The following is a 55595-nucleotide window of genomic DNA, read 5'->3' as shown; positions in this document are numbered from 1 at the left end:
GACCTCCCGCGGGCGGGTCTGCGGCTGGGGGGCAGAACGACCCCCCAAACCCCACACGCCGGAGTCCCGGCGGGGTGACTGTGGAGGATTTGCGTCGCCTAACGCCGCGAATCCTCCACAGTCACTCATTCGTGGCCAGGCCTGACGCGGGCCAAGGTCGCCCAGCACGGCATGACACCTTTGCCCTTCCGCCCAAGAGAACCGCCCGCAACGCTCACGAGTCCTTACTGCCCCGTGGCGTGCAACCCGCCGTCGACCATGATCATCGAGCCGGTGGTCGCCGGGAACCAGTCCGACAACATCGCGCAGACCGACTTGGCGGTCGGGATCGGGTCCGAGCTGTCCCAGCCCAGCGGGGCGCGGTCGCCCCAGCCCTCTTCGAGCTCGGCGAAGCCCGGGATGGACTTGGCGGCCATCGTCTTCATCGGGCCGGCGCTGACCAGGTTGACCCTGATGCCCTGCGGGCCGAGTTCACGCGCGAGGTAGCGGTTGACCGACTCCAGTGCCGCCTTCGCGACGCCCATCCAGTTGTAGACGGGCCACGCGACGCGGGCGTCGAAGTCCATGCCGACGATCGACGAGCCCGGCGAGAGCAGCGGGAGCGTCGCGGCGGCGAGTGACTTGAACGAGAACGCGGAGACGTCGACCGCGATCTTGACGTCGTCGGCCGGCGCGTCCATGAAGGGGGCGCCGAGGCAGGTCTGCGGGGCGAAGCCGATCGAGTGCAGCACGCCGTCGAGGCCGTCGACGTGCTCGCGGACGCGGTCGGCGAGCGAGTCGAGGTGCTCCTGGTTGGTGACGTCCAGCTCGAGCACCGGTGCCTCTTCCGGGAGCCGCTTCGCGATGCGCTCGACGAGGGAAAGCCTGCCGAAGCCGGTCAGCACGACCTTGGCGCCCTGTTCCTGGGCGATCTTCGCCGCGTGGAACGCCAGCGAGGCGTCCGTGATGATGCCGGTGATCAGCAGTCGCTTGCCTTCGAGCAGTCCAGCCACGTGTGTCTCCAAATCTGGGATAGGGGAAGGGTTTTCAGTGGCCCATGCCGAGGCCGCCGTCGACGGGCAGCACGGCGCCGTTGATGTAGGCGGCTTCGTCGGAGGCCAGGAAGCGGATGGCGGCGGCGATCTCGGCCGGGTCGGCGTAGCGGCCCGCCGGGATGGTCTTGAGGATCTGCTCGCGGACGTTGTCGGGCAGCGCGTCGGTCATGTCGGTCTTGACGAAACCGGGCGCGACCACGTTGGCGGTGATGTTGCGGGTGCCCAGCTCACGCGCGAGCGAGCGCGCGATGCCGACGAGACCGGCCTTGCTCGCCGCGTAGTTGACCTGGCCTGCGGAGCCCATCAGGCCGACGACGGACGAGACGAAGATGAACCGGCCCCACTTGCCGCGCAGCATGTTGCGCGAGGCGCGCTTGGCGACGCGGTAGGCGCCGGTGAGGTTGGCGTCGACGACCCTGGTGAACTGGTCCTCGCTCATCCGCATGAGGAGCGTGTCGTCGGTGATGCCCGCGTTGGACACCAGCACCTCGACCGGGCCCTGGTGGTCCTCGACGAGCTTGAACGCCTGGTCGATCTGCTCCGAGTCGGTGACGTCCGCCTGCACCCCGAAGAGCCCGTCGGGCGCGCCGGAGCTGCGGTGCGTGACCGCCACCTTGTGACCCTGCGCGGCGAGGTCCCGCGCGATCGCCAGGCCGATACCGCGATTGCCACCGGTAACCAGAACGGACCGTCCCACGAAGACTCCTCCACCGCGTTTGCCGAAGCTGACGGCCTGAAGGTTATCGGCTCGGCGGCCGCTCGCCGAACGCGCGGGACCCCTACCTGCGGGTAATGGATGTGTTCTTCGCGACCTTCCGGCGATCGTCCTAAGCGAATGTTAGGAAACCTCCAAAGCCGTTGCCCCGCCTTTGTGGAATGGCCACCGTGAGCCAGAACACTAGGAGGTCAGCGTTGACAACCAGGATCAACGAGGCGGCGCAACCCGTCAGTGAACGGCGCGTCATCGGCAACGTGCTGCGGGGGTCGATCGGCAATCTGGTCGAGTGGTACGACTGGTACGCCTACGCCGCATTCACCACATACTTCGCCAAGTCGTTCTTCCCGACCGCGGACACCACGGCCGCGTTCCTCGGCACGGCGGCCGTGTTCGCCGTCGGCTTCCTCATGCGCCCGCTGGGCGGCTGGATGCTCGGCCGGTTCGCCGACCGGTTCGGCAGGCGCACCGCGCTGGTGCTGTCGGTCTCGCTGATGGCGTTCGGCTCGCTGATGATCGCGCTCACCCCTGGTTACCAGACGATCGGCATCGCGGCGCCGATCCTGCTGCTCGTCGCGCGGCTGATCCAGGGGCTGAGCGTCGGCGGCGAGTACTCCACCTCGGCGACCTATCTGTCCGAAGTGGCCACTCCCGGCAAGCGCGGGTTCTACTCCAGCTTCCAGTACGTGACGCTCTACGGCGGGCAGCTGCTGGCGCTCGGCCTGCAGCTGGTGCTGCAGCAGATCCTCACCGAGAAGCAGCTGACCGACTGGGGCTGGCGGATCGCGTTCGTGGTCGGCGCGCTCGCCGCGGTGATCGTCATGTACCTGCGGCGCGGCATGGACGAGTCGGAGAGCTTCGAGGCCGAACGCGCCAAGGGCGGCGACACCAAGACCGGCGAGCACGGCACGCTGCGCGCGCTGTTCAAGTACCCGAAGGAGGTCGCGCTGGTCGTCGGCCTGACACTCGGCGGGACGATCGCGTTCTACACCTTCGCCACGTACAGCCAGAAGTTCATGGAGAACACCGCGGGCATCCCGCGCAAGACGGTCACCTGGATCCTGTTCTCCGCGATCCTCGTCGCCGCCATCCTGCAGCCGATCGCGGGCAAGCTGTCCGACCGGATCGGCCGCCGTCCGCTGCTGATGTTCTTCGGTATCGCGGGCACGCTGCTGACCGTGCCGATCATGACGCTGATGGGCTCGACCAAGCAGCCGTTCGTGGCGTTCCTGCTCATGCTGGCCGGGCTGGTGATCGTCACCGGGTACACCTCGATCAACGCGATCGTGAAGGCCGAGCTGTTCCCGACGAAGATCCGCGCGATCGGCGTCGGCCTGCCGTACGCGCTGACCGTGGCCATCTTCGGCGGCACGGCCGAGCTCATCGCGCAGGCGCTGAAGAAGGGCGGCCACGAATCGCTGTTCTTCTACTACGTCGCGGGTTGCGCGCTGATCTCACTGATCGTGTACGGCACAATGCGTGAGACTTCGAAGAGCTCGGAGCTGGAAAAGAAGTAAGGACATGCGCGTGCGGGTCCTGCTGGTCGAAGACGACGAGGGTGTCGCCGACGCGCTGGCCGACTCCCTGCAGGCGCGCGGGCACGCGGTGACCAGCGTGCGCCGGGGCAGCGACGCGCTGTCCCGGCACCGCGACGCCGACCTGATGCTGCTCGACCTCACCCTGCCCGACATGGACGGGCTCGAGGTGCTGCGCAAGGTCAGGCAGGTCTCGGCCGTCCCCGTCCTGGTGCTCACCGCGCGTGACGACGAACGCGACGTCGTGCGTGGGCTGCGCCTGGGCGCGGACGACTACCTGGCCAAGCCGATCCGGCTCGCCGAGCTGCTGGCCAGGATGGACGCGGTGGTCCGCAGGGCGGGCGCGAAGTCGGCGCCCGCGCCGGAGCTGGTGGTCTTCGACGACGTCGAGATCGATCTCGGCGCGCGCCGGGTGGTGGTCGGCGGCGCCGAGATCGGCCTGACCACCAAGGAGTTCGAAGTGCTCGCCGTGCTCGCCGCCAGGCCGGGCACGGCGGTCAGCCGCCAGCAGCTGATGGACGAGGTGTGGGGCGACGCGTACCTCGCCGTCTCGCGCTCGCTCGACGTCCATCTGACCCAGCTGCGCGCCAAGCTCGACCGGCCGGGGCTGCTGGCGACGATCCGCGGTTTCGGATACCGGCTGGGCGGCTGATGCGCGCGCGGCTGCTGGTCGTGCTGGTGGCCATGGCGCTCGCCGTGGTCGCCGCGTTCGCGCTGCCGTTGCTCTCGAGCACGGCGGAGCGGCGCACCCAGGAACTGCTGATCGCGCGGGCGGCGGACGTCGACCGGTTCGTCGTGCTGGCGCAGCAGGCCGTCGACGCGGGCGACACGACGACACTGGCCGCCGAGGCCACGCGGTACGCGTCGCTCTACGGCGAGGCCGTGCTCGTGGTCGACACCCGCAAGACGCCGCTCGCCTCCGCCGGCGGCCTGGCCGCCGGTGACGTCCGCGAGCTGATCGACGCGACACTGCGCAATCAGCGCAGCCCGGCGCCGCCGACGATCGAGCCGTGGTCGGCCGAGCCCGCGTTGTTCGCGCGTCCGGTCGGCACCGGGACGCGGGTCGCGGGCGTGGTGGTGCTGCGTGCCTCCGTGCTCGCCGCGGCGGCCGACGTGTCGGCGCAGTGGGGCCTGATCGCGGCGGGCGCGTTGCTCGCGGCGGCGGTGTTCGTGCTGCTCGCGGTCGTGCTGGCGCGCTGGATGGTGCGGCCGCTGCACGACCTCGAAGACGGTGTGCTGGCGGTGACCGCCGGGCACCATTCGCAGGTGCCCGCGCGGGCCGGGCCGCGTGAACTGCGGTCGCTGGCGACCTCGTTCAACCTCATGTCCGACGCCGTGGTCGAGGCGTCGGAGCAGCAGCGCAGGCTGGTCGCGGACGCGTCGCACCAGCTGCGCAACCCGATGGCGGCGCTGCGGCTGCGGGTGGACTCGCTCGCCACCCGCGTCGACGAGGAGGGCCAGCGCGCGTACCGGGCGGCTGTCGCCGAGGTCGAACGCCTTGAGTCCCTTTTGGACGGTCTGCTTGCCTTGGCGCTGGCGGAAAGCACGGCCACCCGGCTCGCCGGTGGGCACGACGACGAGCCGTGCGACCTCGCGACGGTCGTCGCCGAGCGCGTCGACGCCTGGCGTGCGTCGGCGGAGCAGGCGGGCGCGTCGATCCGGCCGCCGGACGGACACGACGAACCCGTGCTGGTGCGGTGTCCCGAGTCCGAACTCGCGCAGGTGCTGGACGTGCTCCTCGACAACGCGGTGCACTACGCGGGCGTCGGCGCGCATATCGAGACGCAGTGGGAAGCCGACGAGTCCGTAGTGCGGCTGGTCGTCAGCGACGACGGGCCCGGACTGTCCACTGAGGACCGCGCGAAGGCGACCGAACGGTTCTGGCGTGCCGGTGGCGACGGCGCGCCGCGTGGCACCGGGCTCGGCCTGTCGATCGCGCATCACCTGGTGCTCGCGCGCGGCGGCGACCTCGAACTGCGGGCGGCCGAGCCGTCGGGACTCGCCGTGTGGATCACGCTGCCGCTGGCCGAGGAGCGCGCATGAGGATGTCCAGGCGGACGGCGATGCTGGGCGGGCTCGCGATGCTCACCGGGTGTTCCACCGGCACCTACCGCGGCCCCGAGCGGTCGATGACGATCGCGGCGGGCGAAAGCGGCGGCTTCTATCTGGCGTTCGCCGAGGTGCTCGCGGCCGAGCTGAGCCGCGCCGAGCCTGGCCTGCGGTGCAAGGCCGTCGCGACCGAGGCGAGTGTCGCGAACGTCCAGCGGGTCCGTGACGGGCAGGCCGACCTCGGCCTGATGTCGACCGATGTCGCGCAGGCGTTCGCCGGTCCGGCGCGGCTGCTCGCACTCGGCCGGGTCTACGAGAACTACATCCAGCTCGTGGTCCGCGCCGACGACGACATCCGCACGCTCGCCGACCTCGCCGGGCGGACGGTCTCGCTGGGCGCGGGCGGATCCGGCGCGGCCTTCCTCGGCGAGCGGCTGCTGGCGAAGGCGGGCCTGAACGTCGACGTCCGGCATCTGCCGCTCACCGAGGCGATCGCCGCGCTGCGAGACCGCCGGATCTCGGCGCAGCTGTGGTCCGGCGGCATCCCGACCCCGGCGCTGGCCGAGCTGCACCGGAGCACCCCGATCCGGCTGATCCCGCTCGACGGCGTGCTCCCCGGCCTGCGCGCCGAGTTCGGGCCGGTCTACGACCAGGTCAGGGTGCCGGCGGGCGCGTACCAGGACGTGGGCGAGCTGCCGACGATCGGCGTGGCGAACCTGCTGGTCAGCAGCCCGTCACTGCCCGAGGACGTGGCCGCGGCGGTGGTCGGCGTGCTCGTCAACCGGGCGGCGGACCTGGTGCCCGCGCAAGCCATCGGCACCCAGTTCCTGGACGTGCGGACGTTGATCGGCACCGGCACCGTGCCACTGCATCCCGGCGCGGCCGCGACCTACCGGAAGCTGCACGGCTAAGTTAACTCCCGTGAGTGAGCGAGAAGCCGTGGCCCGGATGCCGCTGCGGGTGCGGTACCAGGAGTGCGACGGCCAGGGGATCGTGTTCAACGCGCATTACCTGGCATACGTGGACATGTGCAGCTTCGAGGCCGAGAAGGCGTTGTTCGGCTCGCACGAGGCGTTCCGCGCGCACGGCGCGGACGTGGTGGTGGCCGAGGCGAACCTGAAGTTCTTCTCGTCCGCCCGGTTCGACGACGAGCTCGTGGTGAGCGGCTACGTGACCCACCTCGGGACGACCTCACTGGTCTTCGACTACGAGATCCACCGCGCTTCGGAGCTGCTCGCCTCGGCCGTCGTGCGGTACGTGTTCGTCGATCCGGAGACGATGGCGAAGACCCCGGCGCCCGAAGCCGTCCGCAAGACCTATGCGAGCGTGCTCAGCTGATGTTCCGGATTCTCTTCTATCAGCCCGAAATCCCGCCCAACACGGGCAACGCGATCCGCCTCGCGGCCAACACCGGCAGCGAGCTGCACCTGGTCGAGCCGCTCGGCTTCAACTTCGAGGACAAGCAGCTCAAGCGCGCCGGCCTCGACTACCACGACCTGGCCAGGGTGACCGTGCACAAGTCGCTGACGGACGCCTGGGCGGCGCTGCTGCCCGCGAAGGTGTACGCGTTCAGCGCCACCGCGACCCGGCTGTACACCGACGTCGCCTACGAGCCTGGCGCGGTGCTGATGTTCGGGCCGGAATCTGCCGGGCTGCCCGCCGAGGTGCAGAACTCCCCCGAGATCACCGACCGGCTTCGGCTGCCGATGCTGTCGACCTCGCGGTCGCTGAACCTGGCGAACACCGCGGCGATCGTGGTCTACGAGGCTTGGCGACAGCACGGATTCACCCACTAACGCCTAACCGGGGCGCTTATGCCCGGCTTCACCAGCGCCCGATTTTGTGAAGGGAGCCTTCACCACGCATGGCTGGATGAAGGCTCCCTTCACAAAAATCCTTGCTGAGCAGCAAGCTCGACGGTGGTTTGGCCGCGAAGGTGCGCGCGCTGGAAAGCATCGCCGCGCACGGCAACGTGGTGCAGATCGTGAGCTCCCGGACATCAGCTAGTGCGTGGTGAGCTTTCTCGGGTTGGGATAAGGAACACTGCTCTGGGTTTGAGGTTTGGTGGGTCGGCTCCAGGGCGGTCCCGTATGAACATTTCCGCTGCCTGGGCCGGATTGCGTGGTGGGTCGCTGCGGAAATATCCATACGGACCCGAGGGCACGCTGCCCACAATCCGTTGTGGGCCCACCGAAAACCCCGCCCGGGGCTTGATGCCCGCCTTGCGTGGTGGGTCGGGCCGCCTCAAGAAAGCAGAAAACTGTTCTGCCTAGTGGCATATGTCTCTGGACACAGGTAAGATGGAGTCATGATCAGCGCCGACAGTCCCGACCTCGCAGCACCGCCCGAGTGGTGGCGCTGCGAGAAGGACGCGCTGCTCATGAACTACCTCGCCCACGAACGAGAAAAACGCCGCCTGGAGGCAGAGCAAGGCCAGATCCTCGCTGAGATCGAACCCCGCGGCGTGAAAGACGTAACCGGATACGCGGTGCTATCACAGGCGCTGGTCGACTGGGTACAGATCAAACCCGCCGAAGCCAAGGCTCGGGTCGTATCTCGATCTTGACGATGGCCGTACAGCTCTCCCGCCGCTCGGCATCCGATCGGTGGTTCACCGGAACAGCAGGATCACCCCGGCCGACATGGCCATGGCCAGTGCCAACCCGGCCAAGCCGTACCTGATGGGCTCTCTCCCCCACGGCGTACCGGCGTCCAGCGAGAACCGGCCGCTGCCGGTGAAGAGGAGGACGAGCGCGATGGCCGCCAGCAGGAGCTGGAACTCGAAGCCGCCGTTGGTTCCGGAGAGGAAGAACCCGGATGGCGCGCGAACGTAGATGATGTTCACCGCGACACCCAGTACGGCCGACGCGCCGACCGGTGTCGCCACACCGACCAGCAGCGAAATACTGCCGAGCGTTTCACTCAAGCCGGTGACCCACGCGAGCAGCGTGGTACCGCTGGTGAAGCCATATCCGGTGAGAACCTTCGCGAAGCCGCCGATGCCGCTGCCTCCGAAGGCGCCGAACAACTTCTGCAGTCCGTGCGCGCCGACGACACACGCCAGTGCGAGCCGGAGCAGAAGCAGGCCGGCGTCCGTACCGGCTCGGCTGTCTCGTCCTGGCCGGGGCATGGCGGTGTCACTGGACATCGTTGTACTCCGCTTTCTCGTCGTCCGTGGTCAGCGGCTGGATGCGGAACTCGAAGTCGAGCGATCGCCACGAGCCGTCGTGTTCGGGAAAGTCGACGATGAGGTCGTCCTTCACCCCGAATACGGCGTCTCCCTGACCTTCCGGGCAATCCAGGTATGGCCCGCCTCGGACGAACAGCTGTGTGATGAGACGCCGATACCCGGATGCCTGGATGAGGAAGTGCAGGTGGGGCGCACGGTAGGGGTGCCTGCCCGTGGCGGAGAGCAGTTCGCCGACCGGCCCGTCGTCCGGGATGGGGTACTCGCGCGGCAGGATCGACCAGAACCGCAGTCTCCCGTCCGTGTCGGTACTGAACCGTCCACGCAGGACCGGGCCGTCCTGGTCGGGTAGCTGGACGTCGTAAAGACCGTCCTCATTGGACTGCCAGACATCCACGACGGCACCCGCCACGACGGTGCCCGCCGTGTCGGTGACCCGCGCCTGCACCCACAGCGGAGTTCCCGGCAGTCCTGCCGCGATGTCGTCGCCCAGTTGCCGGACGGGCGGCCCGGCCAGGTAGAAGGGACCGAGCACCGCGGACGAAGTCGAATCGGGGCTGCGCGAATTCTCGAGCAGGTCGACCATGCTCGAGACACCGAGTACGTCGGAGAGCAACACGAATTCCTGCCGGCTGCCGTCGCAGGTCTGGCCGGTGCGGGTGAGAAAGTCGATCGCCAGGTCCCACTCGCGTTCGGTGATGTCATGCGTGACGACGTACTGGTGCAAGGAGCGGACCAGCCCGACGAGCAGCCGCTGGGTGCGCCGGTCCGGTGTACCCGCGAAACTCGCGACGACCTGCCTGGTCAGCCCGGCGGTGCTGGACGGCGCGGTGGCAGGCGGAGCCGCCCCCGACCAAGCCGACTCGAGCAGACGCTCGAGATCCGCTTCGGTGGGCCGCACCGGATGCGGATAAGGATCGTTCGCCGCGAACTTCGCCACCGCGGGGATCTGCTCCTCGCCCAACCCCAGTTCACGAAGTGAGCCCGGCCCGCCGACCGACGCGACAAGGTCGTGGACGCCGGTCGCGGCGTCCACCGCGCCGAGCGCGGCCGCGATCCGCGCCGCGACGTCGGGGACCGACGGAGCCGTGCAGGCGAGCACGTGCGGCAGTAGCACCGCGTGGGTTTCGGCGTGCGGCAACCGGAAGGAACCGCCCAGGACGTGGCACAACTGGTGGTGCAGACCCATTCCCGCCGACCCGAGACACGTGCCCGCGAACCACGCCGCGCGCAGCAGGTCGCCTCGGGCTTCGGCGTCCGAGGGAGCCGCCACGACCGCGGGCAGCGCTCGAGCGATCAACTCGATGGCTTGGATCGCCAGCGTGCTCGCGATCGGGTTCACCTCGCGGGCGTAGAGCGCTTCGACAGCGTGAGCCATGGCGTTGATCGCGCTCGAGACGGTGACCGGCACGGGCAGGTCCACCGTCAGATCGGCATCGTAGATCACCGTGTCGGGCCGGGCTTTTTCGTCGGTGACCGTCCTTTTGACACCGTTCGCGGTCTCACCGAGCACCGCGGTCATCTCGGAACCGGAGTAGGTCGTCGGAACGACGAGCTGTGTCAACCGGGCCCGGCGGGCCAGCGCCTTGGCCAGACCGATGTGGGTTCCACCACCCACCGCGACGACACAGTCGATGTCCTGCGCGAGAACCACCTCGGCGGCCTTCTCGGTGACCTCCACCGGCGTGTGCATGACCGCGCCGTCGAACCGCGCGACGGCCAGCGGGCCCAGCAGGTCCTCGACGTGCCGGCTGTCTCGCCTGCCCACGACGAGGACACGGTCACACCCGAGCAGTTCGACCTCGGCACGCAGACGGTGGAGGCTGCCGGAACCGAACAGGACACGGGTCCGGGCAGCCTCGTAGACGCGGGTCATGCCGACCGGACCGCGGTGAGCGGGACACCGGCGGTCGCCGATCCCCCCAGCCAGCTCGCGCCCTCGCGGTAGAGCAGGTCGACGGCCTCGCCGACCAATCCCGGCAGTCCGTCCGAAATGGAGTGCCCGAGTTCGCGCTGCAGGTAGGCCAGATGCCGATAGCCCTCGGGAAACCGGGCCAGCACCCTCGGATCCAGCTTGAGGGTGACGCTGGGGTCGACCACGTCGAGCCGGTCCATCTCGTAGATGGGCTGGCGGCGCACGAGCCCCCATCGCCCGTCGCGACGTTCGAGGAAGTCGTAGAACCGGCCGGTACACGTGGCGTCGACCAGCACGCCGTCGATCGAACCTCGCTGATGGATGCTCATCTTCGTCTGGGCGATCGCCCGGCCGCCGCTGATGTCACAGGTGTGGCCGCCCAGGAAGTGCAGGATGCGCACGCCGGCTTCGAACCCCGCCTTGCTCTGGGCGATGAAGTCCGGCGCCGGCCCCTGGAACCAGGTGGCGGTCATCCACCCGTCTGGGTGCCAGACGGTCGCGAACCGTTCCCAGTCACCGGAGTCTCGATAAAGAACCCAGTCCTCGACCACTCGCCGGACTTCTGCTCGGTCGTGCATGGCCACCCCTTTCGCCTGTGCGCTTCAGGCCAGCGTGGGGCGACCGCTGATCATCGGTCCAGCTTCGACTTCCACCCGGTGGAAATCGGGGGCGAAAGTTGCCGGGTGACCCCGAGCGCGGCCGTCCGCACCGCCGCGGCCAAAGCCTGGACGTTGGCCGACGAGCGAACGACCAACGCCAGCGAGGCGACCAGCGTGCCGTCCGCGCCGAAGATCGGCGCCGCGACCGACGACGCGCCGACCGTCATCTCTTCCAGCGAATAGGCGAGGCGGGTTTCCCTGACCTGTGCGATGGTCTCGGCCAGCACCCCTGGCAGGGTGATCGTGTGGCGCGTGCAGCGGGCCAGTCCGTCCGCGACCACGTCGGCGAGCAAGCGCGGCTCGGAGAACGCCAGGATGATCTTGCCTACCCCGGTGGCGTGCAGTGGCAGATGACCCGCGACCTCCGTCAGCGTGGCGACCGACTGGCTGCCCGAGATCTTGTCGAGGTAGAGCGCCCGTTTGCCGTCTCGGATCGCCAGCTGGACGTTCTCGTGGGTGGCCTCGTAGAGATCCTCCATGAACGGCATCGCCACCGACCGGAGATCACGGTGACCCGGCGCCAGCGCGCCGACGTACCACAGCCGGAGTCCTATGTGGAATCTGCCATCGGCGTGCCGTTCCAGCGCTCCCCATTCGGTCAGCACTGTGGCCAGCCGATGCGCGGTCGAGACGGGGAGCGAGCCTGCCTCGGCCAGCTCGCTCAGTGTCAACGACGGCCGGTCGGACGAAAACGCCGCGAGCAAGGACAGAAGCCGGTCCGCCGCGCTGCGCGACGGTTCTCGGGTATTCCCGCCCATTCCACCTCTTTCCACCGGGTGGAAATGAATTCTAGCTTCTTCGCTGATCGAATTCCTACGCTCCACCGAACGGGAACCACGGAGCTGTGGAGGCACGAGTGGAAACGAAGACACGAAACGGCTGGGTCCGCCCCTTGTGCTGGACAGCCGTGCTGCTCGACGGATTCGACCTGGTCGTGCTCGGCGTGGTGCTGCCGGTGCTGCTCGGCACCCGCATTTGGGGGATGACTCCGGCGCTGGGCACGCTGATCTCGACCGTCGGCCTGGTCGGCATGACGATCGGCGCGCTCACGATCGGCACGGTCACCGACGTCATCGGCAGGCGCAAGGCCCTGATCCTTTCCGTGACGGCGTTCTCGGCCTTCACCCTGCTGTGCGCCTTCGCCCCGTCCGCCGCCATGTTCGCCACGCTGAGGTTCCTCGCGGGCCTGGGCCTCGGCGGCTGTCTGCCGACCGCCATCACGCTCGTCACCGAGCACCAGGCCGGACGAGGCCGCGGCCCCAGCGCGTCGACCACCGTGATGACGGGCTACCACGTCGGCGCGGTGCTGACGGCATTGCTGGGCATCGTGTTCATCGAACCGTTCGGCTGGCGCGCGATGTTCATCGCCGGAGCACTTCCCGCGCTCGTGCTCGTCCCGCTGATGCTCAAGTACCTCCCGGAATCGGCGAGCTTCCAGCACGTGCACCGCGCCGCGACACCACCGGCGCGCGCCGGCCGCGAAGCTGTCGCCGGACTGTTTCGCGGCGGTCTCCTGCGCGCGACGCTGGCGTTCTGGTGCACCACTTTCCTCGGCCTGATGCTCGTCTTCGGGCTCAACATCTGGCTTCCCCAGATCATGCGGCAGGCGGGCTACCCACTCGGCACCGCGCTCGCGCTGCTGCTCGCACTCAACCTCGGCGCCGTCGCGGGCATGGTCGCCGCGGGATCACTGGCCAACCGCCGCGGATTGCACCGCTCAACCGTCTGCTGGTTCCTGGGAGCAGCCGTCTTCCTCGCGCTGCTGGTCGTCAAGTTGCCCGTGCCCGGTCTCTACACGGTCATCTTCTTCGCGGGCTTCTTCGTTTTCAGCGCCCAAGCGCTCACTTATGGGTACACCCAGCAGATTTACCCCGAGCACAACAGGGCGACAGGGCTCGGCTGGACCGCGGGCATCGGCAGGCTCGGCGCGATCTGCGGCCCGCTGCTCGGCGGCGCGATGCTGTCGGCGGGTATCGCCTACCCGTGGGGCTTCTACGCGTTCTCGGCGATCGGGCTACTGGCGGCGGGAGCGATCGCTGCCGTCCGGACGCGACCGGACCGGGGCGGACATGGCGTGGCTCGGTCCGGCGCGAAGCCTAGCTTTGCTAGGCCGGGGTCAGGGGCTCGCTAGGGCTGAGCGCCGAGTTCGAGGCTCCGGTCGGCGCAGGCGTGAGCGTTGCGACCTGACTGGTCCGCATGAACGCCACAGTTCACAACGCTGAGGCGGAAGCGCCGTTCACGTCGCGCGAGCCGGGCAAGCGGGACCAAGTCGTGAGTGACGATCTCGATGGTCGTTTCAGCGGCGCCGGTAGCGCAGGATGTCGCCCGGTTGACAGTCGAGGACCTCGCAGAGCCTGGACAGTGTGGAAAACCGGATGGCTCGCGCGCGCCCGTTCTTGAGCACCGACAGGTTCACGACGGTGACACCCACTTCGGCGGCGAGTTGGGTCAGTGTCATCCCGCGGGCGGCGAGCAGCTCGTCGAGATGGACCGAGATGTCCACATCGGACTCTTCGGGCGGCATCAGACGGTGCCTTCGAGGTCCTCGCGCATCTCCACGCCGATGCGCAGAATGTAGGCGAAGGTGAGGGCGGCGACGCCGACCGCGACAGCCCAGCCGGGGAACACGGCCATCCACTCGGTGAACCAGTCCTGCTTGGCATCGGCGAGCATGGTCGAGCGCAGGTAGGACAGCGACAAAGCCGCCAGAAGACCGCTGACCGGTCCTCCGATCAGCACGAACCACCCCGCCGCCGAAAGCTTGCCGGGCACGGTGGCCGCGTACGGCCCTTCTCGTGACGCCGTCCGCAGGAAGCGCAGTACCAGGAACAGGGCACCGAACTCGAAGACGACCTGCGGAAGCTGGTCACCCATGTCGGCGAGCCGCTGAAGCGCGGCCGGGTGCTCGACACAGGCCGACATGCCGCCCGCGGTCGCGGTCGCGCCCGGCTTGAGCACGCCCACCGGGCCACCCGCGTCGACACAGGTCTCGTTCGCCGAGGTGCCGGGAAGCCAGCCCAGTGCGCTGACATTGGCGATCACGACCGCCAGGGCCGCGACCCCCAGGACCCACGTCACCACGCTGGTGATGCTGGTCAACGGCTTCAGCGGGTTGCGCATCGTCCACCTCACTACCTATCGTTTATCGATGTTACCGACAAACGATACCATCGAAAAACGATATGCGCGCGACGGCTCGTGCCGCCCTCATTTCGGGTTCCAATCGACCTGGGGTGAGCGATGGAAATCGATGCCTTGCGCCACCCAGCGTGCGCCCTGCTTGGCGAGCCTGGCGCGGTAGCCGTCCCAGTCGTGCATGGTCTTCGGCGACCAGGCGATCTCGGCCATGCCCGGCAGCCGGGGGAAGGCCAGGTACTCGATGTCGTCGCTGGTACGGACCGTCTCGGTCCACAAAGGAGCTTCGACACCCGCGACCTGGTCTTCGGTGACACCGGGCACGAGGGTGGCCGGGTCCCAGTCGTAGGCGTCCTCGACCTCGACCAGCCCCGCCCAGGTTTTGCCGAGCACAGTGTCCTTTGTGTACTTCATGTCGAGGTAGGCGTGGTTGGCAGGCGACATGAGGATCTTGCTGCCGCGCGCGGCAGCCGCGGCCACGTCCGGGTTAGGGCCGCCGAAGTCCCAGTACTGCGGGACCGCGGACGCGGGCGGGCTCGTCTTGGCGATCTCGTGCCAGCCGGTGCTCTTCTTGCCGTACTTGGCGACGATCGGCTGGACCTTCCGCTCGAACGCCAGGTAGTCGGCTGCCGTTGTCGCGCGGGCCTCATCACCGCCGATGTGCAGGTACGGGCCAGGAGTGATCGCCGCAAGTTCGCGGATCACGTCCTCGACGAACCGGTAGGTGGTCGGCGAGGAGATGCACAGCGAGCTGTAGCCGACCTTGGTGTCCGTCCGCGGCGGCACGGCGACGCCGTCGCAGTTGAGCTCCGCGTAGGTCGCCTGCGCGGCGTTGGTGTGGCCGGGCATGTCGATTTCCGGAATCACGGTGATGTGCCGTGAAGCGGCGTAGGCGACGATGTCCTGATACTGCTCCTGCGTGTAGTAGCCGCCGGGATCACCGTCGACCGCCGTCGCGCCGCCGACGGTGGCCAGCTTCGGCCAGCTCTTGATCTCGATCCGCCAGCCCTGGTCGTCGGACAGGTGCAGGTGCAACGTGTTGATCTTGTACTGCGCCACCTGGTCTATGTACAGCTTGACCTGATCCGGCTTGAAGAAGTGCCTGGCGACGTCGAGCATCGCGCCGCGAGTGGCGAAGCGCGGGTAGTCCAGCACCGAGCCGCCCGCGACCGTCCACTCCCGATGCCGCACGCTCTTCGACTCGATCGCCGACGGAAGCAGTTGCCGCAGCGACTGCACGCCCTCGAACAGGCCATCGGCGGTGTTCGCCGTCAGCTTCACGCCCGTGCGCGCTACCTCGAGCCGATAGCCTTCGGCGCCGATGCGCGCGTCGTGACCGAGCTCGAGCGAGATCGCGGGCAGGCCCCAGTTGCGCGGCAGTACCGGCAGCGCGTAGCCGGTGGCGGGCCGCAGCAGGCCACGCAGGTAATTCCCGACCTGGCGGGCGCCGCGACCGGCGCTGATCACGGTCAACGGCGAGAGCCGGAAGCCCGCGTCCGGATCGGCCACCGCGGCGACCGGCGCCGGCACGATGTCGTGCACGCCGCGTTCGGCCGTGTCCGCCACCGCCACTGGGACGGCGACAACGGAGGAGCCGAGTACGGCCAGCGCGATGCCGGCCAGCGAAAGGCGATTTCTCATCCTTACCTCCGTGAGGGTTGCGCTGGGGATGAACCTGCGTCGAGATACAAAGCCGCGGCGGGGTGTTCGCGCAGATAGGACGCGGGGCAGTCGGCGGTCACCGGACCGAATAGTGTGCGGGTGACCGCGTTCCTCTTGCGCGCCCCCACAACCGTGCACACGACTGCCTGCGCGGACAGCAGCGTGGGCAAGGTCAGCGTCAGCGCCTCGACCGGCACCTCGTCAAGACTTGGGAAGCAGCCGTCGTTGACCTGCTGGACGCGGGAGGCGTGACCGAGGGTGACCAGGCGCGCGGGTTTCAGGTCGAACCGGTCCGCTTCCGGCGGATCGTTGAAGGCGAGGTGGCCGTTTTCCCCGATGCCCAGCAGCACCAGGTCGAGCGGGCTTTCGGCGACGAGTTCCGCGTAACGGCGCTCACCGAGCCCCGGATTTCCTTCGAGGCTCATGTAATGGATCGTTCCAGGCGCGACCGTCCGGAAAAGCTGCCTGTCGAGATAGTCGGCGAAGGTACCGGGCGACCTCGGGGGCAGGCCGACGTAGTCGTCGAGCTGGAACGCCACGACCCTGCCCCAGTCGATGCCGGGCGTGGCGGCGAGCGCGCGCAGGCAGAAGTCCTGGGACGGTGCCGCCGCGAAGGCGACGCGGGCCGTCGGCTGGGTGTCGAGCGCGCGCTTGAGCAGTCGGGCGGCCTTGGCGCCTGCCGCATGGCCCGCTTCCTCGGCGGTCGGCGACTGGTGGACCTCGAGGGTGCCGTCGTCGATGGTCAAGGGCGTGTGCATGTCGTTTCCTTTACGGGGTGCCGTCGAGCCGGTTGAGCAGCAGCAAGGCTCGTGCGATGTGGAAGGGGTCTTTGACCGGTAGCGCGACGACGGTGTCGATCGGCCTGCCGGCGCGGTCCCGGATCTGCAGCCATTCCTGGCCGTCGGGGCTCGGGAAGGTCTTCAAGGTGTACTCGCTGAGACGGTCGTGCCAGCCCTTCAGATCACGGCGGCCGGTGTGGCCGGCGAGCAGGCGTGTGGCGTACATGGCCTCGACGTGGACCCACCAGAGCTTGGTGTCCCAGGTCCGCCGGACCAGTGTTTCGTACGGGTCGTCGCCGAACAGCCGTCCGACCGGCCGGTTGGGGGTGTGCTGGCCGAACCGGTCGACGTACCGGAACAAGCCGCCGTGCCAGGTGTCCCAGCCGAGTTCGAGGCAGCGGACGGCCAGGTCAGGGATCCAGTCCGGCAGTGGTGTGGCACAGGCGTCGGCGGCCATCCACAGCGCTTCCAGCAGGTGGCCTGGGGTGACGTGGCGGGCGAGCAGGGTGTCGCAGTCGTCGACGCTGTCCGGCCGGAATTCCCACCAGTGCTCCGGCTGCCACATCCCGGCTCCGGGTGTCGCGCCGAAGAAGCCCAGCATGGCGCGGTCGACGACGGCGGCGGTTTCTTCGCAGAGGGTGACCTTGTGGATCTCCGAACCGACATGCAGCAACAGCATGAGCGACGCGGCGTCGGTGAACCCGGCCCGCACCGGGTACGGCTCGGACGGCGCGGTCCTGTCCGCGATGCGGCGCTCGGCGTGTGCCAGCAACGACACCGCGGCTTCGGACCACCGCGCTCGCTCGGGATCGCCTTTGTCGAGCGAGCTCGCGCCGCCCGCGAGTCCCAGCGCCGCGTACAGATCCGCGAGGACGCTGCTGCCCGCGCCGGCATCGCCGTCCGCCGGTGTTCCGCCCTTCGAGGAGAGGCGGAAAGCGGTGACCGGACCGTCGAGCACAGCGTGTTCGAAGATGAACGCGCTCGTCGCTCGCGCTCGACTGGCCCATGTGGACGGTTCGCCGGTGAGCCTGCCGGCCAGGCTGTCCGCGTGCAGTTGCGCGCACAGCCACGCCCAACGGCCCTGTGACCACGTGATCTTGTCGTCGCTCAGCCGTTTTCCGTTGTTGGTGAAACAGGTGAACACGCCGCCGGACTCGCCATCGACGCCGTTCTTTTCCCACCATGGAAGGATTTCCGTCTCGAGCAGCACACGAGGTGATGTCGTCACAACGGCCTCACGACGGGCTGGGCGTCCTGACGGATCGCGTCGACGAGTTCGTCGGAGCCGGCATCATGCCAGGGACGAACCAGTCCCGTCAGGCTGTAGACCACGATCGCTATGACGATGGGACTCGCGACGGTGAACGCCTGCGGGGCGCTGAAGACGTAACGGTTGAGCGCGAACATCACGATCCCGGCGAGCCAGGACAGCAGCACGGCCGAGGGACCGCAGCGGCGGAACAGTGGCAGCATGCCGAGCAGCATCGGCACCGCGATCGGGCCGACCAGCGCGCCGAACCAGAGTATGAGCAGCCCGAGCACGCCGCCGAAGGAGTCGGCGGAGAGCGCGATGGCCATCGAAGCGGCGATGAACGCGAAGGTGGCCGCCCGGCCCGCGAGCAGTTCTGTCTTGCCGGTGAGCCTGCCCCGCCGCCCGCGCAGTGCCGGGATGATGTCGCGGACGACGACCGAGGAGATCGCGTTGGCGTCCGACGACGTCATGGCCATGGTGTGCGCGAACATCCCGGCGAGCACCAGTCCGACGAGACCGGCTGGCAGCAGGTGGGTCACCAGTTGCGCGTAGGACTGGTCGGGGCGGGTGAGTCCCGGCAGCAACACGGGCGCCGCCCACATCGGGAAGAAGAGGATCAGCGGCCACACGAGGTAGAGACCACCGGAGAGCAGCATCGACTTCCGCGCGTCGGACGAGGTGGGCGACGCGATGAACCGTTGCGCCAGGTTCCAGGTGCCGCCGTTGTAGGACACGAAGTTGATCAGGCAGTACGCGAGGAAGAACGGCACGGTGAGCGAGCCCGCGAACGGGTCCGAATGCGACGGTGGCAACCGGTCCCACACGGTGAAGACAGAGCCGGGGCCACCGAGTTCGGCCAGCGCCGCCACCAGCAGCGCGAGTGCGGCGACGAGCTGGATCACGAACTGGCCGAAGTCGGTCAGCGCGTCCGCCCACAGCCCGCCGATCGTGGAGTACACCAGTGTCACGCCGCCGACGAGCAGTATCCCGATCGGGATCGACACGCCGGTGAACGAGTACAGCAGGATCGCGCTGGCCGCCCACTTCGCGGCGACGTCGAACACCTTCAGGGCCGTGCCAGACCAGGCGAGCACCTGCTGCGACGGCACGTTGTACCGGGTGGCGAGGTATTCCAGCGGCGAGATGATGCCGAGGCGCCGGCGGATGCGCGGCCACCGTGGCGCGAAGACGAACGCCCCGATCGCGCAGCCGAGCGTGATGCTGACGGCCCACCAGACGTACACGGCGAAGCCCGTCGTGTACGCCAGCGCGGCGTAGGCGACGAACACCGCCGCCGAGTAGCCGGACATGTGGTGCGAGATTCCCGAGAGCCACCAAGGCATCTTGCCGCCCGCGGTGAAGAAGTCCTCCGCCGAGCGGACCCGGCGTCTCGACCACCAGCCGATCCACAGCATGACGCCGAAGTAGGCGGCCAAGACAAGCCAATCGGCGAGTCTCATGTAGCCCTCCAAGGTCGGAACGCGCGGGACTGGCCCGGTTGAAGAGGAACGCCTCCTCCGGCCGGCTCGCCGGGCTCAGAAGCCGCCGGCAAGCTCGCGATGAAAAGGTTTGCATACTTTTCATCGATGTCAAGGAACGGCTTCGCGCCCGTCCGTAGGATGAGCGCAGCAGGCAAGTGGGAGAACGGGGCGAAGACATGGTCGCGACGATCATCGAGGTGGCCAAACTGGCCGGGGTTTCGCCGACCACGGTCTCTCGCGCCTTCGGCAGGCCGGACCTGCTCAACCCGGACACCCGCGCCGCGGTGCTCTCGGCGGCCGACCAGCTCGGCTACACCCCCAACCGCGCGGCCAAGGGCCTGGTCACGGGCAAGACGGGCAACGTCGGGATCCTGGTGCCCGACATCGTCAACCCGTTCTACCCGCCGGTGGTCAAGGGGGCGACCGACCGCGCCGCCGCGGCGGACCTGGCCGTCTTCCTCGCCACGACCGACCTCGATCCCCGCCGGGAGCTCAAGGTCGCCAAGGAGATGGTCAAGCAGGTCGACGGCCTGGTGCTGTGCGCCACCCAGCTCGCGGACGAGGACGTGACCGCGCTGGCGAAGGTCTGTTCGGTGGTGCTGGTCAACGGCGAGAAGGCGGGACTGCCCTCGGCCGTGGTCGACACCGGACCCGGCATGGCCGAAGCGGTCGACCACCTCGCCGCGCTCGGCCACGACAGGTTCGTCTACCTGTCCGGTCCGGAGACGTCGTGGTCGAACACCCAGCGGCTCACGTTCCTGCGCCGGGAGGCGGACCGGCTCGGGCTCGGCGTCAAGGTGCTCGGTCCGTTCGCCCCCAGCTACGACGCGGGGGTCGCGGCCGCCGACCGGGTGCTCGCCACGGGCGCCAGCGCCGTGATCGCGTTCGACGACCAGATGGCGCTGGGGGTCCTGTCCCGGCTCCACGACCGCGGCGTCGAGGTGCCCGGCCAGATCTCAGTCATCGGCTGCGACGACGTGCTGCCGGTGGGCATGGCCAGGCCCGCGTTGACCACGGTCAGCGCACCCTGCGCCCGGCTGGGGCGCGCGGTGATCGAGATGATCCTCGGCGGGGCGTCCGAGACGCGGAATCAGTCCTACGAAGGACATCTGGTGGTGCGTGACTCCACCGGTCCCCGCGGCGGCGGCACACCGATTCCTGCCTGATCGGCGCCCTGTCCGACCCCCGCGAACCGCGTGGTCCGAACCAATGGTGGTTGTCTTGAAAACCTTTTCATGCCATTCTTGCGCCGCGATGACGAAGCGGTATCCCGCGAAGGATGCGATTCATGAGCACAGAAATCACTGGACTGGACCCCGAATCCGGGCGCACTGTCCGCGTGAGGGTCAGCGACGGTGTCATCGATGCCGTCGACGACATCCCGGACGCCGACGACACCTGCTGGCTCGCGCCGGGACTGATCGACCTGCAGGTCAACGGGTACGCGGGGTACGACGTCAACGCGGCCGACGTCGACGTCGAAACGATCGTGGGGTTGACGGGCGCGCTCGCGGACGAAGGTGTCACGACGTTCGCGCCGACCATCATCACCGCACCTGAGCACCGGATCACCGCCGCGCTGGCGGTGATCGCCAGGGCGAGGGCGGTCGATCCGGCGGTACGGCACGCGATTTCCCATGTACACGTGGAAGGTCCGCACATCTCGGCGGAAGAGGGTCCGCGCGGGGCACACGACCGCGAGTGGGTGAGGCCACCGTCGGTGGCGGAGTTCCTGCGGTGGCAACGAGCCTGCGACGGACTCGTCGGCATGGTGACGCTTTCACCGCACTACCCGGGCAGCACCGGGTACATCGCGGCGCTCCGGGAGCACGGCGTCCATGTCGCGATCGGCCACACCCATTGTGAGCACGCCGAAATCGAAGCCGCGGTCATGGCAGGCGCGAGTGTCTCCACCCATCTGGGCAACGGCGCGCACGCGATGCTGCCGCGTCATCCGAACTACCTCTGGTCCCAGCTGGCCGAAGTCCGCCTGACAGCGGGTTTCATCGCCGACGGGCATCACCTGGACCCCGCCGTCTTCACCGCGATGCTGCGCGCGAAAGGGCTCGACCGGGCGTTCCTGGTCTCCGACGCGGTCGCGCTGGCCGGGCTGGCGCCAGGGGTGTACGACACGCCGGTCGGCGGGCAGGTCGAACTCGGCGCCGACGGCAGGCTGGCCCGGTTCGGTACCCCGTTCCTCGCCGGCGCCGCGCTCGGCCTCGCCGACGGGGTGGCCGGCGCGGTGGCGATGGCGGAGATCGCATTGGCGGACTCGCTCGCACTGGCCACCGTGAATCCCGCCCGCTTCGTCCGGACAGGACCTCCACGTGGCGTGCTCAGGCCGGGCGCGGCGGCGGACCTGATCCGGTTCCGGTGGCAGCCCGGTGACCGCACACTGCGACTCGACCGCGTGCTGACCGCCACTTCGACCACCAAGGGACTCGCTCCATGAGAATCGACAGCGCGGAAGTCATCGTCACCAGCCCCGGCCGGAACTACGTCACGCTGAAGCTCACCACCGACACCGGCGTCACCGGGCTCGGCGACGCCACACTGAACGGCCGTGAACTGGCGGTCGTGTCGTACTTGCGCGACCACGTCTGTCCACAGCTGATCGGCAAGGACGCGTCGCGGATCACCGACATCTGGGAATACCTCTACAAAGGCGCGTATTGGCGGCGCGGCCCGGTCACGATGACGGCGATCGCCGGTGTCGACTGCGCGCTGTGGGACATCCTCGGCAAGGCCACCGGGCGTCCGGTCCACGAACTGCTCGGCGGTGCGGTCCGCGACGGCGTGCTCGTCTACGGGCACGCCAACGGGCAGACGATCGACGACGTGCTCGCCGACGTCGGCCGCTACCTCGAAGCGGGTTACCGCGCGATCCGGGTGCAGGCGTCTGTTCCTGGCCTGGACAGCACCTACGGCATCCACCACGACGGCACCGGGCACACCTACGAACCCGCGGACGCCAGGTACCCCACCGAGAACGTCTGGGATTCCGCCGCGTATCTGCGGTTCGCCCCCGAGCTGATGGCGGCCGTCCGCGCCGAGCACGGCTACGACTTCCACCTGCTGCACGACGTCCACCACCGGCTCACCCCTCGTGAAGCCGCGAGGCTGGGCAAGTCGCTCGAACCGTTCGACATGTTCTGGATCGAGGACGCCACCCCGGCAGAGGACCAGACCGCCTTCGAACTGATCCGGGCGCACACGGTCACGCCGCTGGCCGTCGGCGAGGTGTTCAACTCCATTTGGGACTGCCGGCACCTGATCTCGAACCGGCTCGTCGACTACATCCGCTGCTCGGTCTCGCACACCGGCGGGATCACCCACCTGCGCAAGATCTTCGACCTCGCCGCCCTGTACGGGGTCCGCACCGGATCACACGGCGCCGGTGACCTCTCGCCGGTGTCCTTCGCAGCCGCGCTGCAACTCGACCTGGCCGTGCCGAACTTCGGCATCCAGGAGTACATGGGCCACCTCAGCCCGGCCGAGGAGGTTTTCAAGACCGCCTACCGGTTCGAAGACGGGTACATGAAACCGGGAGACCGGCCAGGACTCGGCGTCGAGATCGACGAGGAGGCCGCCGCCCGGTACGCCTACGAGCCGAAGTCCCTGCCTGTCAACCGCCTTCGCGACGGAACGATCCATGACTGGTGAGCCGACCGTGTTGTCGGCAGGCGTACTCCCCCATCTGCCTGCGACGATCCGGCAACCGTCCCGGCGCGGCGCCGCGCCGCCCGGAATCGTCCATATAGGACCCGGTGCCTTCCATCGCGCCCATCAGGCCGTCTACACCGAGGACGCCGGCGACGGGTGGCAGATCCTCGCGGTCAGTCCCCGGTCGACCATCACCGCGGACCACCTGGCGGCGCAGGACTGCTACTTCAGCGTCACCGAACTCGACGGCCGCCACGAACGGACACGCGTGATCGGCTCGATCAGCCAGGCTCTGGCACTGGCCAGGCAGCCGGCAGCATTCGACGACGCCATCGCCGCGCCGAGCACCCGGGTCGTGACGCTGACGATCACCGAACAGGGCTACGCCGAGCAGGCGGCGCTCGGTCAGCTGGTCTCGGGCCTGCTCGCCCGCCTCGACGGCCACGCGGAGCCGCTCGCGATCGTCGCCTGCGACAACCTCCGCAACGCCGACCTCGTGCTGCCGCGCGCACTCGACGCACTCGCTCGAGGGCTCGATCCAGGACGGTACCGAGCTTTTTCGGACTATCTGGCCACTTCGGTGTCGTTCCCGGCTTCGGTCGTCGACCGGATCACACCCACGGCCACCGCGGGCGACCTGAGCGCGATCGCGGACCGGCTCGGTGTCACCGACCGGGCGGCGGTGATCACCGAGCCGGACAAACTCTGGGTCCTCACCGACGAATTCCCGGCGGGCAGGCCGAGCTGGGACAAAGCGGGCGCCATCTTCGTCGGCGATGTCGAGCCGTACGAACAACGGAAACTCCGGCTGCTCAACGGCGTCCACTCGGCGCTGGCGTATCTGGGCACGCTCTGCGACCACGAGACCATCGCCGAAGCCGTCGCCGATCCCCGGCTCGAGGGTTTCGCCCGCACCTTCGCGGCCACCGACATCATCCCCGCGCTGGAGGCGAAGTACGGGCCGGGCATCGAAGCGGGCCGCTACTTCGAAACCACGCTCGCCCGGTTCGCCAACCCGGCATTGCGGCATACGACCGAACAGGTCTCCCGGGATGGCTCGCGCAAGATCCCGCTGCGGATCCTCGACACGATCAGCGAACGCCTGGCCGCCGGGAGAATCCCGGTGCACGCCATCACGGTCGTCGCGGCGTGGCTCGTCTTCGCCGCCACCGGTGTGTCCGGCAGCGGGCGGCCACTTCGGGTGACCGACCCCGTCGCCGACCAGCTGAGGTCGATGCCGATCGACCTCGACAAAGCCGTCACGCTCCTGTGCGGCCACGACACCGAATTGGCCAGCGACAAGCGGTTCCTGCTGACGCTGGGCGACCAGACGGACAAGATCGCCCGCCATGGCGCGGCCGCGGTCATCGACGAACTTCTCACCTGAGAAAGGATTCTCCATGTCACCACGCAGACGTTCACTGGCCGCCGTCTTGGCCGCCGTCGTGCTCGCCGGTCTGCTCCCGGCCACGGCTTCCGCCGCGGCCAGCTCGGTGCCATTCAGCGCTGTCGTGCCCGCACCGGCGGCCGCGAGCCAGTCGAAGAGCGTCAAATACACCCTCCGGGCGAATGCCGCCATCGCCACCGACTCGCAGGCCGTCGGCGACTATCTCGCGACGATCCTGCGCCGTTCCACGGGCTACCGGGTCCCGGTGCACACGCCGTCGTGGCACCGCGAGCCGATCTCGCTGCTGCTGTCGGGTGCGCCTTCGAGTGTGGGCGATGAGGGGTACCAGCTCGACATCTCGGCTTCCGGGGTCACCGTGCGGGCGCGCAAACCCGCCGGGCTTTTCGCCGGTGTGCAGACGATCCTGCAGTTGCTCCCGCCCGCGGCGCAGGGTGCCACGGTGGCCGCCGGACCGTGGACGCTCTCCGGTGGCCGGATCGTCGACAGTCCCCGGTTCCCCTATCGGGGCGCGATGCTCGACGTCGCGCGGCGGTTCTTCACCGTCGAGCAGGTGAAGCGGTACATCGACCAGGTCGCGCGGTACAAGCTCAACACCGTCCACTTGCACCTGACCGACGACCAGGGCTGGCGGCTGATGATCAACGGCTGGGAGCGGCTGGCCACCTACGGCGGCAGCACCTCGGTCGGCGGCGGGCCCGGTGGTTACTACACGCAGGCCGACTACGCCGACATCGTCGCCTACGCCCAGTCGCGTTTCATCACGGTGGTCCCCGAGGTCGACATGCCAGGTCACACCAACGCGGCGCTCGCCTCGTACGCCGAGCTGAACTGCGACGGCAAGGCGCCGCCGCTCTACACCGGCGTCGAGGTCGGGTTCAGCTCGCTGTGCACCGGCAAGGAGATCACGTACCAGTTCCTCGACGCCGTCATCGGCCAGCTGGCCGCGCTGACGCCCGGCCAGTACCTGCACATCGGCGGCGACGAGACGATGGCGACGAAACCGGCCGACTACAACGCCTTCATCGGCCGCGTCCAGCAGATCGCCGCCGCGCACGGCAAGTCCGTGATCGGCTGGCACGAGGTCGCCAAAGCCACGCTCGCCCCGGCCACGATCGCGCAGTTCTGGTTCACCACCACCAGCGACAGCGACGTGGCGGCCGCGGTCAAGAACGGCACGACGGTCGTGATGTCACCGGCGCCGCACACGTACCTCAACATGAAGTACGACAAGGACACCGTCCTCGGACAGGACTGGGCAGGCTACACCGAGGTCAAGAAGTCCTACGACTGGAATCCCGGCGCGTATCTCACCGGCGTCGGCGAGTCGGCAGTGCTCGGTGTCGAAGCTCCACTGTGGACTTCGACGATCAAGACCAGCGCCGACATCGAGTACATGATCTTCCCTCGGCTGGTGTCGATCGCGGAAATCGGGTGGTCCCCGCAGCGCACCCACGACTGGACCGCGTTCGCCGAACGACTCGGCAAGCAAGGTCCATTGTGGAAACTGCTCGGCATCGACTACCACAAGTCGCCGCAAATTCCCTGGGCAGCGGGTTCCTGACCCGCGGCCTGCCCTTCACATCAAAGGAGATGCAATGGGTTTCACGAGATGGCGGACACTGTGCGCGGCCACGGCCGTACTGGTGGCCGGGCTGACCCCGCCGGCATCGGCCGCCACGTTCGTCGACGAGTTCGACTCGTTGAACACGGGCGTGTGGGCCTGCGAGTACAGCTGCCCCGCGGTCGCCGACGGCGTGGCCAGGTTCAACCTCAAGCCCGGCGCCGCGCCGAACACCGCGGGCTCGTGGTCGAAGATCAGGTACAAGACGAAGCGTTTCACCTCCGCCAAGGTCGTCACCCGGTTCGCGCTCAGCGCCAGGCCGACGCAAGCCGTGTGGTGGGGAACCGCGTTCTGGAGCGACGGCCCCGCCGCCGACGGAAGCCAGTTCAACGAGGTCAACTTCGGCTACACGACCAGCCAAAGCTTCACCAACTCGCAGCTGCGCTTCGAAAGCGCGAAACGTGGTAAGTACGTTTCGCTCAAGGTGGACACCGGCGTCAACCTCTACGACGGCAAATACCACACGGCGACGCTCGAGTACACCTCGTCGTACGTCAAGCTCTACTTCGACGGCAAGCTGCTCCAGACGATCACCGACACCAGCGTCATCCCCACCGACGCCATGGACCTCGTCGTCGGCCCGCGCCTGGTGACCGGTAGCTCGCCACTGAATACCACGTTCACCCAGACGGTCGGCTCGGTCGAGATCTCCTAGAACAAGGGAGCGCCGCTTCCGCAACACTCCACCACGCGGAAGCGGCGCCCATCCGTCCAGCCGACACGGCCGGAGTGCCGGCCGCGCGGCGCTGACTGTGTTGATCAGCCAGGAACGTTGCGCGGGTCGTTGCCGTAGCTGTTGCGCTCGCCGATCGAGCCATCCTGGTTGCGGATGATGTGCTCGACCTCGCGTTACTGGGCCATCGCCTTACCCGTGGCCTGCGCTTCGGCTTTCGTAGCCGCAGTGTTCGCCGCGCGCGAGCTGCCCTTCGCTCCGTCCACCTATCTGTGGATCGCCGACTACGTCTCGAGTTCGGCACCCGTACCCACGGGTTGGAGCACCTGGACGTTCTGGCAGCACACGGCGAGCGCGACCGTGCCCGGCATCCCCACCCGCGCTGACCGCAACTGGTTCAACGGCTCACTGACCGACCTCCGCAGGCTCGCAGGCCTCGATGGTGGTTTCACCCGCGACGTGACGGGCAACGGCTGGGACGACATCGTCGCCCGCAATGCCTCCGACGGAAACCTCTGCCTGTACGACGGTTTCGCCGACGGAAGGCTCGCGTCACCAAGGAAAATCGGCTCTGGCTGGGGCGGCACGACCACCGTCATGACGGGCGAGTTCACCGGCGACGGCCAAGCGGACCTCCTCGGCGTCAACGTATTGGGCGAGCTGAACGTCTACGCGGGAAGCGGCGGCACGTTCGCGGCACCGCGCAAACTCGGCACCGGCTGGAACGCCCAGCGTTCGATTGTCACCGGCGCGTTCACCACCAGCGGCCACGACGACATCATCGGCATCCAAAACGACTCCGGCGACCTGTACTTCTACGCAGGCAACGGAAGCACGTTCGCGGCACCCCGCAAGCTCGCCTCCGGCTGGGGTGGCCAAACCGCACTCGTCGCGGGCGACTTCAACCACGACGGCCATGCGGACCTGGTCGGCCGCACCGCCGACGGCACCTTGAATCTCTACCCGAGCACAGGTACCGGCCTCGGCACCGCCGTCCGCTCGGCAGCGGCTGGAACGGCATGGATCTCTTCCAGTCGTAGGGTTCTGCGCGGGGCGGCGGGCGTCTTGCCCGCCACCTCTCCTTATATGAGTCCTGGGCGGCGAAACCCCCGAGTCGCCGAGCGGCGTCGGCCCGGGTGTCCAGGTAGCCGAGGTCAGCGCGGCCGAACCCTCAGCGTCGCAATGCCGCACGACAGGATCAAGGGATTTCACACCCGCCTGAAAACCCTTGCCGCGCAGTTTGCCGGTCACCACACTGGCCAGCGAACCATGTGATCTACTCACCAGAAAGGCGCACGGTATGGTCGAACGATTCAAGGGTGCGCGCGGTCGCGTGATTCGACGCACGCTTTCGGTGCTGATGGTGTTCATCGCGGCGATCGCCGCCACCACTCAGCCCGCGCTCGCCCAGCGAGGCGGTGGAAACTACTTCTACCAGGGGATCGCTTCTTCGATCATCGCGCCATGGGGTGACTCGTGCGACGAGCTGGGCGACGTCGCCGAATGGTCCATGCGAACCCAGGTATGGGGCAATTTCACCGGGTCGAATCTCTACGTTGACCGAATCGACGTCATCAACGAGACGAATTTCTCGCTGCACTTCGGGCAGTACTCCTCCCAGGATCAGGGCGGCTCCTTCGGCTTGCCACTGACCGGTATCAACCCGAACTCGCGGGCGACGTTCTACCCGCGCCGCTGGATCACCGGTGTCCAGATGACGCACTGGTTCACCGTCGGCCAGTGGGGCCACGTCGGAGCCTGCTACAACGGAGGGCTGATCCCCCTGTCTTTCGTCCGCTTCTAGTCGTCCGCTCCGCCGCTGCCCCATCGTCCACTTGGGACACAAAGAACCCTGACGTGGGATCAGCCCGCGTCGGGCCGGGAAGGAACAACATGAGCAAGGTAATGTGTGGCGTGGTGGCTTCCGCGGTGTTCGCACTGGCAGGCCTCGGGTCGGCTCCCGCGTCCGCGTCGGATGCGGCCCCCGCCACCGTGCAAGGCTGTTCGGCCGTGGTCAAGTACGACACCACGATGTACCGCACGCCGAGCACCCAATACCCGCTCCGGCCGTTGGCGGCCGGTAAATGGGTCACCGTTCACGTGCAGGAAAAAGGGTACTGGCTGACCGGCGACAACGACCAGGAAGCGGGCTGGGTAGACATTCTCGCCCTCTCCGTGCGCCCCTGTTAGCACTGCGGTCGCAGTTCGAGATACGGCGATTTCGTCATCTGTCGACAGATGACGAAATCGCCGCCAGCGAGGAAGACCAGGCCTCGCCTGCCACCGCGCTCGCTAGCTAATCGATGGCTTTCTTGATCTTGCCGATGACCCCGGTCTCGGTGCCCAGTTCAGGTTTCCGCGGTTCCCCGAGCTTGCCGTCGTAGGTGGCGTACAACAGCGGGTCAGGCGGCGGCGGGGTACCGGGACCCCCGAGCGGTGCTGGGTCGGCCAGGAAATCCATGGTGTGCTGCCCGTCCGGAGCTGTCCCGCTCGCCCACCGGCCCTCGGCCGAGGCATTGCCATCGGAAAGGCTCCACAGTTGGGTCGCGTGCGCGGCGTGTTCTTCGTCGAACAGCGCGTCCGGCGCCACGACACCGGCCAACCCGTCCGCCTGCAGTTCCTCGATGGCGGCGAGCCACAGGTTCTGGTGATAAGTGTCGCGGGCGAGGTTGAACCGCAGCATGTCACGGACGCCGGGGTCGTCGGTCATGTTGTACAGCCGCGCGGTCTGGACTCTGCCTTGGGCTTCGGCGGCGACGTTGGCGCGGAAATCGGCGAGCAGGTTGCCGCTGGCGATGATGTAGCGGCCGTTCCACGGCACGCCGTTGGAGTCCGCGAGCAGCGCCCCTCCCCCGCCGACTATCGCGTGCTGCGGATCCATCCCGCCGAGCACCGCCGCCGTCACCGGGTCGGCGAGTGCCGCACGAGTCGATTCCGTCGCCGGAGCACCCTCGAGCAACCGGGCGACCATCGTCGCGATCATTTCGACGTGCCCGATCTCTTCGGTCGCCACGTCCATGATCATGTCCTTGTACTTTCCAGGCATCCGGCAATTCCAGCCCTGGAACAGATACTGCATGGTCACCGTCATCTCGCCGTAGGCGCCACCGATGAGCTCCTGCAGCTTGCGCGCGTACACGGGATCCGGTTTCTCCGGCTTTGCCTGGAACTGCAAGTGATCCGTATGGCGGAACATCCATTTCTCCTTTGGTTTAAGGCCCGGGAAGGAACTGGTTTCCCCGGCAACCAGAGTGGAAACAGAAAGATCGCGTTTTGGCGATCGGCGGAAACGATCAGCGGTCTCAGGCCGCTGTGCTGAACTTGAAGCAGGCGCTCGAAATGATGACCGCCGTGGTGCACAGCCGCACGCTGGGGTCGCTCACCACCGGATAGGCCGCACCCGCGTGCTCGACCCGCTGAACGATCGTGTGCCCGTCGATGGCGTGTTGATGAGCACTCTTCCGTCCGCGTCCGGAACGAGTGAGCCGCCGGCCGGCACCCGGACCGGAAACCGGTATCCCGTTCGCGCGCTTGCCTTCTTCGCCACGACCATGGCGCGCGCCGAGCAGTCTTCCAGCGCCCGGACGCCGACGTCCGCCGGTCCGAGTTTGTCGACGTAGAGGACGGCGCCATCCGGTCGCGGTGGTCAAATGGTCAGGGTCGGACTGCCTGCTGGGGCCGCTCCTCGTGCTCGGCCTCATCGTCGACGTTGTCGTCCAGGGCCTGTTCGACGGGAAGCAGCTGGTCACCGACATCGGCCGGGTGGCCGGATTCGTACTCAGCGCGATCCTGATCAGAATGATCGGACGCGGGCTGAACCGGCGCGGCACCAAACACACACTCTATGACGCGCCCATGCAAAACTACTGGTGGCTGGCGATGACCTGCGTCGTACTGACCTTGGCCCTGGTCCTTGTGCTGCGCCTCTAGCAGTCGTCGGCCTGGCTACCTCCGCTGGAATTGTCCACGACTCGGAGACGGGGGTTCTTCGCGAGGAATCCCCGGGAGGGCTGCACGCCGGAGCCGACGGTATCGAGCACCCGCAGACGCGGAAGCCTGTCCAGCAATGACAGATCGCGGACGCGCCGGCAGTCACGCAGGCGGAAACGGCGCAGCTCTTTGAGTTCGACCAGCTCGGTCAGGTCGGCGCAACTGCGCAACCCGACCAGGGACAACTCCTCGAGACCGCGGAACTCCGCGATTCCTCGCATCGAGTCAAGCGAGTCGCACCATTGGATGGTCAGGGACCGTATGCCGTGAACACCGCGAGCTTCGCTGAGGTCGCGAAGCTGGGGAGACTCCGTGAGTGTGAGAGTTTCGAGGGCCGGCAGCCCGGAAAGGTCACCAATGCTCGCCACAGAATGGCAGTCGTCCAGTACGAGCTGGCGCAGGTGCCGATGCTCGCCGAGGTCGCCCACCGAGTTCAGATCGACGCAGCTGCGCAGTCGTAACGCCGTCAAGGCGGGCAGGCCGGCGGTCAAATGGAAGGTGGTCACCTGATCGATAGGTCCGATCTCGAGCTCTTCGAGGCCCCTCAGCCGGGCTAAAGCGGAGAAGTCGGTGGCTGGGGCGATGTCCACGAGTGTCAGACGGGTCAGGCTCGGCAGGGTCGAGAGCACCTTGATGTCGCGTAGGTTCTCGCATTGCGTCACTGCCACAGTCGACACGGGTCCCACGCAGTCACGCAACCACGTCAAGCTCGTGACGGCCGGGCACCCGGTCAGTCGCACCCCGCTCAGCGTTGGCAGTTTCGCCGCGGCCAAGAGGTCGCTGGGCTTCGCGGTTTTGTCGAATTCACACACCACTGTGGCGAACGGTGATATCTCGACACCCGGTAGCACGGTCATGTCGTTCACAACCAAGGTCACGGCGCTGGTGGCCGCCTCCTTGAAGGCGCGTTTGGCGAACTCGATTGGGTCAAAGAACGGCCATACGCTTACCAGCTCGTCACCGATCGAATCGAACGAGTACTCCTTCGCGATCCCTGTGATGAGTTCCAGTGCCTCCGGACCGCCGACCAACGCCGCGGTCCGAATGCTCGCTACGGCCTCATCGGCGCGCAGGCCTGACACCGAGAGGTACCGGAGCGCGTCGGCACCGCTCATCGCCAGTGATCTCGCCTCGTCAAGTGTGCGAGGAGGAAGGATTTCACGAATCTCTTCCAGAGCCTCTTCATAGAGTTCGGGCTCAAGCCGGTTCGCTGTCTCCAGGCAGCGCACCACCAGCATCCTGAGTTGTTTGCGTTCGCTTTCGGTCTTGGCATCGGCGACTTTGTCGAGGAGCTTTTCGAAGATTCGGTTCTGTTCTTTGGGTCTTGCTTGCCCCAGTGCCATGACGATGATCTCGTCAGACTGCTTGTGTCGGATTCTCGAAATAAGCTTTTCAGCAAGGTCGCTTTCGATTATTTTGCGAGCACACAGGAACTCTTGGAAAGTCTTGTGCAGAAAGTCCACTCTGCCCACCACCGGCTCGCGCAGCACGCCGGTGCGCAGCAGGAGATGTCGGTAGACGTCATCCGGTTCCAGGTGGCGCCCGCTGAAGTTCCTGAGGCTGAGCTGGATCTGATACAGGACCCGCGCGCGATCAGCCGTGGCCAGTCCCGTTTCGGTGTACCAGTGGGCGAGATCGGCGAGGATCTGCAGTTTGTCGCCGACAGACAATTCGTTCGCCAGTTTGTCTACCACGTCCCTTCCGGAGTCGCGTTTGGTGAGTAGCATTTCCAACGCGGTCTGATAGATCTCGATCCGCCGGGTCGGGAGTTTGCTCCGCAGGTCCCGGTTCAGAGCACACAGAAGCGCGCACAACAACGGGCTCGTCGCCAGGTTTTTCAGCGCCAAGCTCGCGTCGATCGACGCCACCAGCCGCCCGCGCAGTATTTCCAGGTCAAGCCGCTCCTCATCGGACTCGTCCTGTCCTGCGGCCTCGTGCCAGTGCCTGATGAACAGGTTGACGTGCCCTGGGCTCATCGCTTGCATTTCAGCGTGGCGAAATCCGACGTTCGCCAGCCAGTCGTCGCTGACAGCCGGCGAGCGCGAGGTGAGCACGTAGCGGCATCCGGGATAGGTCGCGACAAGATCTTCGATCCAGCCGTGAACATCCATGCGCCTGTGCTCGGGCAGCTCGTCCAAACCGTCCACGAGAACCAAAGCCCGATCATCTCGCAGGATCGAGGAAATCCACCCAGGCGGCTTGTCCGCCAGAACCTGCCAGCCAACGCCCGCGTTGAGTTCCTCCGGGCCGGGCAGCGGCTTGTCGCTGTAGCGCCGTAGCTGAATGAAAAACGGCACCAAGTCGTTCCAACGCTGCAGTGGGGCGTCGAACCTGCACTGAGCGGCGTTGACAGCGAGCCAACGAAGCAAGGTTGTCTTCCCCGAGCCCGCCTCGCCACGCACCAGCAGTCTCGGGTTCTGCGCCAACACGATTTCGACACCACGCTCATCCGCGGATCTCGCGACATCGGCACCCGCTCGAGCGAACAACGTCTCCTCGCGACCATGGCCGGCCAGAACCGTCAACCCCACATAGGCGACACTCAACGGCAGCCGCCTCTTCGGGCTGATCGAGGTCACACCGAACAGCTCGACGAGATCGAGTTTGCGTGCAACTTCGCGGGCGTACGCAATCTCCAAATCCGATTTCTGCCGGTTCCGGTCGGCCGACCGCTGAGGCATACGGTCAAGGATTTCCCGCAGGCTCTCGATGATCGCGGAGTCACGTATCAGGAGCTCGCGCAACGCGCGCCCCTGAAAGCCGGGCAGCGTGATGATGATTTCAGCGAAGTAGGCCACTGATTCCCACAGCACCAGCTCGAAGTATCGAGTCGTCTCCGGGCCGAGGTGGGACCCCGCCAGTACCGTACGTACGGGTTCGGCGAGCACCTCTTCGAGTCCGCTCAAACTCACGTTCGCGCGAAGGATCGCCGCGTCACCGAGATCCGCGATCTCCAGTGTTTTCGCCACCGCGTCGAGCGCGGCGGCCTGCTCATTGCCCGGCAGCCGCGGGAACTCGGCCGCCACATAGTCGGACAGTTTCGCCGCGATCGTCTCGGCCAGCTGCGCCACTTGTTTCTCGAGGCGCTGTTGAGGGAGCACCCCCAAACCTCGCGCTCGAGCGAGTTCAGCAAGGCTGAGCCCTCTGGCGAGCTGCTTCGTGCGCTCGGCTAGCCACAACTTCCCGCATGCGGTGGCGATGGAACCAGCGACCTTCAGTAATCCCGCCGCGATCGACACTCCGGTAAGACTCCGTTCCCATGACCGCCGACACACCCGGTACCAGGGTCGCAGAACGCATCAAATCCGTTACGCGGATCCGCCGGCCCGTGGTGGCACGTCAAGGTCGTCACCTCGGGGCAGGCCCGGAATCGCTTTGGCTCCGGGCAAGATCGATGAAGCGACGAACGCACGTGACGCCGATACGCGCTGTCATCGGCGATTGACTCAGCCGAGGAGTCGGCTGCGCCATCCAAGGACGCCTGCCAGCCCGGCGGATACATGAGGTAGCCCTCTTTCCGTTGTGTCCTACCCTTTCTGTTGATCTTGGCGCTCCTCGATAGCGCGCGGAGTGGTCAACCCCGTTAGATCGACTGGGGAGGGCAGTCACCCGGCGGCCGGTACGGAACGAGGGGCGAACACAGATGCACCGCAGAAGGATCACGTCGGCCGTCGCGGTCGCCACACTCGGCATGGCGGCCTGTGTGGCGGCGCCGGCGGTGGCCAACGCTGCCGAGGTGGTGTGGACGCCTTGCCAGGATGACCATCTCAGCGGCCTCGAGTGCGCCACCGTCAAGGTTCCGATGGACTACAACGCTCCCGATGCGGGCACCGTCACGATCGCGATCAGCAGGCACAAGGCGACCGCCCCGGCGCGGCGCCGGGGCGTGCTGTTCACCAACCCCGGCGGGCCTGGCGGCGACGGCCGCGGGCTCCCCAAGGAATACGCGAGCCAGCCGATCGCGAAGGTGTACGACATCATCGGCATCGACCCACGTGGCACCGGGGCATCCACGCCCCTGAGCTGCAAACCCACCGATTCCTACGGTTCCATCCGGCTGCTGAGCAGGCCGACCGAAGACGAGCTGGGCCTGTTCACCGAGGTGGCGCGTGCCCAGGAGAAGGCGTGCGCGGACGGCGGCGGAAAGTTCCGCGCGTTCGTCACCACGCCCAACACCGCGCGGGACATGGACAAGATTCGCGCCGAGCTGGGTGAGGACAAGATCAACTACCTCGGGGTTTCCTACGGCACGTGGCTCGGCGCCGTGTACGGCCAGCTGTTCCCCGGCAAGCTGGACCGCAGTGTGCTCGACTCCTCGATCGACCCGGCGAAGACCTGGTACGAGCAGTTCGACGACGGGGCCCGTTCGGTCGAGTTCAACTTCACCCAGTGGGCCAAGTGGGTCGCCGATCGCAACAAGGCCTTCGGGCTCGGCGGCACGCCCAAAGACGTACGCGCCTCGGTCGACGCGATTTCCGCGCACGTCGCGAACAACCCAGGATTCGCGGGCATCATCAACCGCGACATCTTCGACTCCTCCGTGGGCCGGTTCACCCGTTACCGGCCCCAGTGGGCGGACTTCGCCAAGAACCTCAAGGCGGTCACCGCGCAGCTGAAGGGCGGCCCTGCCGACCCGAAAATCGTCGCGGCCAACAAAGCGACCGGCGAGAAGATCCAGAAAGAGGCCGACCAACCTGAGGATTACGAGAACGGTGTGTTCGCCGCCGTGACCTGCGACTGGAAGACCTCCACGGACATCCCGACCGGCTACCACCCGCTCATGCGCAAATGGCGCGATTCCTTCCCCTACGGTGAGACGGTCTTGTCGGTGGCACCGACCAACTGCGCGTTCTACCCACGCCAGGGCCAAGCGGCCGTGACCATCGGGGCGCGGCAGTATCCGGCCGGACTCGTCCTCAACGCGGACGGGGACACGCAGACGGCGCTGGCCTCGGCCAGGAGCATGGCCACCGCATTGAAGGAACCGCTGATCACGGTGACCAACGAAGGCGTCCACTCCGTGTACGGCAACACCGACGTCAGTGACACCAGCACCGCGCGGCCGAACACCTGCGTCGACGACCTGGTCAACAACTACCTGATCGACGGCACCCTGCCCCAGGGCAACCCGAACTGCGCGACGAGCAACCCGCCCGCCGCCGTCCCCACCGACGGCACCGCGATTCAGGACGCGAACAACTGAGCCTGACTCGCGACCGCCTGCCGGGACGGAACACCGCTCAGCGCTCGGCTTTCGCCTGCTCCGCGAAACAGTCCCAAGCACGGCTGACAAGCTCGGGACGGGTCAGCAGGTCGGCGGCGGTGCGCGCCAGCGCGGCGGCCGCGGCCAGCGTCGCCGCCCGTGCGCGCGGGCTCGCCGCCGCGGCCGCGAACTCGGGCTACGACACCGGCTACAGCAGCTGGCGCCACCAGCAATGGAGCCGCTGGCCCTCCGCCGGTCCGCACCACCCGCGGACCTTCCCAACGAAATACTGCGCACGCACCTGTGGCGAGCCTCCCGCGAGGGTGTCACCGGCCGCTGTGTACACCCGGAAACCGGGCAACTGACACCGGTTCAGCAGGTACTCGCCGATCTGATCAGGCTGACAAAGTCTTTTCTCCAAGCCGCGGACGACCTCGAATTCGCCGAAGAGCGGCTGGCCCGGCTCGCCGAAGACGGCGGCGGCGCCGACCGGCAGCGACAGCGTTTCACCCAGCGGCAACGCGCTGAGGACGTCATCGACCTGCTGGCGCGCCCCGCCGGATGAGATCGGGCATCAAGAAGCCCTAGCCAGATCGACCACTGCTGTGGTCCTCAGTGGCCTACTCGCCGGGGAGACCGCCGTCAAAGGTGCATAGCCAGCCAGAACGCCATCCAGGCCAGACAGCCCAAAGCGCCGCCGACCCCGAACGCGAGCAAGACCCGGCGCAAGGCGGCGATACGCCCAGCATGACCTGACATTTCGCTGATTCCCGCATCAACCATGGCGTCAAGATTCCCGATCTCGTTGACGGCAAACATACGAATACACGCATCTGGCGCCCTCGACCCCGGGATCAGCTGAAGATGGGGTTCTCACCAGTGCGAACACGGCGCCGACGGGCGCTTCGCTTTACGCTGGCCGAGTGGCGGCCGACTGTCCACACCGGACTGCTCGGGTCTGTCATGGCGCGCGGCTCGCTAATCCGCCACCGGCGTGCGTGCCTCAGTTCGGCTGTGCGGCTGCCGGAACACAGCGGCTGCGACCGGCGCCTTCGCAGCAAATGTCGGCCCACACTGTTTTGCTCGTGGCGGCCGGATGGTCGAGCACGCCCCAGGTTCGCGCGAGGTTGTTGACGATGAACACGCCCCGACCGCGAGGTGACGTGCTCGCCGAGAGGAGAACCGGGTGTGCGGCGCTGTTGTCGTCGACCTCGATGCGCACGTGGCAGGGCCTCGGGGTGTAGCTCATCCGAACTTCGCCCGATCCGTTTCCATGGTCGTAGGCGTTCGTGATCAACTCGGTCGCGACGAGCAGCACATCGCCGAGGTGCTCGTCACTGAGCTCGCCCAACGTGCGTGACGCCCAGCGCCGGACCTGTACCAACGGCGGGACGGCCGTGCCGCGCAGATCCATCGCCCATAGTCGTGGCGGTACCTGTCCCTCCTCGGATTCCGACATCTCGGATCGGCCCCTTCCCGGGCTCGTGGCCTCGCTGCCGAAGACTCCCCACGCTACCCCGGCCGCGGCGGCATCGACCTGAAGAGCCACAGGCGACCCAGCGGTCACCTCTTCGGGTGACGGAGTAAATCTGTTCTGGCGGGGGTAGACATTCGCCGCTGGGCGTGTGTAGTGTTCTCCTTGTACGAGAGAGACAACGTCAAACAGGCGCGGGAGATGACGTAACTACCCGCGAGGTGAGACAAGACGGTCAGGCAGGACGGAGCCGATCAACGGACAGGTTTCGGCTGGTGACCGGTGCAGTACCCGGGACCGGGTTGTGAAGAAGGTAGTGACGGTCCCGTCGAGGAAGTGGCAAGACGCGGGTGGAGTTCGCGCATCCGTGGAAGTGATCGATGTGGTGCAAGTAGTTCGCAGTAGGCAATGAAGACGGCCGGGCGTGGCGGAGCCAGTCAGTGAAGGGGTTCCGCCGCGGCGGCCGGCGACGTCAGGCGTGCTGGGACCGATCTTGGTAAGGGGTTCCGGCCGGTGACGATCGCGCAGGCACAAGGTAAGAGAAAAACACAGGAAAGAAGGGAAAGGGCACATCATTGGATCGCCCGCCGCGGGCTGACAGCACCGCGCGGGTACCGCAGTCCCATCGGATTGGAAGGTGGTTCTCGGTTACGACTCAGCGATCCCCGCTCGACACGTCACTCAGACAGTCGACGCGGGTACGGAAAGCCGGCCTCACGGCCGGTTGACAATGGTGAAACCCAATCCTGGGACCCCGGGTGCCGAAGTGGCACCCGGGGTCCCTTGTGATGTGGAGGTGGAATGATTCCTGACCAAGGCACGACCGCCGAGCCCGGTTCCGACGGGCCCGACAAGTTCGACGACGAGCACTACCCCGCGTACACGATGGGCCGGGCCGCGGCGATGCTCGGCACCACGCAAGGGTTCCTGCGCAGCCTCGACGAGGCGAAGCTCATCGAGCCGCAGCGCTCCACCGGCGGACACCGCCGCTACAGCCGGCACCAGCTGCGCATCGCGGCACGCGTACGGGAACTGGTGGACCAGGGCACCGCCGTGGACGCCGCCTGCCGCATCATCTCCCTCGAAGACCAGCTCCACGAGGCCCAGCAGCTGAACAACAACCTCCAGAAGTCCTCCGACTGACCTCGGGACGGTGTGCCGACGACACTCTCGTGCGGCACACCGACACCAGGTCGATGGAGACCACTGTTACTCGAAGGTCGGTTTCGTGTACGTGACGGGCTGCCCTCGCGACAGCGCGCGAAGACGATCAAGTGCCCGATGGCGTGCCAGCCGGCACACGGTGAGCTGTGCGCTCAGGCTGCTGAGCAGGTCGGGCCCGATTTCCTCGCGGTGGACGTCGGTCCGCGACCAGCGGACCGCACGCACGTGCCGGAAGCCGGGCGCCGCTTCCGTGCGGTATCCGTAGTTACCCGTGATGTCGCCGATCGCGTACAGGCCACCCAGGGTTTTGATCGGCATGACCACCAGATCGCCGACGACGATCTCACGCGAGAACCGCCACAGTTGTCCTGTCCAGTTCGCGACCGTCGAGTGTGACATTTCGGCATACCGGTACCTGAGATCCAGACCCAGCTCGGCTCGGCTGCCGTAGTCGTCAAGGTTCGGCACCCGTTCCCACCCGAGGATGACGAGGCCTTCGCGAAGGGCCTCCTGATCCCGTTCACCGTGCTGTCCGGCGCGGACTTGCCAAGCGGAGTTCACAGCGCACCACCCCACTCACCAGCTCAAGGAGTCACGAGGGCCGGATCGACGTGCCTCAGCCAAGCCGGGCCCACAGCTTGAGAAGTGCACCGAGCCGATCAGGAGACCTGATCGGCTCGGTGAAGCGACTTCGGCGACGAGCGTCGTGAAGATATCTTCGCCTGCGCGCTATGCCGACATCAGTCGTAGGACAGCGCCTCGACGAGCTCGCCGGCGTCCGGGTTCGGCAGCGCCCGCGCCACGTCGGCCTGCGCCACCACGCCGACCAGCTTGTGCCCGTCGATCACGGGCAACCGCCGCACCTTGTACTCGGTCATGGTCCGCAAGATCTCGCTCGCGTCGTCATCGGCGCCGATCGTGACCGCCTCGCCCTGCGCAAGCTCACTCGCGTGCAGCGCGCGAGGGTCCTTCCCCTGCGCGAGCACCTTCACCACGACATCGCGGTCGGTGAGCATGCCCTTCAACCTGCCATCCTCACCACAGATAGGCAGGGCGCCGATATCCTTCTGCGCCATCAGTTTCGCCGCATCCAGCACCGTGTCGGATGCGTTCACACAGGTCACGTCCGAGGTCATGATCTCCCGTGCGGTAGTCATCGTCAGGCTCCTTTCTCGCTGTATCCGCCGATTACCCGCACGCGGGGCGCCGAAACGAATCGGCACGACGCTCCGACAGAACAGCTACGAGGCCCCCGAGTACGGAGAAACATGCGTGGCATCCGCTGGACGATCTACATCGCCGCTGGCCTGCTCATCGTCTCTTCCCTGTCCTTGCTGGCGTGGTCGATGGTGTGGGGGATGCTGTGCGACCCCATGAACACCTTCGTCCGCTGTGAGCGTGAGTTCGCTTTCCGCTGGGACTGGTTGATCGTCCCGATTCCGATCCCCTTTGCGATCTACTCGATCCTGGCGGTTCGCCGTTCCACACAGGCCGTGGATGCCTTGGTTTCCGGGGTGCTCCTGCTCGCGCTGGGCGTGGGGGTGTGGTTGGCGGCCTGGCTGGTAGCGGCCGGCAGTCGCTGAACCCGACTCGGTAGTGAGATGGTGACGACCGGGGATGCGATTGAGATCAGCGCACCGTGGGTAGGACACGGGCACGCGAACAGGATCCTTCACGGAAAGGGAATTTCATGGACTTCACGATGACCAAGACCGTGCAGGCCGGCGTCGAAGTCCACGCCGTTGTCGGTGACATCGACGCGCTCAGCGTCGCGGAGTTCAACGAGCTGCTCACAGCCGCGGTCGAGTCCACATGCGACAGTCCAGCGAAAGCGTTCGTCCTGGACATGAACTCCGTGTCGTTCTGCTCCGTCGGCGGCTTGAAAGCTCTCCTCACGGCACAGCGCAGCGCACGGTCGGCAGGCGTGCACATGGCGGTCACCGCGGGCACGCCCGTGATGGACCGCGCTCTCACCTTGGCCGATCCCGCACGCACGATCAGCTCGTACGCCGACCGCGCGCATGCCTTGCGAGAGTGCGCGTCGATGGCCGACCACGCTGCTCGGGGCTGACGTGTTCGATGGCTTCACACTCGAACGGGTCGACCTCGGAGAGGTAGCGCTCCGTGTCCGGCATGGTGGCTCCGGGCCGCCACTCCTGCTGCTGCACTGGCATCCGCGCACGCATACCACCTGGCACCGGGTGGCGCCGCTGCTCGCGGAACGCTTCACCGTGGTGTGTCCCGATACCCGCGGCTATGGCGAATCGGCCAAACCACCCACCACCGACGACCACACCCCGTACAGCAAACGCGTCATGGCCGACGACTGCGTCGCACTGATGCGGGCGCTCGGCCACGAACGCTTCTTCGCCGCCGGTCACGACCGCGGCGCCTGCGTCGCCACCCGGCTCGCGCTCGACCACCCGGATGTCGTCCAAGCCGTCGCGATCCTGGACTCCATCCCCATCGGCGAGACGCTCGCCCGCTGCGACGCGGAGTTCGCGCGCGCCTGGTTTCACTGGTTCTTCTTCGCCCAGCCCGACAAACCAGAGCGGGTGATCACCGCCGATCCGGACAGCTGGTACAACGTCGGCACCCGCAACACCCCGGAACGGCTCGGCGAAGACAACTTCGCCGACTTCCATCGCGCGATCCACAATCCCGCCACCGTCAAGGCGATGCTCGAGGACTACCGCGCCGGGCTCGGCGTCGACCGCGACCACGACGACGCCGACAAAGCCGCCGGACACCGGATCACCTGCCCCACCCTCGTACTCTGGTCCAGCGAAGACGACCTCGAAGCCCTCCACGGCGACATACTCGCCATCTGGCGGGAGTGGACCGTCGACCTGCGCGGGCACCCGATCGAATCCGGCCACCACATGGCCGAGGAGAACCCTGAAGCCTTGGCCGGCTCCCTGACGAAATTCTTCGACAACGTTGAGGCCTCGTCATACCTGCACGCGACAGAGAAACGAGCACGACACGATCCAGAGGAACGATCCGATGTGCGAGAAGACCGAAGAGCCCGAGGACGCCGCGACTGAAGGCATCGAAGTTCACGGGGCCGTGGGAGCGCTGGACTCCAGCGGGAACAGGCCGGACCTGGTGTTACCGCCCAGGTCATCTCGAATCGAACAACAATCCACAAAGGACTCCTGATCAGCGGCCCAGTTCGGGACGCGGGTTGTCCTTCCTCCACTGGGTCAGCAGGAATCCGGCGTCGTGCCGCAGGTCGCCGCCGCTATGGGCGGTGACGGCGCCGCTCAGCAACCGCGCGGCTTCCGGCGGCGTCATCGTCGTGATGATCCTGTCGACGCGCTCATGGAGCCTGCCGACCTCCGCACGGGCGGCCTCCAGTCGCCGGGCGAGGTTCTCGGCGCGGGCCACCGCGGCGTCCCGGTCCACCGTCACCAGCCGCAGCTCGGCTTCCACGCTGTGCATGTAGTGCTCGACTTGGTCCTGGTCGTAGCCACGCCAGACCAGGTCGAAGCCGGTTCGCAGCGGCACCAGGTCCTCACGGGTGTCCGCGGCCGTCGTCATCTTCACCATTCCCTTCGCGCTCGATCGCCACCACTTCGGCTGGGCTCACTCCTAAGACGAACTTGAGCGCCCCCATGTTCCCAAACTTGAGCGTTACAGGCTCAACTCAGGTCGTCGAGCTGACTGCGCAGGGCGTTGATTTCGGTATGAGCGGCGGAGAGCTGGTCTTCCAGCCCGATGATGCGCAGGGCCGCGGCGAGGGTGTGGCCGTCGTCGAAGAGGACTCGGACGCGGGCGGCGAGTTCGAGCTGGCGGCGGGTGTAGCGGCGGTGACCGCCTTCCGAGCGCTGCGGGCGCAACAGTTCAGAGCTGTCGAGACTGCGCAAGAACGCCTGCTGAACCTCGAGCAGGCGGGCCGCCTGACCGGTGGTGTAAGCGGGGTAGTCGGCATCGTCGAGCTTGTCCAAGGACATAGTTCAGGTTAACTGCATCATCTACTTGACACAATCTACAGTCCGTACTATAAGAAATGTATCGGTCAGAGTTACCTGGTGAAGATGTCCTGGGAGTGATCGACATGACGAGCGAGAGTGTGGCCCCGCACGCCGAGTTCGCCGCCGTGGTCTTCGACGATCCCGGCTGGCTGCGTGCCGAGTTCGACGCGATCGTGGCCGTCAACTTCGGCGCCACGTCGGGCACGCCCGTCCGCCGCCTGCCGGCACCCCCGCGGCGGCGCCGCGGTCACTCCCCCACGCCGGGCATGTTCGCCCCGCCGCCGCGCGGAGGAGAACGCGGCGATCTGGCCGGTACAGCCCGAAGAGTGGGCGCGAGGGAACGGTCACCGCCCGCTTTCGGAAGTCCGCTGTGACGAACGCCCGAGAGGAGGTGGGAATGGGCGGAGAGCGGCTCAGCGGAGCCTGTGCGATGGTCGCGCCCACCAGTACGCCGAGAGACCCGCGACGAGGGCCGGCACCGCGTCCAGTGACGTGATCAGGCGGCGACCACCGCAGGCGAGCCGAATCCCCGTAGCCACGAAGAGGCCGAGATTTTCCCCGACGCAGTCGAGTTGAGTTCGATCGCCCGCCGCGGCAGCCCGCCGCGGCGGGCACGACCGGTGTGAAAGGAGACTTCTGAGATGTTGCTGCGTACTGACCCGTTCGCCGAATTCGACCGCCTGGCTCAGCAGTTCTTCGGCGGCACCGGGACCAGGGCGCACCCCGCCGCGATGCCGATGGACGCCTATCGCCGCGGCGACGAGTTCGTGGTGTGCTTCGACCTGCCCGGTGCCGACCCGGATTCGATCGATCTGGACGCGGAAGGCGCCGTGCTCACCGTGAAGGCCGAACGGTCCGGCGAGACAGGCGAGCACGTCGAATACCAGGTCAGCGAACGGCCTCGTGGCGTGTTCAGCCACCAGCTGTTCCTCGGCGACACCCTGGACGTCGAGCACATCCAGGCAAGTTACGACGCCGGCGTGCTCACCCTGCGGATCCCCGTCGCCGACCACGCCAAGCCACGCAAGATCGAGATCACCAGCGGCGAGCAGGCCAAGCAGATCAACGCCTGACCCCATTCCACGCCGGCCCCGGCGTCCGGGGCCGGCTGGCCGGAGTTCCCGCCGGAGGTGCCGCCCATGAACCGTCCACGATCACGGGCCGCGACGAGCCCGCTCGGCGCGGCGCTGGGCAAGGCGACCCGCGCGGCCGAGGACGCGACCCGCCGCTACCTCGACCCCGCCCACTCGCTCGACCCGGCCACCATGAGCGCCGAAAACAGGCAACTGGTCCTGCTACTCGGCGCACTCGCCGAGTTCACCACCGCGCTCGCCGCCCACCTCGGCCCCTGCGCCGATCGCTTCATCCCGCGCGCCGACGACAACCACGACCCACGCCTGCACGTCGCACACGCCTGCCGCGGCCTGGCCGAGCTACGCCACCACCTCGACCTCGCCGACCAAGCCGGACGCGACGTCTACACCGCGCTGAGCCACCTCGACACCCAGCCCGACCCCGCCCGCACATGACCACGCCGCCTGACCCTTACCGCGTACTCGGGGTCTCCCGAGACGCCACCCCCTGCCAGATCACCACGGCCTACCGCACACTGATTCGCGCACTGCATCCCGACACCAGGCACGACCCGGCCGACTCCGCACGCCTGGCCGACGTCATCACCGCCTACGCGTTGCTCCGTGACCCGCGCCGCCGCGCCGCCTACGACCGCGAGCATCCCGCCACGTCCCCCGCCCGCACCGTGACCAGGTCGCACCGCCCGAACCCACGACGGCGCAACGACATCTGGGCAGGCCCCGTCCACCGCCACCAGTGACCTCAGGCCGAACCGCGTCCCCGACGTCGGCAGAATCCGCTCCTGCAAAGGGTTCGCGGAATTCGGCCACGCGTTCGGGCGGACGGCGCGAGCAGGTTTCCAGCCGCCTCGCCCCAGCGAAAGTCGCACCCGATCGGCGGGCCCTGCGAAGTGACCTTGACCGGAATACTCCGGAATATGGACGTACCCGCCCTGTACCCGCCCGTGGCCGTCTTCCGGGAACCTGGAAGCGGGGGAACCACTCCCCGCTTGGACGCCCGTGTCCATGCCGAAGCGCGGCGGACGGCGACGGCGCTGGCCGGTGTGCCGACCCACGCCGGCCCGGCCGAGCGCACCGCGGTCTTACAACGGGCAGCGGCCGCCGCCGGCCAACTCGCCGACGCGCTGTCCGCGCAGGCCGCGGCCGTCGCCGGTGAAGACATGCCCGCGGAGTCGGTGAGCCAGTCGTTCTTCCGGGTCCGGGAAATGGAGCTGTCCGACCAGCAGGCCGCCTTGCACGGTGTGCTTGTCGTCCACCGCGGCCTGCTGGATCTGTGCGGCGCGCCGCTGTCGGGCGCCGATTTGGCGGTGGAGGTCGCCGGGATGCGGCAGGCGGTGCTCGACCTCACCGGCACACCCGCCTCCGATGGTCCGCATTCGGCTCCCCCGCCCGTTCCGGCGATGCCTGACGGAACGTCGCTGGAAAGCCAGTGGACCGCGCGGTGGATCGTCGGCCATCAGGTCCACGTCCTGTTCAACATCTGTGCCGCGGTCGCCGTGACCGACGCCGTACACCACCTGCGCCACGCGGAAACCGGCGCCGCGCTGGAGCGGCTCGGGCACGCGACCACCTACGTACGCGGCTTTCCCGCGGCGATGACACACGCCAGCACGATCCCGGTCGACTACTACCTCGACACCGTCCGCCCGACCATGCGGCCGCCCGAGGTGGCGACCCCGCTGAGCGGACGGCAGCACCGCGGCTACAAGACATTCCGCGGCGCCATGAAAGAGCTGCTCCACGTGGTGCCCGAATCATACGAGGACCTGGCAGCGCGCGATCCGGACCTCGCCGCCGCACGGGACGCGCTGCTCGAGGCCGACCTGGTGGACAGCGAACGGCACGTCACGCTCGCCTACTCGATGGTGCGACTGCGCCGTTCCATCGCCCAGCTGGCCGACGGCCCTGACAACGCCGTCGGCGAGTTGCGGCTGATGCGGCACCGGCGCGCGGCCCAGTACGCGGCGCTGATCCGCTTCGGGGACCACTACATCGCCGATACCGTTTCCGCACTGCGCCACTGAGAGAGAGCGTCGATGCCCGAAACCCAAGTCGTCCCACTCGCAGACCTCGTACTCGACCCGGCCGGCACCACCGACGTCGACAAGCTGGCCCGGAATCTGTGCCCTGGCAAGGTGGACGCACCCGAGTGGCTATCGCGTGCAAGGGATGCCTGGGACGCGCTGCCTTTGCCGCTGCGTCGCGGCGTGCACCGGTTCCGCCGGCATTCCGGGCGGCAAGGGGTACTGGTCGTCCACGGCCTCCCGGTGGACGAAGCGGCGCTGCCCGCCACACCGCCGGCGCCGGATTCGGTGCAACGCGACGCGACCGTGCCCGCGGCGGTGCTCACCATGCTCGCCTGCGGCCTCGGTGACCCGGCCGCCTACCTGGCCGAAAAGTCCGGCGCACTCGTGCAGGATGTCGTACCGGTGCGAGGAAAGGAGAACTTCTCCGGGAACGCCGGTTCGGCGCTGCTGACCTTCCACAACGAAAACGCCTTCCACCGGCACGAACCCGACTATGTGCTTTTGCTCTGCCTGCGCGCGGACCACGACCGGATCGCCGGACTGCGCACCGCATGCCTGCGCGAAGTGCTGCCCTTGCTGACCGAGGCAAGCCGCGAGGCGTTGTTCGCGCCGGAATTCATCACCAAACCGCCTCCCTCCTTCGGTGCGGGCACCGGGACGCACGAACCGCAACCGGTCCTGTCCGGTGCCGCCGACGACCCGGATATCCGGATGGCCACGATCGCGACCACCCCACTGACCCCGCGCGCCGAAACGGCACTGGCCGAGTTCGGCCAGGCCTGCGACACCACCGCCCGCACCACCCGGCTCGCACCCGGCGATCTGGCCATTGTGGACAATCGAGTCACCGTGCACGGCCGCACCGCGTTCCGGCCCCGCTACGACGGAGCCGATCGCTGGCTGCAACGCACCTTCGCCATCGCCGACCTCCGCCGTTCCCGCGACCACCGCCCGCGCGACGGCTACGTGCTCACCCGCTGAAGTCCGGCTGGCTCTGAGGCCGGCTCGCGCTGGGTGCTGCCCGCCAGCGCGGTGCCCGCGAAGCCAGCTCTCGGAGTCGGGAATTTCTCGTCGTGATCTCGTGAGCTTGTGCACGCAACCTGTCAGAATCGGTTCGAACTTGTTGAACTGACTGTCATTCGTGCCCGTGAACCGCGAGGCCGCGCTGGGCGATCAACTGCGAGAGCGTGGCGCGGCAGACCCTGCCGGTATTAGTGCGCGGAAGCTCCGAGACGAGCAGAAGGTGTCCGGGGAGTTCGTGCAGCGGCAGACCACGCTGCTCGAACAGGAACGCGGTGAAGTCGGCCAGCGTCGGCAGTGCATGGCCCGGCCGGGGAACAACACACGCGCAGAGCCGTTCCCGCGAACCGGAATCCGGCAAAGTGACGCACGCGACCTCGGCGACGGCGGGGTGGGTGCCGAGCTCACGTTCGATGTCCGCGGGCCGCAGCGCCTTGCCCGCATGCTGCGCACGGTCGATCCGGCCGAGGAGGTGGAGTTCGCCGTCAGGCGCGAGATGGCCCGCGTCACCGGTGCGGAGCCAGCCGTCCAGTGTGCGATAGCGGGCGTCGAGGCCGGGCGTGGCGACGTAGCAGAGCGGGCTCACCGGTCCTCTGACGAGAACTTCACCGTCGACGATACGGATTTCGGCGACCGCCGGATCGGGCAGGCCCGCGCTGTGGTGCGGGCCGCGGGTCTGGCAATGCACGCCGCCGGAGGAGGCGTAGACGCTGATGACGTCGGCGCCGAACGCTCGGCGGCAGGCGTTCACCGTGGACTGCGGGATGAAATCCCCGCTGGAGACCACCGCCTCCATGGCAGGAAAGGACAGCAAACGCGGGACCAGCTCGGCCATGCGGCCCAGCATCGCGGGCTCCCCGAACACATGGGTGGCGCGGTGGGCACCTGCCATGCGCAGCGCGACCGCCGCGTCGAACTCACGGGGCAGGATCAGCGTTCCCCCGAAACAGGCCAGCGTCACCGTCGCCCCGAACGACCCGTTGGCGGACGCGAGCGGAACGAGCAGCAGGTCCCGGATCCCCTCCGGAGCGACGTGAAGTCCGCGCAGATGGTTGGCCAGCCCGCCGGCGATGGCGTTATGGCTGTAGGCGACCATTTTCGGGTCGCCCGCCGCTCCCGAAGACACCACGATCCGCGCGGGCGACTCGGGATCGACCCGGTACGACACCCAGTTCGTACTCGTCCTGCCCGCCTCGAGCGGAAGGACGAACACGTCACGCAGGCGCGGAAGATGGTGCTGCGCGGCCGATATCGGCGAAGCGTCGTCGACGAGCGCGGCGCTCGCGCGAGCGCGGCCGAGCAGCAAGATCGCCTCGGCCTGGTCCCGGCCCGACGGGATCGGGAGCGCCACGGCGCCCACCGCGGCGACGGCGAGTTCGGCGATCACCGCCAGCCGTCCATTGCGGACCTGGATACCGATGATGTCCTGACTGAACAGCCCCGCCGACGACAGCGTCACCGCGAGCACACGAACTTCTCTCCCCAGCTCGGCGTACGTCAGCGAACCGCCCTCGTCAACGACAGCCTCCTGATCCGGGCGGCACCGCACCTGGACCTCGAACAACGAGTACAGGTCACGACCAGGACAGAAGCCTTTGCTCACCCAGCGACGGCGAAGACTTGACGGCACAAGGTCGGGCAGCACAATACCGGCGGACGACGTCCAGGACATACCAAGCGACCCCTAATGCGAGCGCGAAAGAACGCAACAAACGCGCCCCTTGGACCCGCTTCCCCAATCCAGAGATAAACAGGAAACGTTGCCCAAAATATTACACAACAAAGAATAGACGTCGAACTTCAGGCGCGAAGACCACTCAGGCGGGCCAAGCAGTAGACGCGAACGGCGCGACAGAACTCACGAGAGTTTTCTTCAGGACCCCACCGCCTCACTCGAACCGGCGAGATTGGCTTGAGCGACAGTTTCTCTCGCTACAGTCAGTCACAAGTGGACGCCTCACTGCCACACCTCGAACTACGCACCATTGGCGCGTTTTATTGTGCGTATTTTGTGCGGCTTTTGTCCCGACACCCGACCTCAGCGCATGGCTGAGATAGGGCAACCATGCACTGGGGAAAACGAAAGATGGTGAGCAGGGATAAATCAGCTACGGTTGCCGATCTATTAGAAAGGATTACCAGCTCGCCCGATGCCGGCGCCTGGCCGTCCTCGACGGAGACACGCGTGCACAGGGCGCGGACACGCCCGGGACCGCGAAGGTCCGCCGGCGTGTCCGCGTTCCCTGCACGCGTGTCCGCCGAAGGGACTGGCCGTCGTGAAGGTTCACGAGTTCCGCGTGATCCATTCCGAGTAGGCGGCCACATTCGTGTAGATGCCGGCCTTTTCGACACAGCTGGCGGTTTGGCCATGGCTGGTGGCGCCGACCAGCTTCCATTCTCCGCCGTCGGTGACCACGGCAGGACCACCGGAGTCACCGAAGCAGGCGTTCGCTGTGCCGCTCTTGTTGTCGGTGCACAGCTGCCTGACCGGATCGAAATCCGCACCGCAGGCCGAAGCGTCGGCGATCGTGGTGTCGAGCTCTCGCAGCAGCACCGGAGCTTCACCGCAGCCGGGAGTCGGACAGGTCTTCCCCCAGCCGAGCAACCGGACCGCGGCACCGGGCACGGGCGCCGTGCCGATCCCGATCGGCCTGGCGGTGACCGGTGTCGCCAGGTGCACGAGCGCGATGTCGTAGTGCAGCGCGATGTCGAACTTCTCGTGCCGGACGAACTTGTCCGCTTGGACGCGTTCACCGCCCTGGGTGCGATCGACGGCGCCGATCCGGACCCACGTCAGAGCCGGATCGAGCACGTCGCCCGTGTGCCGATCCGATACGCAGTGCGCGGCGGTGACCAGCCATTCGGAACTGATCAGCGAGGCGCCGCACCGCTCGTTGCCCGCTTCGTTCTGCAGTGACGCCATGAAGCTGTAGGTTTCGCTCGCGTCCGAGCCACCCACGATCATGGGGCGGGCGTCGGCCGGAGTGGCGGCGCCGATCACTCCGGCCAGCAAGCACAGCGCGAACAGTGGCTTCCTCATCGTGTTCCCCTCCCGGTTTGTGTTCACCGGTTTACCGGAGGACGGCTGAACAGTTCCTGAACCATCCTGAAAATCGCTTCAGGAACGGAACAGGCGGACAGCGGGATGCCGATAACGCACGCCGCCCGTGACAAGTCGGCGGTCCGGGAAACCACAGTGGATCGGTCGAACAGCAGGCCGCCGAATTTTGTCTCCCTTGGGTCGTGATCGTCGCACGACGGTGATGCGTCGTGGGCTGGTGAAATTCGGACGACGTGCCGCACGGCGGTTTGCAATACTGCGATGGTGCATGATGCGACAGCGTTCACCGATCCGGAGAACTGGGCAGGTGGCTTCTACGAACTGTCGCTCGAGGTGGGTGGCTGCGACGACGACCGACTCCAACGCCTGGTGAGCGCCTTGTGGCGGGCCGCCGGCATCGTCGGGTGTTACCGCGAGACAGATCTAGAACCGGTCGAGCAGCAGCCGCTACCGGTCACCGTGGCGTCCCTCCGGGAGTTCGGCCACGTGCACGGTGTCGTGCGTGTGCCACTGGGCGGGTCCGTCGTGTGCGGCTGTTTCGTCAGTCGCTTCGACGATGACGCGTCGGATTGGTTGACGTTGTATCTCCCGCTCGGCGCGTTGGGCCGGGTCGAGCGACGCATCGGCGGCTTCCCGTTCGAGCCCGAGAGCGGGCCGGAGTCGCTGAACTGGCGTGCTCCGCTGGACACGTGGCTCGCTGAAGTCGCGGCAGAGGTCTTCCGCCACGTCGAGTTCCGGTTCGCCGTGATCGGCTTCGAGCATGACTACCCCACCGTCGCGGATCTTCCGGAACAACGCTGGAACGGGTACCTGCTTCCTGTCGAAGGCCGGCTGACGTACACCCCGGCGGACCGTTAAAAGGTGGCGTGCTCGGTGTGAAGTGAGGGGGCCGTTGGGTGCGTAGTACGCATTCGGGGGCACCCTCAGCTTCGCGATGACACTCTGGCAAGCGGTCGTGAGTGGTACGGCCGGTTCTAACCGGTCTAAACACTCACGACCCAAGCCTCCCGAAGCGAAGACCCCGCAGGCCTGCCCGGAGCACGCCACATTTGCCCTTCCCCTCAATAGATCCTTGCCAGGCGATCGCCCACCGTCAGAGGCACACCGTTGTCAGCTGCCGTACGAAAGGTTGAGTGTGACCCTAGACCGAGTCGAGCTCCCCGATCTTTGGAAGCTGAGCTGGCGCGACGTCGACCCCGCAGCACGCCCCGCGGTCGACCGGGCCGACGTGGCGGAGGTGGTGCGTACCCTGCCGCCGGTCGCCGAGATGCCGCCGGCCGGCGCCGACTTGCGGGTCACCGGCTTCTGGTACGACCGGATGACGGCGGCGCTGGTCGAGCGTTTAGGTGTGTGGGTGGCGGGCTGGAAGTACACCATCGAGGTGGAAGACCATAAGGAGTACGGGCTCATCCCACTCTGGCGGGCCGTGCCTCCCCCGGTGACGACACCAGCCGAAACACTGGCGCGCCTCGCTGACAGCGTGATGGCCTGGGATGAGCTGCTGGCCGAACTCGCCACCGATGCCGGCGACCGCTTCGCCGCGATTACGCAGCCGGTGCTGGACGATACTGGGGATTCGCCAGCCTGGCGGGCTGTTCAGCGCAATCCCAAGCGCATCGTCTTTCCCGAGTCCGGAGCCCATCGGCTGCCCCATCCGAGTAAGTTGAGCTGGGCAGACGCCGATCCAACCGGCCGGGTTTTCGACCGGGACACGGTTCCGGGCGTGGTCGCCGCCGCGGTCGCGTCGGCTGAATTACCGTCCCCGGACGCCGACTGGCGTCTCGCCGACCTGTGGCTGGAACAGGTGACGACCAGTCTCATCGATCGGTACGGCTTGTGGACGGTGGGTTGGCGCTGGTCGGTCGGCGAGGGCGACCTCGACGGTGGACCGGTCGGTTCCTGGTGCTGTTTCAGCGACTCGGTCACCACGCCGGAGGCGACCGCGGCGAAGGTGTCTGCGGCCGTGGTGGAGTGGCACGAGTGGCTCGAGGATCTGGCGGAACGGTTCGACCGGTTCCTGCCTTTGCCCGCTGGGGACTTGGATGGCTGGGAACTCGCGGTCGCCCACCTGCTGACCGCGGTCGGTGACCGGACGCAGTACGAATCAGGCTGGTACGGCTGCTGCCGGACCGTGCTCGGTTGGTTCCTCGCCGCGGCCGATATCGGAGCCACCCGGCGGAAGGAGTTGCTCGACCACGCGCTCGCCGGACGATTCGAACGCTGGGTGGAACCGCCCCGAGCGGTGGTCGAGTCGGTGGCCGAGCACATCGCCAAGGGACAGGCGGCCGGTGACCGCGCCTGATCACCTCGCGACGTGGCAGCGTGCTCGAGACCAGGTGGCTTGGCAACAGATTGTTCCCCACCCAACAACGCCAGTATCTGCCGTCCGTGACGGCTTCATCAGCTTCGCCCGCGCAACCGTCGGACGCGGCCCGCAACGGATGAACCGGCTGCTGACCGCTTACGACGACATGCGGCGAGAGGCCATCGCGGGCACAAACCTCACCCCGGACCTGTTGTCCCGCTGGAGTCAGATCGTGCGTGGCGTCCCGATCGCGACGTTCCGCCAGGCACCGGCCTACGCGAAGAACGGGCGGGAGCACCGGCATCCGGCTACCGTTTGACGGCGATGCCGGAAATGGCGGTGATGTCAGCGATCAAGCTCGCCGAGGGCGTCACCGAGTACTCGGGAAGGGTGAAGGTGCGCGGTGTCGGGCCGATGAGGCGCACGTGGACCGGCGTCGGCCCAGGATGCGCCTGCAGTGCCAAGCGCAGGGCGTGCACAACGTCGAGGTCCAACGAGGAAGCCGCGGCCAGCAGAACAAATGGCGGCCGCTCCCCCACGACCGCGGACTCACTCAGGTCGACTGGCAGCAAAGCGTTGGCGAAGACCGACATCGTGTCCTCGCGCCAGCTGACCCGGCCTTTGACCACGACCGCGTTGTCCTCGGCGAGCTCGTCCGCGTAGAGCATGTACGCGCGGGGGAAGAACAGTACCTCGATGGAGCCGTCGAGGTCTTCGACGGTCGCGATCGCCCACGGCTCGCCACGCTTGTTGACCTTGCGCTCCAGGCCGGTGATCAGCCCGGCCACCACGACCTCGGCGTCGCCGGTCGGCGGGTCGGCGATGATCGCGCCGATCGGGCGGGGCGCGTGCCGGCGCAGGATGTGCTCGGCGCCGTCGAGCGGGTGCGCGGAGACGTAGAGCCCGAGCATCTCCCGTTCGTTGCCGAGCTTGATCTTGGGCGGGTACTCGACCTCGTCGTCGAACCGCAGGTGCGCCAGCACCGACGACGACGCCGCGCTGTCCCCGGCGGCCGGACCGAACAGGTCGAACTGGCCGAGTTCCTCTTTCCGCTTGAGTGACACGACGGCGTCGACGGCCTCGTCGTGCACGCGCATCATCGCCAGGCGCGTGTGCCCGAAGGAGTCGAACGCGCCGGCTTTGATCAACGATTCGACGACGCGTTTGTTGCACACCACCAGATCAGCGTGGTCGAGCACGTCGGTGAACGAGGTGAACTTCCCCCTCGCCGCGCGAGTGGCGATGATCGACTCGACGACGTTCGTGCCCACGTTGCGCACCGCGCCGAGCCCGAACCGGATGTCCTCCCCGACGGCGGCGAAACGCGCCGCGGACTCGTTGACATCCGGCGGCAGCACGCGAATACCGAGCCGACGGCATTCCGCGAGATACCCGGCGCTCTTGTCCTTGTTGCCGCTGACCGACGTCAGCAGCGCGGCCACGTACTCGGCCGGATAGTGCGCCTTGAGATAGGCGGTCCAGTAGGCGATCAGCCCGTATGCGGCGGCGTGGGACTTGTTGAACGCGTACCCGGCGAACGGCAGTACCGTGTCCCACAACGCTTTCACCGCGGCCGGGCTGAATCCGCCTGCGGTCATCCCGGCTTCGAAGGCGGCGTATTCCTGCTCGAGGATCTCGATCTTCTTCTTGCCCATCGCGCGGCGCAGCGTATCGGCGCGGCCCATGCTGTAGCCGGCGACCTTCTGGGCGATCAGCATGATCTGTTCTTGGTAGACGATCAGCCCGTACGTGTCGGCGAGGATCTCCGCCAGTGGCTCCTCGAGCTCGGGGTGGATCGGGATGATGGTCTGCCGCTGGTTCTTGCGGTCGGCGTAGTCGTTGTGGGCGTTCATGCCCATCGGGCCGGGCCGGTAGAGCGCGAGCACGGCGACGATGTCGTCGAAGCCGGTGGGTTTCATGCGGCGCAGCAGGTCGCGGACCGGGCCGCTTTCGAGCTGGAAGATCCCGAGCGTGTCGCCGCTGCCGAGCAGCCGATAGGCGGCCTCATCGTCGAGGGCGAGGGTGTCCAGGTCGATGTCGATGCCGCGGTTGGTGGCGATGTTGTCGATCGTGTCGCCCATGATGGTGAGATAGCGCAGGCCGAGGAAGTCCATCTTGAGCAGGCCGATGCCCTCGCAGGACGGGTAGTCCCAGCCGGTGATCAGCGCGCCGTCGTCCTCGCGCCGCCACAGCGGCACCGCGTCGATCAGCGGTTCCCGCGAGAGGATCACCGCACAGGCGTGCACGCCCGCGTTGCGGATGAGGCCTTCGAGACCACGCGCGGTCTCGAAGATCGTCTTGCAGTCGGGGTCGGTCTCGACGAGCGTGCGGGCCTCGGCGGCTTCGGCGTAGCGCTCGTGGGCCGGGTCGACGATCCCGGACAGGGAGATGTCCTTGCCTTGGATCGACGGCGGCAGCGCTTTGGTGATCTTGTCGGCGATGGCGTAGCCGGGCTGGCCGAACCGCACCCGCGCGGCGTCCTTGATCGCGGCTTTGGTCTTGATGGTGCCGAAGGTGATGACCTGGGCGACCTTGTCCGCGCCGTACTTGTCGGTGGCGTAGCGGATGAGCTCGCCGCGGCGGCGGTCGTCGAAGTCGATGTCGATATCGGGCATCGACGCGCGTTCGGGGTTCAGGAAACGCTCAAACAGCAGCTTCTGCGGGATCGGATCGATATTGGTGATCCCCAGTACGTACGCGACCAGCGACCCGGCCGCCGACCCACGGCCCGGGCCGACCCGGATCCCGACCTCGCGGGCGTAGCCGACCAGGTCGGCGACCACCAGGAAATACGCGGGGAAGCCTTTGCCGATGATGACCTGCAGTTCCGTCTCCAGGCGCGCCCGGTACCGCTCCGGAGCACCGTCGGGGAAGCGGCGCGCGAGCCCGCGCGTGACCTCCGCGCGCAGCCAGGACGCCTCGTCGTGGCCGTCGGGGACGGTGAACACCGGCATCCGGTCGCGGTGGGCGAACACCTCGGCATAGGCGCCGGCTGCGATGCGTTCGGCGATGAGCAGCGTGTTGTCGGCGGCGCCCTCGACCTCGCTGTCCCAGTACTCGCGCATCTCGGCGGCGGACTTGAGGTAATAGCCGTCACCGTCGAACTTGAAGCGCGTCGGGTCGTTGAGCGTCTTGCCCGCCTGCACACACAGCAGCGCCGAGTGCGTGTCCGCCTGATCCTTCGTGACGTAGTGCGAGTCGTTGGTCGCGATCGGCTTGAGATCGAGCAGCTTGCCGATCTCCAGCAGACCCTCACGCACCGACCGCTCGATCGGCAGCCCGTGGTCCATCAGCTCGAGGAAGAAGTTCTCGCCGCCGAAGATGTCCTTGTAGTCCGAAGCGGCCTGGATGGCCTCCTGCTTCTGACCCAGCCGCAACCGCGTCTGCACCTCACCCGACGGGCAGCCGGTGGTCGCGATGATCCCCTCATGGTTCTCCGAGATCAGCTCACGGTCCATCCGCGGCTTACGGTAGTAACCCTGCATACTCGCCAGCGACGACAGCTTGAACAG

At 67.4% G+C, this 55595-nt stretch carries 56 protein-coding genes; 33 read left to right on the top strand and 23 right to left on the bottom strand.

Annotated elements, in window-relative coordinates:
- Nucleotides 1-224: 224 nt before the first annotated feature.
- Nucleotides 225-992 (bottom strand): enoyl-ACP reductase FabI, encoded by a 768-nt coding sequence (fabI, locus tag ACFV15_RS29760; RefSeq protein ID WP_091287871.1) that lies wholly within the window; start codon nt 990-992, stop codon nt 225-227.
- A 34-nt stretch (nt 993-1026) separates the two neighbouring features.
- A complete protein-coding gene (gene fabG, locus ACFV15_RS29755) occupies nt 1027-1731 on the bottom strand; it encodes a 3-oxoacyl-ACP reductase FabG (protein ID WP_378354311.1) in 705 nt (234 codons plus the stop codon).
- Between the two features lie 215 nt (nt 1732-1946).
- On the opposite strand from fabG, the gene ACFV15_RS29750 reads away from it, so the two are divergent.
- The 7 genes from ACFV15_RS29750 to ACFV15_RS29720 all read left to right on the top strand — a co-directional run bounded on the left by ACFV15_RS29750 (nt 1947) and on the right by ACFV15_RS29720 (nt 7899).
- Entirely contained in the window at nt 1947-3266 is a 1320-nt protein-coding gene (locus tag ACFV15_RS29750; RefSeq protein ID WP_378354309.1) for an MFS transporter, read from the top strand.
- Between the two features lie 4 nt (nt 3267-3270).
- Nucleotides 3271-3936 (top strand): response regulator transcription factor, encoded by a 666-nt coding sequence (locus tag ACFV15_RS29745; protein ID WP_378354307.1) that lies wholly within the window; start codon nt 3271-3273, stop codon nt 3934-3936.
- Nucleotides 3936-5327 (top strand): sensor histidine kinase, encoded by a 1392-nt coding sequence (locus tag ACFV15_RS29740; RefSeq protein WP_378354305.1) that lies wholly within the window; start codon nt 3936-3938, stop codon nt 5325-5327. Before ACFV15_RS29745 ends, ACFV15_RS29740 begins: the two co-directional genes overlap by 1 nt.
- Nucleotides 5324-6244, top strand: a complete 921-nt coding sequence (locus tag ACFV15_RS29735; protein ID WP_378354303.1) for a TAXI family TRAP transporter solute-binding subunit — start codon at nt 5324-5326, stop codon at nt 6242-6244. Before ACFV15_RS29740 ends, ACFV15_RS29735 begins: the two co-directional genes overlap by 4 nt.
- 37 nt (nt 6245-6281) lie before the next feature.
- Entirely contained in the window at nt 6282-6671 is a 390-nt protein-coding gene (locus tag ACFV15_RS29730; protein ID WP_378354314.1) for an acyl-CoA thioesterase, read from the top strand.
- The gene (locus tag ACFV15_RS29725) at nt 6671-7129 is read left to right on the top strand and encodes a tRNA (cytidine(34)-2'-O)-methyltransferase (protein WP_378354301.1); all 459 of its coding nucleotides are present in this window, start codon (nt 6671-6673) and stop codon (nt 7127-7129) included. Before ACFV15_RS29730 ends, ACFV15_RS29725 begins: the two co-directional genes overlap by 1 nt.
- 512 nt (nt 7130-7641) lie before the next feature.
- Nucleotides 7642-7899 carry a hypothetical protein gene (locus tag ACFV15_RS29720; protein ID WP_378354299.1) on the top strand — a complete coding sequence of 86 codons (258 nt, stop codon included), beginning with the start codon at nt 7642-7644 and terminating at the stop codon, nt 7897-7899.
- Between the two features lie 45 nt (nt 7900-7944).
- Here the strand turns inward: ACFV15_RS29720 and ACFV15_RS29715 are convergent, their stop codons facing one another.
- Genes ACFV15_RS29715 through ACFV15_RS29700 form a run of 4 tightly spaced genes read right to left on the bottom strand, consistent with a single transcriptional unit; the run spans nt 7945 to nt 11852 of the window.
- Nucleotides 7945-8481 (bottom strand): DoxX family protein, encoded by a 537-nt coding sequence (locus ACFV15_RS29715; protein WP_378354297.1) that lies wholly within the window; start codon nt 8479-8481, stop codon nt 7945-7947.
- Nucleotides 8471-10396: a maleylacetate reductase and hydroxyquinol 1,2-dioxygenase domain-containing protein gene (locus tag ACFV15_RS29710; protein ID WP_378354295.1), complete on the bottom strand. Its 1926-nt coding sequence runs from the start codon at nt 10394-10396 to the stop codon at nt 8471-8473. Before ACFV15_RS29710 ends, ACFV15_RS29715 begins: the two co-directional genes overlap by 11 nt.
- On the bottom strand, nt 10393-11013 hold the full coding sequence (locus ACFV15_RS29705; protein ID WP_378354293.1) for a nuclear transport factor 2 family protein: 621 nt from the start codon (nt 11011-11013) through the stop codon (nt 10393-10395). Before ACFV15_RS29705 ends, ACFV15_RS29710 begins: the two co-directional genes overlap by 4 nt.
- A 50-nt stretch (nt 11014-11063) precedes the next feature.
- Nucleotides 11064-11852, bottom strand: coding sequence for an IclR family transcriptional regulator (locus ACFV15_RS29700; protein WP_378354291.1), 789 nt, complete (start codon nt 11850-11852; stop codon nt 11064-11066).
- Nucleotides 11853-11950: 98 nt separating this feature from the next.
- Between ACFV15_RS29700 and ACFV15_RS29695 the strand changes: the two genes are divergently transcribed.
- A complete protein-coding gene (locus tag ACFV15_RS29695; protein WP_378354289.1) occupies nt 11951-13225 on the top strand; it encodes an MFS transporter in 1275 nt (424 codons plus the stop codon).
- Between the two features lie 165 nt (nt 13226-13390).
- Here ACFV15_RS29695 and ACFV15_RS29690 read toward each other — a convergent pair whose 3' ends face one another.
- From ACFV15_RS29690 to ACFV15_RS29665, 6 genes are all read right to left on the bottom strand, one after another.
- The gene (locus ACFV15_RS29690; protein WP_378354287.1) at nt 13391-13618 is read right to left on the bottom strand and encodes a helix-turn-helix domain-containing protein; all 228 of its coding nucleotides are present in this window, start codon (nt 13616-13618) and stop codon (nt 13391-13393) included.
- Complete coding sequence (locus tag ACFV15_RS29685; protein WP_378354285.1) at nt 13618-14214, bottom strand: hypothetical protein; 597 nt, start codon at nt 14212-14214, stop codon at nt 13618-13620. The genes ACFV15_RS29690 and ACFV15_RS29685 overlap by 1 nt, the downstream gene beginning before the upstream one ends.
- An 87-nt stretch (nt 14215-14301) precedes the next feature.
- Nucleotides 14302-15870 carry a beta-N-acetylhexosaminidase gene (locus ACFV15_RS29680; protein WP_378354283.1) on the bottom strand — a complete coding sequence of 523 codons (1569 nt, stop codon included), beginning with the start codon at nt 15868-15870 and terminating at the stop codon, nt 14302-14304.
- A 2-nt stretch (nt 15871-15872) separates the two neighbouring features.
- Nucleotides 15873-16649, bottom strand: coding sequence for a 6-phosphogluconolactonase (locus ACFV15_RS29675; protein WP_378354281.1), 777 nt, complete (start codon nt 16647-16649; stop codon nt 15873-15875).
- A gap of 10 nt (nt 16650-16659) precedes the next feature.
- Complete coding sequence (locus tag ACFV15_RS29670; RefSeq protein WP_378354279.1) at nt 16660-17898, bottom strand: AGE family epimerase/isomerase; 1239 nt, start codon at nt 17896-17898, stop codon at nt 16660-16662.
- Nucleotides 17895-19382, bottom strand: coding sequence for a sodium:solute symporter family protein (locus ACFV15_RS29665; protein ID WP_378354277.1), 1488 nt, complete (start codon nt 19380-19382; stop codon nt 17895-17897). The genes ACFV15_RS29670 and ACFV15_RS29665 overlap by 4 nt, the downstream gene beginning before the upstream one ends.
- A 197-nt stretch (nt 19383-19579) precedes the next feature.
- Between ACFV15_RS29665 and ACFV15_RS29660 the strand changes: the two genes are divergently transcribed.
- The 9 genes from ACFV15_RS29660 (at nt 19580) to ACFV15_RS29620 (ending at nt 28958) form a co-directional block, all read left to right on the top strand.
- A complete protein-coding gene (locus ACFV15_RS29660) occupies nt 19580-20569 on the top strand; it encodes a LacI family DNA-binding transcriptional regulator (protein WP_378354275.1) in 990 nt (329 codons plus the stop codon).
- A gap of 122 nt (nt 20570-20691) precedes the next feature.
- Nucleotides 20692-21855, top strand: coding sequence for an N-acetylglucosamine-6-phosphate deacetylase (locus ACFV15_RS29655; RefSeq protein ID WP_378354273.1), 1164 nt, complete (start codon nt 20692-20694; stop codon nt 21853-21855).
- A complete protein-coding gene (manD, locus tag ACFV15_RS29650) occupies nt 21852-23066 on the top strand; it encodes a D-mannonate dehydratase ManD (RefSeq protein ID WP_378354271.1) in 1215 nt (404 codons plus the stop codon). Before ACFV15_RS29655 ends, manD begins: the two co-directional genes overlap by 4 nt.
- Entirely contained in the window at nt 23056-24453 is a 1398-nt protein-coding gene (locus ACFV15_RS29645) for a mannitol dehydrogenase family protein (RefSeq protein ID WP_378354269.1), read from the top strand. Before manD ends, ACFV15_RS29645 begins: the two co-directional genes overlap by 11 nt.
- Before the next feature lie 13 nt (nt 24454-24466).
- On the top strand, nt 24467-26035 hold the full coding sequence (locus ACFV15_RS29640) for a family 20 glycosylhydrolase (RefSeq protein WP_378354267.1): 1569 nt from the start codon (nt 24467-24469) through the stop codon (nt 26033-26035).
- A gap of 34 nt (nt 26036-26069) precedes the next feature.
- Nucleotides 26070-26750: a hypothetical protein gene (locus ACFV15_RS29635; RefSeq protein WP_378354265.1), complete on the top strand. Its 681-nt coding sequence runs from the start codon at nt 26070-26072 to the stop codon at nt 26748-26750.
- Between the two features lie 246 nt (nt 26751-26996).
- Nucleotides 26997-28043 (top strand): FG-GAP-like repeat-containing protein, encoded by a 1047-nt coding sequence (locus ACFV15_RS29630; protein WP_378354263.1) that lies wholly within the window; start codon nt 26997-26999, stop codon nt 28041-28043.
- Nucleotides 28044-28101: 58 nt separating this feature from the next.
- A complete protein-coding gene (locus tag ACFV15_RS29625; protein WP_378354261.1) occupies nt 28102-28572 on the top strand; it encodes a hypothetical protein in 471 nt (156 codons plus the stop codon).
- 89 nt (nt 28573-28661) lie between these two features.
- The gene (locus tag ACFV15_RS29620) at nt 28662-28958 is read left to right on the top strand and encodes a hypothetical protein (RefSeq protein ID WP_378354259.1); all 297 of its coding nucleotides are present in this window, start codon (nt 28662-28664) and stop codon (nt 28956-28958) included.
- A gap of 106 nt (nt 28959-29064) precedes the next feature.
- On the opposite strand, the gene ACFV15_RS29615 is transcribed toward ACFV15_RS29620, so the two are convergent.
- Nucleotides 29065-29964, bottom strand: a complete 900-nt coding sequence (locus ACFV15_RS29615; protein ID WP_378354257.1) for a manganese catalase family protein — start codon at nt 29962-29964, stop codon at nt 29065-29067.
- 446 nt (nt 29965-30410) lie between these two features.
- Here ACFV15_RS29615 and ACFV15_RS29610 point away from each other — a divergent pair, with 446 nt between their 5' ends.
- Entirely contained in the window at nt 30411-30698 is a 288-nt protein-coding gene (locus ACFV15_RS29610) for a hypothetical protein (protein ID WP_378354255.1), read from the top strand.
- Here ACFV15_RS29610 and ACFV15_RS29605 read toward each other — a convergent pair.
- Entirely contained in the window at nt 30695-33997 is a 3303-nt protein-coding gene (locus tag ACFV15_RS29605) for an NACHT domain-containing protein (protein ID WP_378354253.1), read from the bottom strand. The two genes, ACFV15_RS29610 and ACFV15_RS29605, sit on opposite strands and share 4 nt — an antisense overlap.
- 404 nt (nt 33998-34401) lie before the next feature.
- Here ACFV15_RS29605 and ACFV15_RS29600 point away from each other — a divergent pair, with 404 nt between their 5' ends.
- Together ACFV15_RS29600 and ACFV15_RS29595 are read left to right on the top strand one after the other, a co-directional pair.
- Nucleotides 34402-35961: an alpha/beta fold hydrolase gene (locus ACFV15_RS29600; protein WP_378354251.1), complete on the top strand. Its 1560-nt coding sequence runs from the start codon at nt 34402-34404 to the stop codon at nt 35959-35961.
- A gap of 232 nt (nt 35962-36193) precedes the next feature.
- Nucleotides 36194-36526 carry a hypothetical protein gene (locus ACFV15_RS29595; protein ID WP_378354249.1) on the top strand — a complete coding sequence of 111 codons (333 nt, stop codon included), beginning with the start codon at nt 36194-36196 and terminating at the stop codon, nt 36524-36526.
- Between the two features lie 77 nt (nt 36527-36603).
- Here the strand turns inward: ACFV15_RS29595 and ACFV15_RS29590 are convergent, their stop codons facing one another.
- A complete protein-coding gene (locus tag ACFV15_RS29590) occupies nt 36604-36780 on the bottom strand; it encodes a hypothetical protein (RefSeq protein WP_378354247.1) in 177 nt (58 codons plus the stop codon).
- 184 nt (nt 36781-36964) lie between these two features.
- On the bottom strand, nt 36965-37420 hold the full coding sequence (locus ACFV15_RS29585; protein ID WP_378354245.1) for an ATP-binding protein: 456 nt from the start codon (nt 37418-37420) through the stop codon (nt 36965-36967).
- An 816-nt stretch (nt 37421-38236) separates the two neighbouring features.
- On the opposite strand from ACFV15_RS29585, the gene ACFV15_RS29580 reads away from it, so the two are divergent.
- A complete protein-coding gene (locus ACFV15_RS29580; RefSeq protein WP_378354243.1) occupies nt 38237-38578 on the top strand; it encodes a MerR family transcriptional regulator in 342 nt (113 codons plus the stop codon).
- A gap of 66 nt (nt 38579-38644) precedes the next feature.
- Here the strand turns inward: ACFV15_RS29580 and ACFV15_RS29575 are convergent, their stop codons facing one another.
- Complete coding sequence (locus ACFV15_RS29575) at nt 38645-39160, bottom strand: restriction endonuclease (RefSeq protein WP_378354241.1); 516 nt, start codon at nt 39158-39160, stop codon at nt 38645-38647.
- A gap of 179 nt (nt 39161-39339) precedes the next feature.
- On the bottom strand, nt 39340-39756 hold the full coding sequence (locus tag ACFV15_RS29570) for a CBS domain-containing protein (RefSeq protein WP_378354239.1): 417 nt from the start codon (nt 39754-39756) through the stop codon (nt 39340-39342).
- 111 nt (nt 39757-39867) lie between these two features.
- On the opposite strand from ACFV15_RS29570, the gene ACFV15_RS29565 reads away from it, so the two are divergent.
- The 3 genes from ACFV15_RS29565 to ACFV15_RS29555 all read left to right on the top strand — a co-directional run bounded on the left by ACFV15_RS29565 (nt 39868) and on the right by ACFV15_RS29555 (nt 41646).
- Complete coding sequence (locus tag ACFV15_RS29565; RefSeq protein WP_378354237.1) at nt 39868-40182, top strand: hypothetical protein; 315 nt, start codon at nt 39868-39870, stop codon at nt 40180-40182.
- Nucleotides 40183-40289: 107 nt separating this feature from the next.
- Nucleotides 40290-40670 (top strand): STAS domain-containing protein, encoded by a 381-nt coding sequence (locus tag ACFV15_RS29560; protein ID WP_378354235.1) that lies wholly within the window; start codon nt 40290-40292, stop codon nt 40668-40670.
- Between the two features lies 1 nt (nt 40671).
- Nucleotides 40672-41646, top strand: a complete 975-nt coding sequence (locus ACFV15_RS29555) for an alpha/beta fold hydrolase (protein ID WP_378354233.1) — start codon at nt 40672-40674, stop codon at nt 41644-41646.
- A 115-nt stretch (nt 41647-41761) separates the two neighbouring features.
- Here ACFV15_RS29555 and ACFV15_RS29550 read toward each other — a convergent pair whose 3' ends face one another.
- Both ACFV15_RS29550 and ACFV15_RS29545 read right to left on the bottom strand, forming a co-directional pair.
- Nucleotides 41762-42142, bottom strand: coding sequence for a hypothetical protein (locus ACFV15_RS29550; RefSeq protein WP_378354231.1), 381 nt, complete (start codon nt 42140-42142; stop codon nt 41762-41764).
- Nucleotides 42143-42243: 101 nt separating this feature from the next.
- Complete coding sequence (locus ACFV15_RS29545) at nt 42244-42555, bottom strand: helix-turn-helix domain-containing protein (protein ID WP_378354229.1); 312 nt, start codon at nt 42553-42555, stop codon at nt 42244-42246.
- 104 nt (nt 42556-42659) lie between these two features.
- Here ACFV15_RS29545 and ACFV15_RS29540 point away from each other — a divergent pair, with 104 nt between their 5' ends.
- The 6 genes from ACFV15_RS29540 (at nt 42660) to ACFV15_RS29515 (ending at nt 46678) form a co-directional block, all read left to right on the top strand.
- Entirely contained in the window at nt 42660-42950 is a 291-nt protein-coding gene (locus tag ACFV15_RS29540) for a hypothetical protein (RefSeq protein ID WP_378354227.1), read from the top strand.
- A gap of 267 nt (nt 42951-43217) precedes the next feature.
- Nucleotides 43218-43649: an Hsp20/alpha crystallin family protein gene (locus ACFV15_RS29535; RefSeq protein WP_378354225.1), complete on the top strand. Its 432-nt coding sequence runs from the start codon at nt 43218-43220 to the stop codon at nt 43647-43649.
- 66 nt (nt 43650-43715) lie between these two features.
- Nucleotides 43716-44105: a hypothetical protein gene (locus ACFV15_RS29530; protein ID WP_378354223.1), complete on the top strand. Its 390-nt coding sequence runs from the start codon at nt 43716-43718 to the stop codon at nt 44103-44105.
- On the top strand, nt 44102-44410 hold the full coding sequence (locus ACFV15_RS29525) for a J domain-containing protein (RefSeq protein WP_378354221.1): 309 nt from the start codon (nt 44102-44104) through the stop codon (nt 44408-44410). The genes ACFV15_RS29530 and ACFV15_RS29525 overlap by 4 nt, the downstream gene beginning before the upstream one ends.
- A 177-nt stretch (nt 44411-44587) precedes the next feature.
- A complete protein-coding gene (locus tag ACFV15_RS29520; protein WP_378354219.1) occupies nt 44588-45694 on the top strand; it encodes a hypothetical protein in 1107 nt (368 codons plus the stop codon).
- A gap of 12 nt (nt 45695-45706) precedes the next feature.
- Nucleotides 45707-46678, top strand: a complete 972-nt coding sequence (locus ACFV15_RS29515) for a TauD/TfdA family dioxygenase (protein WP_378354217.1) — start codon at nt 45707-45709, stop codon at nt 46676-46678.
- Nucleotides 46679-46832: 154 nt separating this feature from the next.
- On the opposite strand, the gene ACFV15_RS29510 is transcribed toward ACFV15_RS29515, so the two are convergent.
- Complete coding sequence (locus ACFV15_RS29510; RefSeq protein ID WP_378354215.1) at nt 46833-48389, bottom strand: class I adenylate-forming enzyme family protein; 1557 nt, start codon at nt 48387-48389, stop codon at nt 46833-46835.
- A 612-nt stretch (nt 48390-49001) separates the two neighbouring features.
- On the bottom strand, nt 49002-49757 hold the full coding sequence (locus ACFV15_RS29505) for a S1 family peptidase (RefSeq protein WP_378354214.1): 756 nt from the start codon (nt 49755-49757) through the stop codon (nt 49002-49004).
- Between the two features lie 285 nt (nt 49758-50042).
- Between ACFV15_RS29505 and ACFV15_RS29500 the strand changes: the two genes are divergently transcribed.
- The 3 genes from ACFV15_RS29500 to ACFV15_RS29490 all read left to right on the top strand — a co-directional run bounded on the left by ACFV15_RS29500 (nt 50043) and on the right by ACFV15_RS29490 (nt 52402).
- Nucleotides 50043-50636, top strand: a complete 594-nt coding sequence (locus ACFV15_RS29500; RefSeq protein ID WP_378354212.1) for a hypothetical protein — start codon at nt 50043-50045, stop codon at nt 50634-50636.
- Nucleotides 50637-50913: 277 nt separating this feature from the next.
- Nucleotides 50914-52080, top strand: coding sequence for a hypothetical protein (locus ACFV15_RS29495; protein ID WP_378354210.1), 1167 nt, complete (start codon nt 50914-50916; stop codon nt 52078-52080).
- Between the two features lie 139 nt (nt 52081-52219).
- Nucleotides 52220-52402 carry a hypothetical protein gene (locus tag ACFV15_RS29490; RefSeq protein WP_378354208.1) on the top strand — a complete coding sequence of 61 codons (183 nt, stop codon included), beginning with the start codon at nt 52220-52222 and terminating at the stop codon, nt 52400-52402.
- On the opposite strand, the gene dnaE is transcribed toward ACFV15_RS29490, so the two are convergent.
- Nucleotides 52392-55595: DNA polymerase III subunit alpha (dnaE, locus tag ACFV15_RS29485; protein WP_378354206.1), on the bottom strand; the 3204-nt coding region annotated here is incomplete at its 5' end. The genes ACFV15_RS29490 and dnaE overlap by 11 nt on opposite strands.

Source organism: Amycolatopsis sp. NPDC059657, assembly GCF_042734395.1.
Classification (GTDB): Bacteria; Actinomycetota; Actinomycetes; order Mycobacteriales; family Pseudonocardiaceae; genus Amycolatopsis.
This window is presented reverse-complemented; position numbering and strand designations above follow the sequence as displayed.

What these genes read in the sequence shown, in the direction of transcription:
- ACFV15_RS29745 (WP_378354307.1), top strand. Translation starts at nt 3,271, where the DNA reads ATGCGCGTGCGGGTCCTGCTGGTCGAAGACGACGAGGGTGTCGCCGAC.
- ACFV15_RS29740 (WP_378354305.1), top strand. Translation starts at nt 3,936, where the DNA reads ATGCGCGCGCGGCTGCTGGTCGTGCTGGTGGCCATGGCGCTCGCCGTG.
- ACFV15_RS29735 (WP_378354303.1), top strand. Translation starts at nt 5,324, where the DNA reads ATGAGGATGTCCAGGCGGACGGCGATGCTGGGCGGGCTCGCGATGCTC.
- ACFV15_RS29730 (WP_378354314.1), top strand. Translation starts at nt 6,282, where the DNA reads ATGCCGCTGCGGGTGCGGTACCAGGAGTGCGACGGCCAGGGGATCGTG.
- ACFV15_RS29725 (WP_378354301.1), top strand. Translation starts at nt 6,671, where the DNA reads ATGTTCCGGATTCTCTTCTATCAGCCCGAAATCCCGCCCAACACGGGC.
- ACFV15_RS29720 (WP_378354299.1), top strand. Translation starts at nt 7,642, where the DNA reads ATGATCAGCGCCGACAGTCCCGACCTCGCAGCACCGCCCGAGTGGTGG.
- ACFV15_RS29715 (WP_378354297.1), bottom strand. Translation starts at nt 8,481, where the DNA reads ATGTCCAGTGACACCGCCATGCCCCGGCCAGGACGAGACAGCCGAGCC.
- ACFV15_RS29710 (WP_378354295.1), bottom strand. Translation starts at nt 10,396, where the DNA reads ATGACCCGCGTCTACGAGGCTGCCCGGACCCGTGTCCTGTTCGGTTCC.
- ACFV15_RS29705 (WP_378354293.1), bottom strand. Translation starts at nt 11,013, where the DNA reads ATGCACGACCGAGCAGAAGTCCGGCGAGTGGTCGAGGACTGGGTTCTT.
- ACFV15_RS29700 (WP_378354291.1), bottom strand. Translation starts at nt 11,852, where the DNA reads ATGGGCGGGAATACCCGAGAACCGTCGCGCAGCGCGGCGGACCGGCTT.
- ACFV15_RS29690 (WP_378354287.1), bottom strand. Translation starts at nt 13,618, where the DNA reads ATGCCGCCCGAAGAGTCCGATGTGGACATCTCGGTCCATCTCGACGAG.
- ACFV15_RS29685 (WP_378354285.1), bottom strand. Translation starts at nt 14,214, where the DNA reads ATGCGCAACCCGCTGAAGCCGTTGACCAGCATCACCAGCGTGGTGACG.
- ACFV15_RS29680 (WP_378354283.1), bottom strand. Translation starts at nt 15,870, where the DNA reads ATGAGAAATCGCCTTTCGCTGGCCGGCATCGCGCTGGCCGTACTCGGC.
- ACFV15_RS29675 (WP_378354281.1), bottom strand. Translation starts at nt 16,649, where the DNA reads ATGCACACGCCCTTGACCATCGACGACGGCACCCTCGAGGTCCACCAG.
- ACFV15_RS29665 (WP_378354277.1), bottom strand. Translation starts at nt 19,382, where the DNA reads ATGAGACTCGCCGATTGGCTTGTCTTGGCCGCCTACTTCGGCGTCATG.
- ACFV15_RS29660 (WP_378354275.1), top strand. Translation starts at nt 19,580, where the DNA reads ATGGTCGCGACGATCATCGAGGTGGCCAAACTGGCCGGGGTTTCGCCG.
- ACFV15_RS29655 (WP_378354273.1), top strand. Translation starts at nt 20,692, where the DNA reads ATGAGCACAGAAATCACTGGACTGGACCCCGAATCCGGGCGCACTGTC.
- manD (WP_378354271.1), top strand. Translation starts at nt 21,852, where the DNA reads ATGAGAATCGACAGCGCGGAAGTCATCGTCACCAGCCCCGGCCGGAAC.
- ACFV15_RS29645 (WP_378354269.1), top strand. Translation starts at nt 23,056, where the DNA reads ATGACTGGTGAGCCGACCGTGTTGTCGGCAGGCGTACTCCCCCATCTG.
- ACFV15_RS29640 (WP_378354267.1), top strand. Translation starts at nt 24,467, where the DNA reads ATGTCACCACGCAGACGTTCACTGGCCGCCGTCTTGGCCGCCGTCGTG.
- ACFV15_RS29635 (WP_378354265.1), top strand. Translation starts at nt 26,070, where the DNA reads ATGGGTTTCACGAGATGGCGGACACTGTGCGCGGCCACGGCCGTACTG.
- ACFV15_RS29620 (WP_378354259.1), top strand. Translation starts at nt 28,662, where the DNA reads ATGAGCAAGGTAATGTGTGGCGTGGTGGCTTCCGCGGTGTTCGCACTG.
- ACFV15_RS29615 (WP_378354257.1), bottom strand. Translation starts at nt 29,964, where the DNA reads ATGTTCCGCCATACGGATCACTTGCAGTTCCAGGCAAAGCCGGAGAAA.
- ACFV15_RS29600 (WP_378354251.1), top strand. Translation starts at nt 34,402, where the DNA reads ATGCACCGCAGAAGGATCACGTCGGCCGTCGCGGTCGCCACACTCGGC.
- ACFV15_RS29595 (WP_378354249.1), top strand. Translation starts at nt 36,194, where the DNA reads ATGGAGCCGCTGGCCCTCCGCCGGTCCGCACCACCCGCGGACCTTCCC.
- ACFV15_RS29590 (WP_378354247.1), bottom strand. Translation starts at nt 36,780, where the DNA reads ATGTTTGCCGTCAACGAGATCGGGAATCTTGACGCCATGGTTGATGCG.
- ACFV15_RS29585 (WP_378354245.1), bottom strand. Translation starts at nt 37,420, where the DNA reads ATGTCGGAATCCGAGGAGGGACAGGTACCGCCACGACTATGGGCGATG.
- ACFV15_RS29580 (WP_378354243.1), top strand. Translation starts at nt 38,237, where the DNA reads ATGATTCCTGACCAAGGCACGACCGCCGAGCCCGGTTCCGACGGGCCC.
- ACFV15_RS29570 (WP_378354239.1), bottom strand. Translation starts at nt 39,756, where the DNA reads ATGACTACCGCACGGGAGATCATGACCTCGGACGTGACCTGTGTGAAC.
- ACFV15_RS29565 (WP_378354237.1), top strand. Translation starts at nt 39,868, where the DNA reads ATGCGTGGCATCCGCTGGACGATCTACATCGCCGCTGGCCTGCTCATC.
- ACFV15_RS29560 (WP_378354235.1), top strand. Translation starts at nt 40,290, where the DNA reads ATGGACTTCACGATGACCAAGACCGTGCAGGCCGGCGTCGAAGTCCAC.
- ACFV15_RS29550 (WP_378354231.1), bottom strand. Translation starts at nt 42,142, where the DNA reads ATGACGACGGCCGCGGACACCCGTGAGGACCTGGTGCCGCTGCGAACC.
- ACFV15_RS29545 (WP_378354229.1), bottom strand. Translation starts at nt 42,555, where the DNA reads ATGTCCTTGGACAAGCTCGACGATGCCGACTACCCCGCTTACACCACC.
- ACFV15_RS29540 (WP_378354227.1), top strand. Translation starts at nt 42,660, where the DNA reads ATGACGAGCGAGAGTGTGGCCCCGCACGCCGAGTTCGCCGCCGTGGTC.
- ACFV15_RS29535 (WP_378354225.1), top strand. Translation starts at nt 43,218, where the DNA reads ATGTTGCTGCGTACTGACCCGTTCGCCGAATTCGACCGCCTGGCTCAG.
- ACFV15_RS29530 (WP_378354223.1), top strand. Translation starts at nt 43,716, where the DNA reads ATGAACCGTCCACGATCACGGGCCGCGACGAGCCCGCTCGGCGCGGCG.
- ACFV15_RS29525 (WP_378354221.1), top strand. Translation starts at nt 44,102, where the DNA reads ATGACCACGCCGCCTGACCCTTACCGCGTACTCGGGGTCTCCCGAGAC.
- ACFV15_RS29520 (WP_378354219.1), top strand. Translation starts at nt 44,588, where the DNA reads ATGGACGTACCCGCCCTGTACCCGCCCGTGGCCGTCTTCCGGGAACCT.
- ACFV15_RS29515 (WP_378354217.1), top strand. Translation starts at nt 45,707, where the DNA reads ATGCCCGAAACCCAAGTCGTCCCACTCGCAGACCTCGTACTCGACCCG.
- ACFV15_RS29510 (WP_378354215.1), bottom strand. Translation starts at nt 48,389, where the DNA reads ATGTCCTGGACGTCGTCCGCCGGTATTGTGCTGCCCGACCTTGTGCCG.
- ACFV15_RS29505 (WP_378354214.1), bottom strand. Translation starts at nt 49,757, where the DNA reads ATGAGGAAGCCACTGTTCGCGCTGTGCTTGCTGGCCGGAGTGATCGGC.
- ACFV15_RS29490 (WP_378354208.1), top strand. Translation starts at nt 52,220, where the DNA reads ATGAACCGGCTGCTGACCGCTTACGACGACATGCGGCGAGAGGCCATC.